This is a genomic window from Achromobacter sp. Marseille-Q4962, assembly GCF_943737005.1.
Classification (GTDB): domain Bacteria; phylum Pseudomonadota; class Gammaproteobacteria; order Burkholderiales; family Burkholderiaceae_B; genus Achromobacter.
This window is the reverse complement of sequence record NZ_CALSFU010000011.1, coordinates 1-55,882: the sequence shown is the minus strand read 5'-3', so window position 1 is coordinate 55,882 and position 55,882 is coordinate 1. Positions and strand designations below refer to the sequence as shown.

At 69.5% G+C, this 55,882-nt stretch carries 48 protein-coding genes (1 of these 48 cut by a window edge); 11 read left to right on the top strand and 37 right to left on the bottom strand.

Annotated elements, in window-relative coordinates; all coding sequences use genetic code 11:
* The 3 genes in view from pcnB to hda are tightly spaced (each overlapping or abutting the next) and all read right to left on the bottom strand, a layout consistent with a single transcriptional unit that may run on beyond the window.
* Positions 1-412 carry the 5' end (the start) of a polynucleotide adenylyltransferase PcnB gene (pcnB, locus tag NGJ44_RS11415; protein WP_251863971.1) on the bottom strand. The gene continues 941 nt to the left of window position 1, outside the view, so only the first 412 of its 1,353 coding nucleotides appear in the window; the start codon lies at positions 410-412; the stop codon falls past the left edge of the window.
* Complete coding sequence (locus NGJ44_RS11410) at positions 412-1,110, bottom strand: HAD family hydrolase (protein WP_053245811.1); 699 nt, start codon at positions 1,108-1,110, stop codon at positions 412-414. The genes pcnB and NGJ44_RS11410 overlap by 1 nt, the downstream gene beginning before the upstream one ends.
* Complete coding sequence (hda, locus tag NGJ44_RS11405) at positions 1,107-1,808, bottom strand: DnaA regulatory inactivator Hda (RefSeq protein ID WP_251863970.1); 702 nt, start codon at positions 1,806-1,808, stop codon at positions 1,107-1,109. The genes NGJ44_RS11410 and hda overlap by 4 nt, the downstream gene beginning before the upstream one ends.
* Before the next feature lie 353 nt (positions 1,809-2,161).
* Between hda and purM the strand changes: the two genes are divergently transcribed.
* The gene (gene purM, locus NGJ44_RS11400) at positions 2,162-3,211 is read left to right on the top strand and encodes a phosphoribosylformylglycinamidine cyclo-ligase (protein ID WP_251863969.1); all 1,050 of its coding nucleotides are present in this window, start codon (positions 2,162-2,164) and stop codon (positions 3,209-3,211) included.
* A gap of 52 nt (positions 3,212-3,263) precedes the next feature.
* Here purM and miaA read toward each other — a convergent pair whose 3' ends face one another.
* Both miaA and mutL read right to left on the bottom strand, forming a co-directional pair.
* Positions 3,264-4,238: a tRNA (adenosine(37)-N6)-dimethylallyltransferase MiaA gene (gene miaA, locus NGJ44_RS11395; RefSeq protein WP_251863968.1), complete on the bottom strand. Its 975-nt coding sequence runs from the start codon at positions 4,236-4,238 to the stop codon at positions 3,264-3,266.
* 5 nt (positions 4,239-4,243) lie between these two features.
* The gene (gene mutL, locus NGJ44_RS11390; RefSeq protein WP_251863967.1) at positions 4,244-6,151 is read right to left on the bottom strand and encodes a DNA mismatch repair endonuclease MutL; all 1,908 of its coding nucleotides are present in this window, start codon (positions 6,149-6,151) and stop codon (positions 4,244-4,246) included.
* A gap of 97 nt (positions 6,152-6,248) precedes the next feature.
* Here mutL and NGJ44_RS11385 point away from each other — a divergent pair, with 97 nt between their 5' ends.
* Positions 6,249-6,887, top strand: coding sequence for a VTT domain-containing protein (locus NGJ44_RS11385; RefSeq protein WP_082308442.1), 639 nt, complete (start codon positions 6,249-6,251; stop codon positions 6,885-6,887).
* A 26-nt stretch (positions 6,888-6,913) separates the two neighbouring features.
* Here the strand turns inward: NGJ44_RS11385 and NGJ44_RS11380 are convergent, their stop codons facing one another.
* Both NGJ44_RS11380 and tsaE read right to left on the bottom strand, forming a co-directional pair.
* Positions 6,914-8,302: an N-acetylmuramoyl-L-alanine amidase gene (locus NGJ44_RS11380; protein ID WP_251863966.1), complete on the bottom strand. Its 1,389-nt coding sequence runs from the start codon at positions 8,300-8,302 to the stop codon at positions 6,914-6,916.
* Positions 8,230-8,766 (bottom strand): tRNA (adenosine(37)-N6)-threonylcarbamoyltransferase complex ATPase subunit type 1 TsaE, encoded by a 537-nt coding sequence (tsaE, locus tag NGJ44_RS11375; RefSeq protein WP_251863965.1) that lies wholly within the window; start codon positions 8,764-8,766, stop codon positions 8,230-8,232. Before tsaE ends, NGJ44_RS11380 begins: the two co-directional genes overlap by 73 nt.
* A gap of 182 nt (positions 8,767-8,948) precedes the next feature.
* Here tsaE and fumC point away from each other — a divergent pair, with 182 nt between their 5' ends.
* Positions 8,949-10,346 (top strand): class II fumarate hydratase, encoded by a 1,398-nt coding sequence (fumC, locus tag NGJ44_RS11370; RefSeq protein WP_053245804.1) that lies wholly within the window; start codon positions 8,949-8,951, stop codon positions 10,344-10,346.
* Positions 10,347-10,370: 24 nt separating this feature from the next.
* On the opposite strand, the gene NGJ44_RS11365 is transcribed toward fumC, so the two are convergent.
* Positions 10,371-11,267 (bottom strand): AEC family transporter, encoded by an 897-nt coding sequence (locus tag NGJ44_RS11365; protein ID WP_053245805.1) that lies wholly within the window; start codon positions 11,265-11,267, stop codon positions 10,371-10,373.
* 239 nt (positions 11,268-11,506) lie between these two features.
* Between NGJ44_RS11365 and NGJ44_RS11360 the strand changes: the two genes are divergently transcribed.
* A complete protein-coding gene (locus NGJ44_RS11360) occupies positions 11,507-12,499 on the top strand; it encodes a tripartite tricarboxylate transporter substrate binding protein BugE (protein WP_053245809.1) in 993 nt (330 codons plus the stop codon).
* Positions 12,500-12,560: 61 nt separating this feature from the next.
* Here the strand turns inward: NGJ44_RS11360 and NGJ44_RS11355 are convergent, their stop codons facing one another.
* On the bottom strand, positions 12,561-13,457 hold the full coding sequence (locus NGJ44_RS11355) for a LysR family transcriptional regulator (RefSeq protein ID WP_251863964.1): 897 nt from the start codon (positions 13,455-13,457) through the stop codon (positions 12,561-12,563).
* Positions 13,458-13,567: 110 nt separating this feature from the next.
* Between NGJ44_RS11355 and ggt the strand changes: the two genes are divergently transcribed.
* Positions 13,568-15,313 carry a gamma-glutamyltransferase gene (gene ggt / locus NGJ44_RS11350; RefSeq protein ID WP_251863963.1) on the top strand — a complete coding sequence of 582 codons (1,746 nt, stop codon included), beginning with the start codon at positions 13,568-13,570 and terminating at the stop codon, positions 15,311-15,313.
* 34 nt (positions 15,314-15,347) lie between these two features.
* On the opposite strand, the gene NGJ44_RS11345 is transcribed toward ggt, so the two are convergent.
* From NGJ44_RS11345 to NGJ44_RS11325, 5 genes are all read right to left on the bottom strand, one after another.
* Positions 15,348-16,751: an APC family permease gene (locus NGJ44_RS11345; protein WP_251863962.1), complete on the bottom strand. Its 1,404-nt coding sequence runs from the start codon at positions 16,749-16,751 to the stop codon at positions 15,348-15,350.
* Between the two features lie 435 nt (positions 16,752-17,186).
* On the bottom strand, positions 17,187-18,023 hold the full coding sequence (locus NGJ44_RS11340; protein WP_251863961.1) for an IS110 family RNA-guided transposase: 837 nt from the start codon (positions 18,021-18,023) through the stop codon (positions 17,187-17,189).
* A 118-nt stretch (positions 18,024-18,141) separates the two neighbouring features.
* Entirely contained in the window at positions 18,142-19,266 is a 1,125-nt protein-coding gene (locus NGJ44_RS11335) for a CaiB/BaiF CoA transferase family protein (protein ID WP_053245332.1), read from the bottom strand.
* Positions 19,267-19,279: 13 nt separating this feature from the next.
* The gene (locus NGJ44_RS11330; protein ID WP_053246255.1) at positions 19,280-20,257 is read right to left on the bottom strand and encodes a Bug family tripartite tricarboxylate transporter substrate binding protein; all 978 of its coding nucleotides are present in this window, start codon (positions 20,255-20,257) and stop codon (positions 19,280-19,282) included.
* A gap of 85 nt (positions 20,258-20,342) precedes the next feature.
* The gene (locus NGJ44_RS11325) at positions 20,343-22,043 is read right to left on the bottom strand and encodes an acyl-CoA dehydrogenase family protein (protein WP_251863960.1); all 1,701 of its coding nucleotides are present in this window, start codon (positions 22,041-22,043) and stop codon (positions 20,343-20,345) included.
* Between the two features lie 118 nt (positions 22,044-22,161).
* Between NGJ44_RS11325 and NGJ44_RS11320 the strand changes: the two genes are divergently transcribed.
* Positions 22,162-23,082 carry a LysR substrate-binding domain-containing protein gene (locus NGJ44_RS11320; protein WP_251863959.1) on the top strand — a complete coding sequence of 307 codons (921 nt, stop codon included), beginning with the start codon at positions 22,162-22,164 and terminating at the stop codon, positions 23,080-23,082.
* On the opposite strand, the gene purU is transcribed toward NGJ44_RS11320, so the two are convergent.
* From purU to NGJ44_RS11290, 6 genes are all read right to left on the bottom strand, one after another.
* A complete protein-coding gene (gene purU, locus NGJ44_RS11315) occupies positions 23,079-23,933 on the bottom strand; it encodes a formyltetrahydrofolate deformylase (protein ID WP_053246256.1) in 855 nt (284 codons plus the stop codon). The two genes, NGJ44_RS11320 and purU, sit on opposite strands and share 4 nt — an antisense overlap.
* Before the next feature lie 32 nt (positions 23,934-23,965).
* Positions 23,966-25,075: an L-2-hydroxyglutarate dehydrogenase LghO gene (gene lhgO, locus NGJ44_RS11310; RefSeq protein ID WP_251863958.1), complete on the bottom strand. Its 1,110-nt coding sequence runs from the start codon at positions 25,073-25,075 to the stop codon at positions 23,966-23,968.
* On the bottom strand, positions 25,072-25,596 hold the full coding sequence (locus tag NGJ44_RS11305) for a flavin reductase family protein (protein ID WP_053246258.1): 525 nt from the start codon (positions 25,594-25,596) through the stop codon (positions 25,072-25,074). Before NGJ44_RS11305 ends, lhgO begins: the two co-directional genes overlap by 4 nt.
* A 66-nt stretch (positions 25,597-25,662) precedes the next feature.
* A complete protein-coding gene (gene pdxH, locus NGJ44_RS11300; protein ID WP_251863957.1) occupies positions 25,663-26,292 on the bottom strand; it encodes a pyridoxamine 5'-phosphate oxidase in 630 nt (209 codons plus the stop codon).
* Positions 26,293-26,389: 97 nt separating this feature from the next.
* Complete coding sequence (locus NGJ44_RS11295; RefSeq protein ID WP_251863956.1) at positions 26,390-27,049, bottom strand: gamma-glutamylcyclotransferase; 660 nt, start codon at positions 27,047-27,049, stop codon at positions 26,390-26,392.
* The gene (locus NGJ44_RS11290; RefSeq protein WP_502802125.1) at positions 27,046-28,194 is read right to left on the bottom strand and encodes an MFS transporter; all 1,149 of its coding nucleotides are present in this window, start codon (positions 28,192-28,194) and stop codon (positions 27,046-27,048) included. Before NGJ44_RS11290 ends, NGJ44_RS11295 begins: the two co-directional genes overlap by 4 nt.
* Positions 28,195-28,516: 322 nt before the next feature.
* Here NGJ44_RS11290 and NGJ44_RS11285 point away from each other — a divergent pair, with 322 nt between their 5' ends.
* Complete coding sequence (locus tag NGJ44_RS11285; RefSeq protein ID WP_251863955.1) at positions 28,517-29,371, top strand: tRNA threonylcarbamoyladenosine dehydratase; 855 nt, start codon at positions 28,517-28,519, stop codon at positions 29,369-29,371.
* Between the two features lie 24 nt (positions 29,372-29,395).
* Here the strand turns inward: NGJ44_RS11285 and NGJ44_RS11280 are convergent, their stop codons facing one another.
* The 3 genes from NGJ44_RS11280 to uvrA are packed head-to-tail and all read right to left on the bottom strand — an operon-like array spanning position 29,396 to position 36,997.
* On the bottom strand, positions 29,396-30,028 hold the full coding sequence (locus NGJ44_RS11280; protein WP_053246386.1) for an aminotransferase class IV family protein: 633 nt from the start codon (positions 30,026-30,028) through the stop codon (positions 29,396-29,398).
* A gap of 31 nt (positions 30,029-30,059) precedes the next feature.
* Complete coding sequence (locus NGJ44_RS11275) at positions 30,060-31,235, bottom strand: aminodeoxychorismate synthase component I (protein WP_251863954.1); 1,176 nt, start codon at positions 31,233-31,235, stop codon at positions 30,060-30,062.
* Positions 31,236-31,240: 5 nt separating this feature from the next.
* Complete coding sequence (gene uvrA / locus NGJ44_RS11270; protein ID WP_251863953.1) at positions 31,241-36,997, bottom strand: excinuclease ABC subunit UvrA; 5,757 nt, start codon at positions 36,995-36,997, stop codon at positions 31,241-31,243.
* Positions 36,998-37,326: 329 nt separating this feature from the next.
* Between uvrA and NGJ44_RS11265 the strand changes: the two genes are divergently transcribed.
* The 3 genes from NGJ44_RS11265 (at position 37,327) to NGJ44_RS23120 (ending at position 39,225) form a co-directional block, all read left to right on the top strand.
* Entirely contained in the window at positions 37,327-37,977 is a 651-nt protein-coding gene (locus NGJ44_RS11265; protein WP_251863952.1) for a bifunctional 4-hydroxy-2-oxoglutarate aldolase/2-dehydro-3-deoxy-phosphogluconate aldolase, read from the top strand.
* A complete protein-coding gene (locus NGJ44_RS11260; RefSeq protein WP_251863951.1) occupies positions 37,970-38,908 on the top strand; it encodes a sugar kinase in 939 nt (312 codons plus the stop codon). The genes NGJ44_RS11265 and NGJ44_RS11260 overlap by 8 nt, the downstream gene beginning before the upstream one ends.
* A 188-nt stretch (positions 38,909-39,096) precedes the next feature.
* Positions 39,097-39,225, top strand: coding sequence for a hypothetical protein (locus tag NGJ44_RS23120; RefSeq protein ID WP_255352297.1), 129 nt, complete (start codon positions 39,097-39,099; stop codon positions 39,223-39,225).
* 76 nt (positions 39,226-39,301) lie between these two features.
* Here NGJ44_RS23120 and NGJ44_RS11255 read toward each other — a convergent pair whose 3' ends face one another.
* Complete coding sequence (locus tag NGJ44_RS11255; protein ID WP_251863950.1) at positions 39,302-40,228, bottom strand: LysR family transcriptional regulator; 927 nt, start codon at positions 40,226-40,228, stop codon at positions 39,302-39,304.
* A gap of 236 nt (positions 40,229-40,464) precedes the next feature.
* On the opposite strand from NGJ44_RS11255, the gene NGJ44_RS11250 reads away from it, so the two are divergent.
* Positions 40,465-41,403, top strand: coding sequence for a glycosyltransferase family 2 protein (locus NGJ44_RS11250; protein WP_053246787.1), 939 nt, complete (start codon positions 40,465-40,467; stop codon positions 41,401-41,403).
* Between the two features lie 22 nt (positions 41,404-41,425).
* Here NGJ44_RS11250 and NGJ44_RS11245 read toward each other — a convergent pair whose 3' ends face one another.
* From NGJ44_RS11245 to NGJ44_RS11185, 13 genes are all read right to left on the bottom strand, one after another.
* A complete protein-coding gene (locus NGJ44_RS11245) occupies positions 41,426-42,178 on the bottom strand; it encodes an ABC transporter ATP-binding protein (RefSeq protein ID WP_053246786.1) in 753 nt (250 codons plus the stop codon).
* Positions 42,175-43,974, bottom strand: a complete 1,800-nt coding sequence (locus NGJ44_RS11240) for a branched-chain amino acid ABC transporter ATP-binding protein/permease (RefSeq protein ID WP_251863949.1) — start codon at positions 43,972-43,974, stop codon at positions 42,175-42,177. Before NGJ44_RS11240 ends, NGJ44_RS11245 begins: the two co-directional genes overlap by 4 nt.
* The gene (locus NGJ44_RS11235; RefSeq protein WP_251863948.1) at positions 43,971-45,011 is read right to left on the bottom strand and encodes a branched-chain amino acid ABC transporter permease; all 1,041 of its coding nucleotides are present in this window, start codon (positions 45,009-45,011) and stop codon (positions 43,971-43,973) included. The genes NGJ44_RS11240 and NGJ44_RS11235 overlap by 4 nt, the downstream gene beginning before the upstream one ends.
* A gap of 151 nt (positions 45,012-45,162) precedes the next feature.
* On the bottom strand, positions 45,163-46,311 hold the full coding sequence (locus NGJ44_RS11230; protein ID WP_053246497.1) for an ABC transporter substrate-binding protein: 1,149 nt from the start codon (positions 46,309-46,311) through the stop codon (positions 45,163-45,165).
* A gap of 134 nt (positions 46,312-46,445) precedes the next feature.
* Positions 46,446-47,174, bottom strand: a complete 729-nt coding sequence (locus tag NGJ44_RS11225; protein WP_053246500.1) for an SDR family NAD(P)-dependent oxidoreductase — start codon at positions 47,172-47,174, stop codon at positions 46,446-46,448.
* 91 nt (positions 47,175-47,265) lie between these two features.
* Complete coding sequence (locus NGJ44_RS11220) at positions 47,266-48,045, bottom strand: cyclase family protein (RefSeq protein ID WP_053246498.1); 780 nt, start codon at positions 48,043-48,045, stop codon at positions 47,266-47,268.
* A gap of 44 nt (positions 48,046-48,089) precedes the next feature.
* Positions 48,090-49,331 (bottom strand): SDR family NAD(P)-dependent oxidoreductase, encoded by a 1,242-nt coding sequence (locus NGJ44_RS11215; protein ID WP_251863947.1) that lies wholly within the window; start codon positions 49,329-49,331, stop codon positions 48,090-48,092.
* Positions 49,328-50,497, bottom strand: coding sequence for a thiolase family protein (locus NGJ44_RS11210; protein WP_251863946.1), 1,170 nt, complete (start codon positions 50,495-50,497; stop codon positions 49,328-49,330). Before NGJ44_RS11210 ends, NGJ44_RS11215 begins: the two co-directional genes overlap by 4 nt.
* Positions 50,497-52,122 carry an AMP-binding protein gene (locus NGJ44_RS11205; RefSeq protein ID WP_251863945.1) on the bottom strand — a complete coding sequence of 542 codons (1,626 nt, stop codon included), beginning with the start codon at positions 52,120-52,122 and terminating at the stop codon, positions 50,497-50,499. Before NGJ44_RS11205 ends, NGJ44_RS11210 begins: the two co-directional genes overlap by 1 nt.
* Before the next feature lie 9 nt (positions 52,123-52,131).
* Positions 52,132-52,623, bottom strand: a complete 492-nt coding sequence (locus tag NGJ44_RS11200) for an aromatic-ring-hydroxylating dioxygenase subunit beta (RefSeq protein ID WP_053246404.1) — start codon at positions 52,621-52,623, stop codon at positions 52,132-52,134.
* The gene (locus NGJ44_RS11195; RefSeq protein WP_053246403.1) at positions 52,613-53,968 is read right to left on the bottom strand and encodes an aromatic ring-hydroxylating dioxygenase subunit alpha; all 1,356 of its coding nucleotides are present in this window, start codon (positions 53,966-53,968) and stop codon (positions 52,613-52,615) included. The genes NGJ44_RS11200 and NGJ44_RS11195 overlap by 11 nt, the downstream gene beginning before the upstream one ends.
* A gap of 25 nt (positions 53,969-53,993) precedes the next feature.
* Complete coding sequence (locus tag NGJ44_RS11190; protein ID WP_251863944.1) at positions 53,994-54,971, bottom strand: PDR/VanB family oxidoreductase; 978 nt, start codon at positions 54,969-54,971, stop codon at positions 53,994-53,996.
* A 34-nt stretch (positions 54,972-55,005) separates the two neighbouring features.
* Positions 55,006-55,882, bottom strand: an 877-nt coding sequence (locus NGJ44_RS11185) for a DUF6537 domain-containing protein (protein WP_353506953.1), incomplete at its 5' end; no start/stop codon positions are given.

The following is a 55,882-nucleotide window of genomic DNA, read 5'->3' as shown; positions in this document are numbered from 1 at the left end:
CGAACACGTTGTCGCGCAGGATGCGGCCGTGTTCGTCGGTTTCCTGGTCTTCCGAGGCCGGGGCGCGGAACGTGGAGGTTTCGATGATCTCCTGGCCGAACACCACGTGCACGAGCTGGAATCGGCGGCCGATGATGCGTGCGCGCCGGAAGAGCGGCCGGATCTGCTCGGGCGTGGCGTTGGTGGCCACGTCGAAATCCTTGGGCTCCAGCCCCACGATCAGGTCGCGCACCGCGCCGCCCACGATATAAGCCTCGTAGCCGTGCTGGCGCAGCACCTCGCACACCTTGATCGCGTGGCGCGATACGTTGCGGCGGTCGATGCCGTGCTTTTCACGAGGGATGCGCTGAGGGCCCCGGGCGGCGGGAGAGAACAGGCGGCCGACGAATTTTTTTATGGTTTCGGTAATCATCAGGACTTCGCATCTTCCATGTGGTCGAACAGGTCGATCACCTGCCAGCCGCGGCCGCGCGCGATTTCGCGCAGCGCGGGGCTGGGGTTGGCCGCGATCGGCTGGCTCACTTTCTCGAGCAGGGGCACGTCGTTCACGGAATCGCTATAGAAAAACGATTCGGAAAAATCCGCAAGGGTCAGGCCCATGGCGGCCAGCCAGTCGTTGACGCGGATGACCTTGCCTTCCTTGAAGCTGGGGGTGCCCTGGATGCGGCCGGTGAAACGGCCGTTCAGGTACTGCGGGTCGGTGGCCACCAGGTGCGGCACGCCGAAAGCGCGCGCGATGGGCGCGGTGACGAAACTGTTGGTCGCCGTGACCACCGCGCACAGATCGCCCGCCTCGAGGTGGGACTGCACCAGCTCGCGCGCGGCCGGCGTGATGGAGGGGCGCACGACCTCGGCCATGAACTCCTCGTGCCAGGCGGCCAGGTCGAACGGCGTGTGCGCGGCCAGCAGGCCCAGCATGAACTCGGCGGCCTGCTCGGCCGTCAGCTCGCCGCGGTTGTACCGCTCCATGAGGTCGTCGTTGCGGCGCCGGGCCTCGTCGGGATCGCCCGCGCGGCCGGTGCGCGCCAGATAGTCGGCCCATTGATAGTCGCTGTCCAGCGGCAACAGGGTGTGATCCAGGTCGAACAGGGCGAGTCGTCGGAAGGTCATGTGCGTTGCGAATCAGGATCTGCGAGCATGGCGCGCAGCAGGGGCAGGGTGATGGGGCGGCCGGTGGCCAGCGAATAGCGGTCCAGCGCGTCGACGAGCGCGGCCAGTTTGCGGATGTCGCGCTCGTGGTGCGTGAGCATCCAGTTGATGATCTCGGGGGCGAGCTGCATGCCGCGTTCGGCGGCCTGCGCGCTCAGCGCGGCGAGCTTGTCGGCGTCGGACAGCGGATCCAGGCGGAACACCAGGTCCCAGCCGAGCCGGGTGCGCAGGTCTTCGCGCAGCGGCATCGACAGCGGCGCGCGGTCGCCGGCCACGGCCAGCGCAAAGGCGCGTCCGGTGGCGGCGGATTCGCGCCAGCGGTTGTACAGGGCGAACAGGCCGGCCTGCCGGCGTTCGTCCATGCGGTGCACGTCGTCCACCGCCACGAACTTGGGCATGGGCGCGGCGGAATCGGCCTCGGCCAGCTCGCGCAGCATGCGCGCGCCGCGCGCCTCGTCGATGTAGACCGCGTCGGGGCGGGCCGTGAGCGCGCGCAGCAGATGGCTGCGCCCGCAGCCCGCCGGGCCCCAGATGTAGAGCGCGCGGCCCGGCGCGAGCGCGCGCACGGCGGCCAGCGCTTCCCCGTTGGGGCCGGCGATGTAATTGTTCAGCGAGGGCGCTGGCGCGGGAAGAACGTCGAGCAGCAGCTGGCGGTTCATGAGAGGTTATCGATCAGGCAGTCCGGGTTTTCCGCCCGGGCCCGCGTCCCGAGGGAAGCGGCAAGGCCGGGCAGCGCTGCCGGTGCGCCGGAAAGCCAAAAAACACGGTCTGGCGGGCTGGGTCCGTCCTGCCAAAAGAGGACAAATCCAAGGTCGGCCAACCCTACACTTTAAACTACCTGGGCCGCCGGTGTCGCGCCCGGGGCGTTGCGGGGCGCGGCTTTGCGCCTCTTTGCGGCCTCGCGGCCGCCCCCGGCGGGCGGCCGGCGTCCGCCAAAAGGCCGCGGCATCGTAAAATGCAGGGCGTTCCACCTCAAATCCCCGCAATTGTTACATATCCCACGGCTTTTCTCATGACGAATCAACCCTCCGCCCCCTTGACCTACCGCGACGCCGGTGTCGATATCGACGCGGGCGATGCCCTGGTCGACCGCATCAAACCCCTCGCCGCGCGCACCATGCGCGCCGGGGTGCTGGCCGGTATCGGCGGCTTCGGCGCCTTGTTCGAAGTGCCGAAGAAATATCGCGAGCCGGTGCTGGTGTCGGGCACGGACGGCGTGGGCACCAAGCTGCGCCTGGCGTTCGAGTGGAACCGCCACGACACCGTGGGCATCGACCTCGTGGCCATGAGCGTGAACGACATCCTCGTGCAGGGCGCCGAGCCGCTGTTCTTCCTGGACTATTTCGCCTGCGGCAAGCTGGCGGTGGATACGGCGGCCTCGGTGGTGGGCGGCATCGCCAGGGGCTGCGAACTCGCCGGCTGCGCGCTCATCGGCGGCGAAACCGCCGAAATGCCCGGCATGTATCCGGACGGCGAGTACGACCTGGCCGGCTTTGCCGTGGGCGCGGTGGAAAAATCCGCCATCATCGACGGCAAGTCCATCCGGCCGGGCGACGCCGTGCTGGGCCTGGCCTCCAGCGGCGCGCATTCCAACGGTTATTCGCTGGTGCGCAAGATCCTCGAGCGCGCCCAGGCCCGCCCCGACCAGGACTTCCACGGCCAGCCGCTGGTGGACGCCGTCATGGCTCCCACGCGCATCTACGTCAAGCAGGTGCTGGCCGCGCTGGCCGCGCACGGCGCCGCCATCAAGGGGCTGGCCCACATCACCGGCGGCGGCCTGGTCGACAACGTGCCCCGCATCCTGCAGCCCGGCCTGACGGCGCGCCTGGATCGCAGCGGCTGGGAAATGCCGCGCCTGTTCCAGTGGCTGCAGCAGCAGGGCGGCGTCGAGGACGCCGAGATGCACCGGGTCTTCAACTGCGGCATCGGCATGGTGCTGGTGGTGGACGCCGCCCAGGCCGATGCCGTGGCCGCCACGCTGCGCGAGCAGGGCGAAACGGTCAGCCGCATCGGCGAGATCGTGGAGCAGAAGGACGGCATGGCGCAGACCATCGTGGTCTGACGCCGCACAAGTCGGCCGCCGGCCGGTTTTTCCGGCGCGGCGGCCGCGCACGCTAGCGGTTCGCGCTTTTCCCCGCGGCCAGCACGGCCGCCGCCGCGTCGATGGCGCGCGACACCGCATCCGGCGCCAGGCAGTCCACGACGATGCGCGACGGCTGCGCGCGCAGCCAGGTGATCTGCCGTTTGGCGAGCTGGCGCGTGGCGGCGATGGCCTGTTCGCGGGCCTCGGCCAGCGTGGCCTCGCCGTCCAGGTGGGCCCACATCTGCCGGTATCCCACGCAGCGCACCGAAGGCAGGCCGGGGTGAAGGTCGGGGCGCGCGTGCAGCGCGCGCACTTCTTCCAGCAGGCCCGCCTGCAGCATGGCGTCGAAGCGCTGCGCGATGCGCGCATGCAGGGCCGCGCGTTCGGAGGGCTCCAGACTGATGGTCACGTAGCGCCCGGCGTCCTCGGCAGGCCGGCGCTGCGCGCGCGTGAGGAGCGCCGACATGGGCTGTCCGCTCAGCATGCAGATCTCGAGCGCGCGCTGGATGCGCTGGCTGTCGTTGGGCGCGAGTCGGGCGGCCGTGGCCGGGTCCAGCGCCGCCAGCTCGGCGTGCAGGGCCGGCCAGCCCAGGCGCGCCGCGCGCGCCTCCAGCTCCGCGCGCAGCGCGGGGTCGGCCTGGGGCAGATCGTCCAGCCCTTCGCGCAGGGCCTTGTAATACATCATGGTGCCGCCGGCCAGCAGCGGAATGCGGCCGCGCGCGCGGATCTCGCCGATCAGCCGCAGCGCGTCCGAGCGGAACTCGGCCGCGCTGTACGACTGCGCGGGGTCCAGGATGTCCAGCAGGTGCTGCGGCACGCGAGCCCGCTCGGCGGCGGTGGGCTTGGCCGTGCCGATGTCCATGCCGCGATAGATCGTGGCCGAATCCACATTGACGATCTCCAGCGGCCAGCGCTCGGCCAGCGCCAGCGTGGATGCGCTCTTGCCGGCGGCCGTGGGGCCGGCCAGGCAGATCACCGGCAAAGCCGGGGCGGGAGAGGCAGGCATGGGGCTTACTGTCCGCGCAGAAAGAGCTTGTCGAGTTCGGACACGGTCCACTGCACCCAGGTCGGACGGCCGTGGTTGCACTGGTCGGCGCGCTCGGTCGCTTCCATCTGGCGCAGCAGACCGTTCATTTCCTCGATCGTGAGCTTGCGGTTGGCGCGCACCGAACCGTGGCAGGCCATGGTGGCGAGCAGCTCGTTGCGCTGCTCGGTGAGCAGGCGCGAGACGCCCACCGCGGCCAGGTCGCGCAGCACGGCGCGCGCCAGCGTTTCGATGTCGCCGCGCGCGAGAATCGCGGGCACCGAGCGCACCGCGATGGAGGCCGGCCCGGCCGGGCGCATTTCGAAGCCCAGTTCGCCGAGCTGTTCGGCATATTCCTCGACCAGGGCCACGTCTTTTTCCTGGGCATGGAACACCACCGGCACCAGCAGGTCCTGGCGCGGCAGGCTGCGCGCGTCCAGCGCGCGCTTGAGCTGTTCGTACACCACGCGCTCGTGCGCGGCGTGCATATCCACCAGCACCATGCCGCGCCAGTTCTGCGCCAGGATGTAGATGCCGTGCAACTGGGCCAGCGCCATGCCCAGCGGATGTTCTTCGTCGGGGGGCAGCGCGGCGGGCGCGGGGTCGCGCAGCGGCGCGGGCCGGGCCGGTTCCTGCGCGGGCAGCGGCTTGTACAGCGATTGCCAGTCGGCGGCCGGAATGCCGGCCGGCTCATGCAGGCGGAACGGCACCTGCGTATGCGGCCGCGCCGGCGACGGCGCAGGCGTGGGCCGCAGGCCGTAGGGCGCGCCATGCGCGGCGGGCGCGGACGGATGCGCCGCGCCGCCCGCGCCGTTCATGCCAATGGCGGACGGTGCCTGCACGGCGGGCGGCCGGGCTGCCGCTTCGGGCCGCGGCGCCGCGCCGTCCGCCGGAACCGCCGCCGCGCCGCCCGTCTGGGCAAGCGTCTGGCCGACGGCCTGGGAAACGAAGCGGTGCACCGCGCCGCTGTCGCGAAAGCGCACCTCGTGCTTGGCGGGGTGCACGTTGACGTCCACCGCGCCCGGGTCGATGTCCAGGAAAAGCACGTAGGCGGGCTGCCGGTCGCCATGCAGCACGTCGGCATAGGCGGCGCGCAGCGCGTGGCTCACGGTGCGGTCGCGCACGAAGCGGCCGTTCACGTACAGATACTGGCGGTCGGCGCGCGCCCGCGCGGCCGTGGGACGGGTGATCATGCCCGCCAGGCTTACCGCGCCCATGGCATGAGTCAGCGGCAGGCCGTGCTCGGTGAACTCGGCGCCCAGCACGTCGCGGATGCGCTGGAGCGGGTCGGCCGGCAGCCACTGGCGCTGCGCGCGGTCGTGGTGAAAGAGCCGGAAGGCGATGTTCGGGTGGGCCAGCGCGATGCGCTCCATGGCGTCCAGGCAGTGCCCGAACTCGGTGGCTTCGGAACGCAGGAACTTGCGCCGGGCCGGCACCGCGTCGAACAGTTGGCGCACGTCGACCGTGGTGCCGGGCGGTCCGGAGGCGGGACTTACCTGCAGGCTCGCGCCGTCGATCTGCCAGGCATGCTCGCCATCGCGCGTGCGGGAAATGAGGGTCACCTGCGCCACGGACGCGATGGAGGCCAGCGCCTCGCCGCGAAACCCCATGGAGGCTACGGATTCGAGCTCGGCCAGCGAACGGATCTTGCTGGTGGCGTGCCGCGCCAGCGCCAGCGGCAGTTCGCCGGGCGGAATGCCGAAGCCGTCGTCGGTCACGGCGATGCGCCGGATGCCGCCGCCTTCCAGCCGCACCTCGATGGCGCGCGCGCCCGCGTCGATGGCGTTCTCGAGGATTTCCTTGAGCACGGAAGCGGGCCGCTCGATGACTTCGCCGGCGGCGATCTGGCTGATCAGCAGGTCGGGGAGCGCGAGAATGGAGCGGCGTTCGGTCATGAGGCGGACAGGCGGAAGGACTATGTGGACGATTTTAGCCTCCCGCCATGGTGGGCTATAGTCGCGGACGAATGTCCCCTATTCACAGGTTGCGCGAATGCTCGAATTCTTCAATATGGTGCTCCACATCGACCAGACGCTGGGCGTGTGGGTCCAGCAGTACGGCGTGTGGGTGTACCTGGTGCTGTTCCTGATCGTGTTCGCGGAAACCGGGCTGGTGGTGCTGCCGTTCCTGCCGGGCGATTCGCTGCTCTTCATCGCAGGCGCGTTCGGCGCCTCCGGCAGCCTGGACCCCGTCCTGCTGAGCGTGCTGCTCATCGTGGCCGCGGTTACCGGCAATTCGGTGAACTACGCCATCGGCCGGTACATCGGGCCGCGGGTGTTCTCCATGAACCTGCGTTTCCTCGACCGCAAGGCGCTCATGCGCACGCATGCCTTCTATGAAAAGCACGGCGGCAAGACCATCGTCATGTCGCGCTTCATTCCGGTGGTGCGCACCTTCGCGCCGTTCGTGGCCGGCGTGGCCGAAATGCCGCTGGGGCGGTTCCAGCTTTTCAATATCGGCGGCGCGGTGCTGTGGGTGGCGGGCCTGGTGGCGGCCGGCTATTTCTTCGGCAACATCCCGCTGGTGCGCGAGCACCTGAACACCATCGTGCTCATCGGCCTGGCCGCGGCCATCGTGCCGGTGGCGCTGGCGGGGATGGTCAAGCTGCTGCGCGGCGCCCGGCGCGCCTGACCGGCCAGGCGCGCCGGGCCGCGGGCTCAACCCGCGGCGTCGGCGATCCGCGCCAGCGGCGGATTGGCGGTGAAGTACCGCTGGATGCCCGTCATCATGGCCTGGGCCAGCTTCTCCTGGTGAGAGGTGCTGCGCAGCAGCGCCTCTTCCTGCGGATTGCTGATGAAGGCGGTTTCCACCAGGATGGAAGGAATGTCCGGCGCCTTGAGCACCGCGAAACCGGCCTGCTCCACGCTGTTCTTGTGCAGGCGGTTGATCTTCTTGATTTCGTCCAGGAAGGCGCTGCCCACCTTGAGCGAATCGTTGATCTGCGCGGTGGTGGAGAGGTCCAGCAGCACCTTGGCGACCTGGCGGTCGTGGCTGCCGAGGTTCACGCCGCCGATCAGGTCGGCCGCGTTTTCCTTGTCGGCCATCCAGCGCGCCTGCGCGCTGGAGGCGCCCCGCTGCGACAGCGCGAACACCGACGAGCCGTTGGCCGAGGGCTTGATCCACGCGTCCGCGTGGATGGAAATGAAAAGATCCGCCCGCACGCGCCTGGCCTTCTGCACGCGCACGTGCAGCGGCACGAAGTAGTCGTCGTCGCGCGTCAGATAGGCCCGCATGTCGGGCTGGCTGTCGATGAGGCTTTTCAGCCGCCGCGCGATGCGCAGCACCACGTCTTTCTCGCGCAGGCCGCTGTTGCCGATGGCGCCCGGGTCTTCGCCGCCGTGGCCGGGATCGAGCGCGATGGTCAGCATGCGGCGCTTGCGGCCCGCCGTGGACGGGGCCGAGGGCTTGGGCGGCGTGGGCAGCGCCGGCGCGGGCTGCTGGCCCCGCGCCAGCGGCGGCTCGGGCGCGTCCTGCCGGGTGACCGGATTGCGCTGGATGTCTTCGAGGATGCGCGCCAGCGGATCGTCCACGTCGGGGCCGCTCTGCTTGTTGAGGATGGCCACCAGCGGGTCTTGCGCGATCTTGGGATAGAGATCCAGCACCAGGCGGTACTGGTAGTCGGCCACCGGCTTCAGGGTGAACACCTGCGGCGCCACCGCCTGCTTCAGGTCGAACACCATGCGCACGACGTTGGGCCGGTTCTGCGCCACGCGCAGGCTCTGGATGTAGGGATCGTCGGGGCGGACCTTGGAAACCAGGTCGTTGAGCGCGGGGCTGAGGGTCAGTCCCTCGATGTCCACCACCAGCCGGTGGGGGTTTTCGAGCGTGAAGTGCTCGGCCTTGAGCTCGCTGTCCAGTTCGAGCGTGACCCGGGTGTACTCGTCGGCCGGCCAGGTGCGCACGGCCAGGATGGTGGCGGCCTGGGCCAGCCGGGGGATGACGGGGAGGACGAGCAGCGTGGCGGCGACGCTGATCAGGCGGCGCCGGGTGGCGCCTTCCGAGGGGAGGGCGCCGCCAGGGGCGGGGGGACAATCGCGTTCAACCATGTTTGTCCTCGGGGAGTGTAGGCGCTGAGGGTGGCGTCGCGTCCCTGGCCCGCATAGGCCAGGGAAATCAGCAGGTCGGGAGGGGGCAAGAGGCCCTCGGCCCGTTCCGGCCATTCGATCAAAACGACTGCGTCGTCACGCAGCAAATCCCGGAATCCTGCGTCCAGCCATTCGCGCGAATCACTAAATCTATAAAAATCAAAGTGATAGAAGTATAAGTTAGAAACTTTATAGGATTCAAGCAGCGCGTAGCTCGGACTCTTGATCCGGCCCGCAATGCCGCAAGCACGCAACAACGCCCGGGTAAAGGCGGTTTTTCCCGCGCCGAGGTCGCCCCGGAGGTGGATGTGTCCCCCGGCGGGGCCGTGCTGGCCGCTGACCAGGGGGGCAAGCCGCCGGGCGAGATCCTCGGTGGCGGTTTCATCGGGCAGGTGCAGGGTGGCGCTGCGTAAGGGAGCGGACATGGCGCGGGGCGAGTGGTAAAAGAGAAAGCGAGACAGGCACGAGGCCCGGCCGGACGCGATCGGCGTACGCCATTATAGGAATGCGGGTTTCTGCTAATCTATGATTGATTGTTATTCTCAATAAGCTGCCGCACCGGGCGCGCTGCGCATCCGGCCGGCCGCCGTTACGGAGCCGCACGCGCATGAAGACCCGCATCGAAAAAGATACTTTCGGCCCCATCGAGGTCCCGCAGGATCACCTGTGGGGCGCCCAGACCCAGCGTTCGCTGCACTTTTTCGCCATTTCCACCGAGAAGATGCCGGCTCCGCTGGTGGAGGCGATGGCGCGGCTCAAGCGCGCCGCCGCCAAGGTGAATGCCGAACTGGGCGAGCTCGACCCCAAGATCGCCGACGCCATCGTGAAGGCGGCCGACGAGGTCATCGCCGGCAAGTGGCCGGACGAGTTTCCGCTGTCGGTCTGGCAGACCGGGTCGGGCACGCAGAGCAACATGAACATGAACGAGGTGCTGGCCAACCGCGCCTCGGAACTGCTGGGTGGCGAGCGCGGCGAGGCCCGCAAGGTCCATCCGAACGACCACGTCAACCGCGGGCAGTCTTCCAACGATACCTTCCCCACCGCCATGCACGTGGCCGCCGCCGTGCAGGTCGAGCACCACCTGCTGCCGGCCCTGAAGGCGCTGCGCGCCACGCTGGCGGCCAAGAGCGCCGAATTCTACGACATCGTCAAGATCGGCCGCACGCACCTGCAGGACGCCACGCCGCTGACGCTGGGCCAGGAGATCTCCGGCTACGTGGCGCAGCTCGACCTGGCCGAGCAGCAGATCCGCGCCACCCTGCCGGGCCTGCACCAGCTCGCCATCGGCGGCACCGCCGTAGGCACGGGTCTGAACGCCCATCCGCAGTTCAGCGCCAAGGTGGCGGCCGAACTCGCGCACAGCACCGAGACTGCCTTCGTCTCGGCGCCCAACAAGTTCCAGGCGCTGGCTTCGCACGAGGGCCTGCTGTTCGCGCACGGCGCGCTCAAGTCGCTGGCCGCCGGACTCATGAAAATCGCCAATGACGTGCGCTGGCTCGCCAGCGGCCCGCGCTCGGGCCTGGGCGAGATCAGCATTCCCGAGAACGAGCCGGGCAGCTCCATCATGCCGGGCAAGGTCAATCCCACGCAGTGCGAGGCCATCACCATGCTGGCCGCGCAGGTCATGGGCAACGACGTGGCCATCAACATCGGCGGCGCCAGCGGCAACTTCGAGCTCAACGTCTACAAGCCGCTCATCATCCACAACTTCCTGCAATCGGCGCGCCTGCTGACCGACGGCATGGCCAGCTTCAACCAACACTGCGCGGCCGGCATCCAGCCCAACCGCGAGCGCATCGCCGAGCTGGTGGACCGCTCGCTCATGCTCGTGACGGCGCTCAACCCGCACATCGGCTACGACAAGGCCGCGCAGATCGCCAAGAAGGCGCACAAGGAAGGCCTGTCGCTCAAGGAGTCGGCGCTGGCGCTGGGCTTCCTGACCGAGGCGGAATTCGCGCAGTGGGTCGTGCCGGCCGACATGACCAACGCCCGCAAGCCGGGCTGAGGGCGTTCCGGGCGGCGGGGGCGTTCAGGCGCCCGCCGCCAGCAGCCAGAGCGGAATGGTCAGCGCCGAGAACAGGGTTCCCAGCGAGATCAGCACCGCCACCATCCGGCCGTCGCCGCCCATGCGCATCGCCAGCACGTAGGCGGCCGAGGCGGTGGGCAGGGCGGCGAAGAGCAGCAGCATGCGCGACTCCAGGGACGCCAGCCCCAGCAGGCGCGCCACGGCCAGCGCCACGAGCGGCAGCGCCAGCAGCTTCACGGCCAGCATCCAGGCGATCAGCCTGCCATGGCCCTTTCCTCCTTCCCACGACAGGCTCGCGCCCACGCAGATGATGCCCAGCGCGATGGCGGCCGCGCCCAGCCGGCCCAGCACGGTGTCGATGGGCGCGGGCAGGTGCAGCCCGGCCAGGTTGCAGGCCAGGCCGGCCAGGGTGGAAACCAGGAGCGGATTGCGCGCCAGCTCGCGCAGCAGGCTGCCGCCGTTGTGGCGGGCCAGCCCGTAGACCGCGGCCAGGTTCGCCATGGGCACGGCAAAGCCCACGATCAGCGCCATCACGGTCTGGCCCTGCGTGCCGCCGAGGCTGGCCGCCAGCGCCAGGCCGATGTACGTGTTGAAGCGGTAGCCGCATTGCGCCGACGAGGCCAGGCCGATCGGCGCGGGGCGCAGCACCGGCCCCGCCAGCCAGGCCAGCGCCACGCCCGACCAGATGACCGCCGCCGTGGCCTGCAGCAGCAGGGCGGCGTTGCCGGCCGAGATCGGCGTGCGCAGGATGGACTGAAAGAGCAGCGCGGGAAACAGCACGAAATACACCAGCCGTTCCATGCCGGCGAAGAATTCCCGCGAGAATCCGAGTTTGTGGCGCAGCGACCAGCCCAGGGCGACGAGCAGAAAATCAGGGAAAACCAGGAGTGCGACCGACATGGATCCGTTGTCTTGGCGAGGGGCGCGCGGCCGGCTGGCGGCCTATGCGAGTGTAAGCATTTGCTGCTATTCTCCGTCATTCTGGCGGGCGCGTCTGCCACAAGCAACTCGAAAACAGCCTGGCGGTCCCTGCCATGCGCAAAAGCGCCCGCGCCGTTATCTGCATATCCGTCCACAGGCGGATGCAACACACGACGGTCCCGTCCCGCACGGGTTCGCAACTAGGAGGAAGCACACCAATGATCAAAATCCGCTCCCTGGCCGCGGCTATCGCGCTGGCCACCGGCGCCGCCAGCCTGCTGGGCGCCACGGCCGCTCACGCCGCCGACAAGTACCCGAGCAAGCCCATCCGCGTCATCGTGCCGTTCGCGCCGGGCGGCTCCACCGACATCATCGCGCGCCTGGTCACGCAGCGCATGAGCCAGGAGCTGGGCCAGCCCATGGTCGTGGAGAACAAGGGCGGCGCGGGCGGCGCCATCGGCGCTGCCGAAGCCGCGCGCGCCGACGCCGACGGCTATACGCTGTCTATCGCCACGGTGTCCACCATGGCCGTGAACCCGGCCTGCCGCCCCAACGACCTGCCCTACGATCCCATCAAGGACTTCCAGCCGGTCACCAACTTCGCGAACACCGCCAACGTGGTGGCCGTGAATCCCAAGTTCCCCGCCAAGGACTTCAAGGGCTTCCTCGAAGAGCTCAAGAAGAACCCGGGCAAGTACTCGTACGGCAGCTCGGGCACCTGCGGCGTGCTGCACCTGATGGGCGAATCGTTCAAGATGGCCACCGGCACCGACATCGTGCACGTGCCCTATAAGGGTTCGGGCCCGGCCGTGGCCGACGCCGTGGGCGGCCAGATCGAAATCCTGTTCGACAACCTGCCCTCGTCGATGCCGCAGATCCAGGCCGGCAAGCTGCGCGCCATGGCCATCGCCTGGCCCCAGCGCATCGATTCCATCAAGGACGTGCCCACCTTCAAGGAAGCCGGCTATCCGGTGCTGAACCAGCCGGTGTGGTATGGCCTGCTGGCCCCCAAGGGCACGCCCATGGAAGTCGTGAACAAGCTGCGCGACGCCGCCGTGGTCGCCCTGAAGGACCCCAAGGTCATCAAGGCGCTCGACGAGCAGGGCTCGGCGCCCTCGGGCAACACGCCGGAAGAGTTCGCCAAGGAAATCAAGGAACAGTACGACTGGGCCAAGGACGTGGTGAAGAAGCAGAACATCAAGCTCGATTGATGACGCTTCCCGCCTGACGGCTCCGGACCCGCCCGCGTGGCGGGTCTTTTTTCGGGGGCGCCTATGCGCCCATCACCTCGGCCAACCGCGCCTCGCAGGCCGAGCGCAGGCGTTCGATGAGCTCGCGGTGCAGGCCGGACAGGGGATCCTGGTTGCGCACCATGATGCTGATGGGCACGCGCAGCGCCGGATCCAGGCGGCGCAGGCCCATGCCGGGCCGCAGCATGGCCTGGGCGGTGATGGCGTCCACGATGGCGTCGCCGCAGCCCGCGTCCACCAGCGCGCAGGCCACGTAATGCGTCTGCACCCGGATGGCGGCCTGCGGGTCCAGGCCCTGGGCGTCGAGCGCCATCTGCAGCAGCGCGCCGGAGGCGTCGCGCGCGTCCAGCAGGATCAGCGTGGCCGAGTGCGGCAAGTCCTGCAGGCGCAGCGGGCCCGCGTCCGTCTGGCGGCTCAGGTGCACGAGCTCGGTGTGGCCCAGCCCGATGCGGGTCAGGCCGGCGTAGTCGTTGCTGTCGAACGTGATGGCGAGGTCGAGCTCGCGCGTGAGCAGCCCCTGCACCAGCTCCGCGCTGTGATGGGTGTGGATGTCGAAGGTGATGCCTGGCTGCGCGTCGCGGCTGGCGCGCACTACCTCCGGCAGCAGCCCCAGGCCGAGCGCCGGCGCGCAGCCCAGGCGCAGGTGGCCGTTGGGGCTGTCGCGCAGGCTGGCGGCCAGCCTGCGCACGCTGCTCAGGTCCTGGTGCAGCCGGGCCACTTCGGGCGACAGGATTTCCGCCTCGCGCGTGGCCACCAGGCGCCCCTTCACGCGCTCGAACAGCTTGAATCCGAGCTGGGCCTCGGCATGGGCCAGCAGCTTGCTGGCGGCGGGCTGCGAAATGTGCAGGGCGGCGGCCGCCTCGGTCAGCGAGCCGGTGCGGCGGATCGCTTCGAAGATCTCGATGTGGCGCAGGCGCATGGGCTGGACTCGGTACGGAAGTGAAACGGCGATTTTAGGATCAATGTCAGGCGGGGGCGGGCGCTCTTGACTATGATGGCCGCTTGCCGCAATGCCCGAGGGAGACTGTCATGCGTGTCCGCCAAGCCGCCGCCGCGGCCCTGCTTTGCCTGTCCATGCTGCCCGCGGCGCAGGCCCGCGGCCCGGTCGCCGCCGAAGACCGCAATCCCGAGGCGGCCACCGGGCTGGCCGAGCGCCCGCTCGTGCGCGCGCCGCATTTCATGATGGTGTCCGCCAATCCCCATGCCTCGGCCGCGGGCCGGGAGATGCTGCGCAAGGGCGGCAGCGCGGTGGACGCCGCCATCGCCGCGCAGCTGGTGCTGAACCTGGTGGAGCCGCAGTCTTCCGGCATAGGCGGCGGCGCGTTCCTGGTGACGTACTCCGCGCGCGACGGCCGCATCGAAACCTACGACGCGCGCGAAACGGCGCCCGCCGCCGCGCGGCCCGACCGTTTCCTGAAAGACGGCAAGCCCATGCCTTTTTCCCAAGCGGTCAATAACGGCATGGCGGTGGCCGTGCCGGGCTTGCTGCGCGGCCTGGAACTGGCCCACCGCGAGCACGGCCGGCTGCCGTGGCGCGAACTGTTCCAGCCCGCCATCCGTCTGGCCGAACGGGGCTTTGCGGTATCGCCGCGCTTGCATGCGCTGCTGGCGGGCAACAAGGCCCTGCGCCGGCAGGAGGCCGCGGCCGCCTACTTCTATGCGCCGGACGGCGCGCCCTGGCCGGTGGGGCATGTGCTGAAGAACCCGGATTTCGCGCGCACGCTGCGCGCAATCGCGGCGCATGGCGCGGACGCGTTCTACACGGGAGACATCGCGCGCGACGTCGTGGCCGCCGTGCATGCGCACCCCAGCCCGGGCGACCTCAGCCTGCAGGATCTGGCCGGCTACCGCGCGCTCAAGCGCGAGCCGGTCTGCGGCGGCTACCGCGGCTACACGCTGTGCGGCATGGGGCCGCCCAGCAGCGGTCCGCTGGCGGTGTTGCAGATCCTGGGCGAACTTGAGCAGTACCCCATGGGCAGCTACCCGCCGGAAAGCCTGGAGGCCGTGCATTACTTCTCGGAGGCGGGCCGGCTGGCGTTCGCCGACCGCGATTTCTACGTGGGCGATCCGGATTTCGTGCGCGTGCCGGTGCGCGCCTTGCTCGATCCCGCCTATCTGCGCGCGCGCGGCGCGCTCATCCGGCCCGACCGCAGCATGAAGGTGGCGCTGCCCGGCGACCCGGAGGGCACGCTGCTGTCGCTGGGCCGGGACGACGCCATCGAGATGCCGTCCACCAGCCATCTGGCCGTGGTGGACGCGCAGGGCAACGCGCTCAGCATGACGACCACCATCGAGAACGAGTTCGGCAGCAAGATCTTCGTGCGCGGATTCCTGCTCAACAACGAGATGACGGATTTCTCCTCGTCGTTCCAAGATCCCGAAGGCCGCCTGGTGGCCAACCGCATCGAGCCCGGCAAGCGGCCGCGCAGCGCCATGTCGCCCATGATCGTACTGCGCGATGGCAAGCCCTACATGGTGGTGGGGTCGCCCGGGGGCAGCGCCATCATCAATTACGTGGCCAAAACGCTGGTCGGCGTGCTCGACTGGGGGCTGGACATCCAGCAGGCCATCTCGCTGCCCAACATGGGCAGCCGCAACAAGGAAACCGAACTCGAAAAAGGCACCCCGCTGGAGGCGCTGGCGCCCGCGCTCGAGCGCATGGGGCATCCGGTGCGCCTCATGGATTTTCCCAGCGGCCTGCACGGCATCGTCATCGACGGCGGGCTGCAGGGCGGCGCCGATCCGCGCCGCGAAGGCCAGGCGCTGGGCGGCTAGGGCGTGTTCACCCTGGCGCCCGGCCCCGCGGTCTTTACTCGAGGTCGGCGGGGTCCAGCTCCATCGAGGCTTCGCGGCGGCGCGCCAGCCAGGTCACGCCCCACATCGCCACGCCCAGCAGCAGCAGCCAGCCGGCCACCTGGTACTGGATGACGTCGCGCCCGGTCAGCGGCGTGACCAGGAACAGGCAGGCCGCCGCGCCCAGCCAGGGCGTGACGCTGTTGATGCGGAAGTGCTCGTGCGGCACCCGCTCGCGGCGCAGCACCAGGACGGCCACGTTGACGAAGGCGAACACGCCCAGCAGTAGCAGCGCGGTGGTGCCGCCCAGGGCGCGGATGGCCTCGGAGTCCGACAGCGACACCAGGACGATCATGCCGAAGGCCAGCGCCGTGGTGAAGAGAATGGCGCTCCAGGGCGTGTGGTTGCGGCGGTGCACGTGGGCCAGGAAGGCGGGCAGCACGCCCTGGCGCGACATGCCATACAGCAGCCGGCTGGCCATCATCATGTTGATGAGGGCGGAGTTGGCCACCGCGAACATGGAGATGATGGGCATGATGTATTCCACCGGCAGGCCGGGCGCGGCGCGCTTGACCACGAGCACCAGCGGCGTGGCGCTCTGCGCCAGCTCGCCCACGGGCACCAGCGCCACGGCGCAGACCGACACCAGCACGTAGATGAGCGCCGTCAGCCCGAGCCCGGTCAGCATGACCTTGGGGAAGATGCGGTGCGGGTCGTGCGTTTCCTCGGCCATGTTGACCGAGTCCTCGAAACCCACCATGGCGAAAAAGGCCAGCGCGGTCGCCGAGGTGACCGCCAGGAACACGCTCTTGTCCTCGGGCGTGTCGAAGGCCACCACGCGCGAGAAATCGGCCTGGCCGCCCGCGATGGCGTAGAAGCCCAGCAGGATGACCATCAGCAGGCCGGAAAGCTCGATGAGGGTGAGCACCACATTGGCGCGCACGCTTTCCGAGGCGCCGCGCAGGTTCACCAGCATGACGAGCAGCATGAAGCCCAGCGCGCCCGCCGTGATCCACCCCTTCTCGGCCTCGATGCCCATGGCCGCGAACAGGTTGGCGGCGAAGGCCTGCGAGGCCGTGGCCGCCGAGGTCAGCCCCGAACACATCACCGTGAAGCACACAATGAAGGTCAGGAAATGCAGGCCGAAGGCCTTGTGCACGTACAGCGCCGCGCCCGCGGCCTTGGGATACTTGGTGACCAGCTCGAGGTAGGACAGCGCGGTCAGCAGCGCCACCGCGAACGCCACCAGAAAGGGCAGCCAGGCGGCGCCGCCGACTTCCTTGGCCACCTGGCCCGTCAGCGCATAGACGCCGGTGCCCAGTATGTCGCCCACGATAAAGAGCAGCAGGAGCTTGGGGCCCATGACCCGCTTGAGCGGCGCGTCGTGCGTTGCCGGGTTCCGGGGGGATGTCTCAGCCATCGTCTCTCCTCTTTCCGCTTGATTGCTGGAACTCGCGCTCGCGTGGCGCATGCGGAAAAGTCTAAGGCGGCCGGCGTGCCGGCGCTGCAAGGCGGTGCAACCAAATGTTGTGCCCCGCGACGGGGGGCGTGTGGTCCGGACTCCGCCCGTGGCTGCCGCGGCACCGGACAACGGGCAAAGAATCTATGGTCAGCCCGATTTTTGCAAGCAAGTTCGTGTTGGCGTAAATTGGGCTTGCTCAAATCTATTCGGAGTCGGTTGGGGACAGGTCCCCCGCTCCATGATGAGAGTGGCGCCCGGCAAACCTCAAAAAAGCCCTCAGCATCTAGGTGCTGGATTCTTTGCCAGGTTTTTTGCCAGGCCGTTGAGCCGTTTATGTCTTCACGTACTCGCGTCGCAAAACCAGGAAGTGACAGCGTAAAACGGTGATGAAGCTCAGGCTGCTGCTACAGCCTGCTGACTTCGGTAGTTCGTTCCGTTGGCGAGGATGGCCCAGGCTATCCTCGCCAATTTATTGGCCAGCGCACAGGCCACCAGGTTCGAGTGGCGCCTTGCCAGCAGCTCGCGCACCCAGATGCCCAGCCGGTCCGTGCGCTGCTCGACGCGTTGCATGATCGCTCGTGCACCCTGCACCAGCAGCCGCTGGCTGCGTTCATCCTCGCGCAGTTGCTGGCACAACTCGCGCTCGATCTGGGCGATTTGCTCGTCCAGATACTTGAAATGGGTTTGCAGCCGTTCAAGCAGTGCCACCAACCGGGGCGGCAGCTCATGCTCGGCCAGCACCGCCGGCAGGCGCCGGATGATTGCCTGGCCACGGGGTAGGCTGATGCCGAACTCCAGCAAAAAGGCGTGAAGCTGGTTGATCACGCCCGTGCGCTCGCGTACCAGCGACTCCCGTACACGGTGCAGCGCCGAGACGGTCTGCTGGGCCTCGTTGCGAACGCTCACGAACCGCATGCTTGGACGCGAGGCGGCTTCGCAGATCGCCTGCGCATCGGCGAAGTCGTTCTTGTTGCCCTGCACAAAGGGGCGCACAAACTGGGGCGAGATCAGCTTGGCCTGGTGACCCAACGTCTCGATGCGGCGCGCCATCCAGTGTGCGCCCGCACAGGCCTCCATCACCACCGTGCTGCGCGGCGTGTTACCGAGCAGCGTGAACAACTGCTGGCGCGAGCACTTCTTGCGAAACACCATCCTGCCGTCCTCATCCTGCCCGTGCAGATGGAAGCTATGCTTGCCCAGATCGATACCAATCAGCGTGACGGTGTTCATGAGAGGTCTCCCAGAAAGAACAATCCCCACTCAGCGTACCGCTTCGTGGGGATCGGGCTGACCATCTCATTAAGCCCGGCGGTTGCCGGGCGGCAGGGCGGCGTCGCGGAACGCGCGTTCAGGTTTCGGCGGGCGGGGCGAGCTCGGGCGGCAGCTTGCGCAGCGTGGCCGGCGTGCGCGAGAGCTTGATGGGCGAGCCCACGCCGCGGTATTCGCCTTGCTCGAGCACCATGCCGCGATGGCGCGTATGCGGGTGGGCGAGCGCCTGGTCCACCGTCTGCACGGCGGCGGCCGGCACGCCGTGGCGCAGCAGCCTGTCGGCCAGCGCGGCGGCCTCGTGCCGCGCAAGCAGCGCGGACAGCTCCGCGCGCAGCGCATCGCGGTTGCGCAGCCGGTCGGCGTTGAAGGCGAAGCGCGGATCGGCCGCCAGCGCCGGCGCCTCCAGCGCCTGCGCCAGCAGCGCGAACTGGCGGTTGTTGCCGACGGCCAGGAAGATCGGGCCGGAGGCGGTGGGCAGGGTTTCGTAAGGCGCGATGTTGGGATGCGCGTTGCCGGTGCGCGCCGGCGTCTTGCCGCTGTAGAAGTAGTTGGCGGCGTGCGGATGCAATAGCGACAGCGCGCAGTCGTAGAGCGTGATGTCCAGGAACTGGCCCAGCCCGCTGCGGTGGCGCTCGTTGAGCGCCAGCAGTACGGCCACGGCGGCGTTCAGCCCGGTGACCATGTCCACCACGGGCAGCCCCACGCGCGTGGCTTCGCCGCCGGCCTCGCCGTTCACGCTCATCAGGCCGCACATGGCCTGCGCGCACGCATCGTAGCCGGGCAGGCCGCCGAGCGGGCCGTCGGCGCCGAAGCCGCTCACGCGGCAATGGACGAGGCGGGGAAACGCCTGGCTCAGCGTGTCGTAGCCCAGGCCCCACTTCTCCAGCGTGCCCGGCTTGAAGTTCTCGACCAGCACGTCGGCCCCGGCCAGCAGCCGGCGCAGCGTTTCCTGCCCTTCGGGGCGGGACAGGTCCAGCGTCATGCCGTCCTTGTTGCGGTTCACGCCGATGAAGTAAGAGGCTGTCTCGCCCAGGAAGGGCGGGCCCCAGCCGCGCGTCTCGTCGCCGCCGGGCGGTTCTATCTTGAGCACATCGGCGCCGTGGTCGGCCAGGATCTGCGTGCAGTACGGCCCGCCCAGCACGCGGGAAAGGTCGATCACTTTGCAGCCGGCCAGCGCGCCGGCATTGGGAAGCTTGGGGGACATGGCGGACGTCCGGTCAGTCGATGGATACGTGGGCGCTCTGAATCACTTCGCGCCACTTGGGAACCTCGGCCTCGATGAAGCGCGCCAGGCCTTGGGGCGTGTGGTCTTCGGCTTCGACGATGCCCTGGCTGTGCAGGGTCTCGCGGATGGCGGGATCGGCCAGCGCGGCGTCGAACGCCTGGTTGAGTTTGGCCACGACATCGGGCGGCGTGTTCTTGGGCGCGACGATGCCGAAGAACACGCTCACGTCGTAGCCCTTGAGGCCCTGCTCCGAAATCGTGGGCAGGTCGGGCAGCGCTTCCGAGCGCTGCGCGCCGGCCAGGCCGATCGCGCGCAGCTTGCCGGCCTTCACATAGGGCAGGGCGGTGAGTATGTCGGTGAACGACATGGACACCTGGCCGCCCAGCAGGTCGTTCAGGGCGGGGCCGGTGCCCTTGTAGGGAATGTGCATGATCTGGGTGCCCGCCATCTGGTTGAACAGAATGCCCGCCAGGTGCGAGGACGCGCCGTTGCCCGAGGAGGCGTAGCTCAGCTTGTCGGGGTTCTGCTTGGCGTAGGCGATGAGTTCCTGCACGTTGCGGGCCGGCACGGAGGGGTGCACCACCAGGATGTTGGGCAGGTGGCCGATGCGGATCACGGGCGCGAAGCTGGTGCGCGGATCGTAGTTCTGGTTCTTGTACAGGCTGACGTTGATGGCCAGCGGGCCGGAGGTGCCGAAGAGAATGGTGTAGCCGTCGGGCTTGGCCGCGGCTACGTATTCGGAGCCGATATTGCCGCCCGCGCCGCTGCGGTTTTCCACCACCACGGTCTGGCCCAGCGGCTGCTTGAGTTTTTCGGCCAGCCGGCGGGCCAGCGCGTCGGTGGGACCGCCGGGCGGGAAGGGAACGACCAGCGAAATGGGCCGCGAGGGGTAGGCGTCGGCGGCGTGGGCGGGGCCGCCCGCGCCCAGCGCGGCGGCGGCCAGCATCAGGGGGGCCAGATAGCGTTTCATGTCTCTCTCCAGTGGAAGACGCGCCGGCTTGTGCCGCCGGCGTCGGGGTTGCCGGCCGCCGAGCCTTCGCCGGCGGCCAGGAAGCTCAGAGGGCGTGGCGCAGGATGTCCCGGCACACGGCGGTTTCGTCGGGAGCCGCGGCGTAGGGATCGCGCGGGGCCAGGCGGTGCAGCAGCACCTGGTCTGCCAGCAGCGCGCGCGTTTCCAGCCCGGAGCTGGCGGCCTCCCAGCGCAGCGCCGCCAGCGAGACGGCGTGGTAGAGCAGCGAGGCCGCCTGCCGGGCGAGCTCGGCGCGGTCGTCCGCGGCCGCGCGGGCGGCGAAGGCGAAGCTCTGCTCCAGCGCCTGGGCCTGGGCGGCGGCCAGCCCGGGCGGGCAGGGCGCGCCCTCGGCCAGCAGCGTGTCGACCAGGCCGCGCAGCGCGGGCAGCGAATTCTCCCGGTTGATGGCGCGCAGCACGTCCAGCGCCACGATGTTGCTGGTGCCTTCCCAGATGGAGCCCAGGTGCGCGTCGCGCACCAGGCGCGGCTCGGTCCATTCCTCGATGTAGCCGCAGCCGCCGCGCACTTCCATCGCGTCGCCCGTGACCTTGCGCGCGTCGCGGCAGGCGCGGAACTTGATGAGCGGGGTGAGGATGCGGGCCAGGCTGGGCGGCGCCTCGCCCTGTTCGGCGGCCGCCAGCGCGCGGGCCGTCTGGAACATGACGCTGCGGGCCTGTTCGGTCCAGACGGTCATCTTGACGAGCTGGCGCTGCATCAGGGGCATGTCGATCAGGCGCTTGCCGAAGGCGCGGCGGTGCTGCGACACGTAGATGGCTTCGGTCAGGGCGCGGCGCATCAGGCCGGCCGCGCGCATGCCGTTGGACAGGCGCGAGTTGTTGATCATGTCGGCCATCTGCTTGAAGCCGCGGCCGCGTTCGCCCACCAGCCAGGCGGTGGCGCCTTCGAGGCGGATCTCGCCGCTGGCCATGGAGCGGGTGCCGAGCTTGTCTTTCAGGCGCAGGATGCGGTAGGCGTTGTGGCTGCCGTCGGCCAGGTCGCGCGGGAGCAGGAAGAGCGACACGCCCTTCAGGCCCGGCTCGGGCTCGCTGCGCGCGAGCACCATGGCGAAGCCGGCGTCGGGGTTGGAGCAGAACCATTTGTCGCCGTACAGCCGCCAGGTGCCGTCGGGCTGGGCCTCGGCGCGCACTTCGGTGGCGCTGACGTCGGAGCCGGCGCCCTGCTCGGTCATGAACATGGCGCCCTGGCGCAGGGTGTCGAAGTCCTGGGACGTGACCTGGGGCAGCACCCGCTCGACCAGGGCCGGATCGCCGTACTTGCGCAGGGTGCGGGCCAGGGAGTCGGTCATGCTGACGGGGCAGCACAGGCCGAACTCGGCCTGCACGAACAGGTGGCTCAGCGCATACTTGGCCGCGGCGGGCATGGGCTCGGGCCAGCCCAGCACGCCGCCGCGGTGCGACAGCGCGGCCAGGCCGAATTCGCCATAGGCCAGCTTTTCCAGCTCGACGTAGGCGGGGTGTTTTTCGATGCGGGACTCGTCGGCCCCGGCGCGGCTGCGCACGGACAGGGTGGGCGGGTTCTTGTCGGCCGTGGCGGCCAGCTCGTCCATCAGGCCGCCCGCCAGCGCGCCCAGGCGGTCCAGGTGCGGCAGCAGGTGCGCGTACAGGTCGGCCGGCAGGTAGCGGCGCGCCAGGGGCCCGGCATACGGGTCGGCGCGGAACAGGTTCAGGCCGCGCGAGTCGGGAATGGGCGTGGCGGCGGCGACTTGGGGGCTGACGAAGGGTTCCATGAGGGGCATCCTGCGCGGGGAGTCGGGAAAGATGCCTTGATGTTGCTCGGGTGTATTGATCTATGCAAATACCGTTTTTGTGTAGAACAATACATAAAAAGTATGAATGGAGTCCGCCATGGACCTGGACCCCCGGCTGCTGCGCTACTTCGTCGCGGTGGCGGAAGAGCGCCATTTCAGCCGCGCCGCCGAACGCCTGCACATTTCGCAGCCGCCGCTCAGCTACGCCATCCGCCAGCTCGAGGAAAACATGGGGGTGCGGCTGCTGGCGCGCACCAGCCGCCACGTGGAGCTGACCGACGCCGGCCAGGTGCTGTATCGCGAGGCGCTGACCCTGCTGCGCCAGGCGGATGAGGTGCGCACGCTGGTGCAGCGGGTGGACGCCGGGCTGCGGGGACGCCTGCGCATCGGGTTCGTGGGCTCCATGCTGTACCGCGGCCTGCCCGCGCTGCTGGCCGACATGCGCGCCGAGCTGCCGGACGTGGAGCACGTGCTCGCGGAGCTGAACTCGCACGACCAGATCCAGGCCGTGCGCCGGGGCGAGCAGGACCTGGGATTCATCCACGCCAATCCGGTGCCGGAGGGGGTGATGGCGCGCGACCTGATTGCCGAGCCTTTCAAGGTCTGCCTGCCGGCCAGCCATCCGCTGGCGGGCCGGCGCCGCCTGCGGCTGGCCGAACTGGCGCACGAGGACTTCATTTTCTTCGCCCGCGCGGCGTCGCCCAGCTATTACGAAACCGTGCTGTCGCTTTGCGTGGGAGCCGGTTTCATGCCCGAAGTGCGCCATGAGGTGCGCCACTGGCTGAGCGTGGCCTCGCTGGTGTCGCAGGGCCTGGGCGTGTCCATCGTGCCGGCCTGCCTGTCGCGCAGCGGGCTGGCCGGCACGAGTTTCATCGACTTCGAACACACCGCGCGTTCCGTGAGCCAGGTCATCTGGCCCGGCGCGGGCGCTTCGCCGCTGCAGGAAAAGGCCATGGCGCTGGTCGCCCGGCATTTCGGCCTGGAGGGCGGCGCGCCGCCCGGCGGGGACCGGGCCTAGCGGAACACCACAGTCTTGTTGCGGTTGAGCAGGATGCGGTGCTCGATGTGGCTGCGCACGGCGCGCGCCAGCACCAGGGATTCCACGTCGCTGCCGACCTGGGTCAGGTCCTGCACCGTCATGTGGTGATCCACGCGCTCGATGTCCTGTTCGATGATGGGGCCCTCGTCGAGGTCGGACGTGACGTAGTGGGCCGTGGCGCCGATGATCTTCACGCCGCGCGCGTGCGCCTGGTGATACGGGCGCGCGCCTTTGAAGCTGGGCAGGAAGCTGTGGTGGATATTGATGGCGCGGCCGGTCAGGGCGCGGCACATCTCCGGCGACAGGATCTGCATGTAGCGCGCCAGCACCACCAGGTCGATGCCCTGCTTTTCCACCAGGTCCAGCACCTGGCGCTCCTGCTCGGCCTTGGTGTCGGGCGTGACGGGCAGGTGGTGGAAGGGAATGTTGTAGGACGCCGCCAGGCTGGCGTAGTCGTTGTGGTTGGAGACGATGGCGGCCACTTCGGCGCGCAGTTGGCCGCTGTGCACGCGGAACAGCAGGTCGTTCAGGCAGTGCCCCTGCCTGCTCACCATGATGAGCAGGCGCGCCTTGCGGCGCGCGTCGTGCAGTTGCAGCGTCATGCCGTATTCGGCGGCCAGGGTGTTCAGCCGCGCGCTCAGGTCGCTGGGCGCCACGGTGACAGGCAGGTCGAAGTGCACGCGCAGGAAGAAACGGCCCGTTTCTTCGTCGCCGAACTGCTGCGAATCCAGGATGTTGCACCCCAATTCGAACAACAGGCCGCTGACGCGGTAGACGATGCCCGTGCGGTCGGGGCAGGACAGGGTCAGGATGTAGTCGTTGTGCTGCATGAGGTTCGGAAAGAGATGGGACAGGAAAAAGGTCAGGCCGCGAGGCGGGCCACGGTTTCTTCGGCCAGCGCCAGGCTGGAGGTGAGCCCCGGCGATTCGATGCCGTAGAGGTTGGCCAGGCCGGGCACGCCGTGGTCGGCCGGGCCCGAAATGACGAAATCGGCGGCCGGTTCGTCCGGGCCGGAAATTTTGGGACGGATGCCGGTATAACCGGGCGCCAGCGCGTGGTCGGGCAGCGCCGGCCAGTAGCTGCGCACGGCGTCGTAGAACACGTCGGCGCGCGACGGGTCCAGCGTGTAGTCCTCGGTTTCGATCCATTCGGTGTCGGGGCCGAACTTGGCCTGGCCGCCCAGGTCGAGCGTGAGGTGCACGCCCAGCCCGGCATGCTGCGGCACCGGGTAGATCAGGCGCGAGAACGGCGCGCGCCCGGACAGCGTGAAGTAGCTGCCCTTGCACAGGTACTCGCGCGGAATGGTTCCGGCCGGCAGGCCCTCGATGCGGCGCGCCAGCGACGGCGCATGCAGGCCCGCCGAATTGATGAGCACGTTGCAGCTCAGCGTCATGGCGTCCGCGCCGCCGAATTGGAGCTGGAATCCGCCCTCCGGCAGCACCCGCGCCGACTCGAGCGGCGTGTGGAACACGCATTGCGCGCCGCCATTCTCGGCGTCGCCCTGGTAGGCCAGCATGAGGGCGTGGCTGTCCACGATGCCGGTGGACGGCGAAACCAGCGCCGCGGTGCAGAAGAGCGCCGGCTCCATGGCCATGGCCTCTTCGCCCGAGATCAGGCGCAGGTCGTCCACGCCGTTGGCGCGGGCGCGCTGGGCAATGCCTTCGAGCTGCGCCGCTTGTTCGGGGCTGGTGGCGACGATGAGCTTGCCCAGCCGTTTGCAGGGCACGCCGCGCTCGGCGCAATAGGCGTACAGCAGGTGCTTGCCGCGCACGCACAGGCGCGCCTTCAGGCTGCCGGCGGGGTAGTAGATGCCGGCGTGGATGACTTCGGAGTTGCGCGAGCTGGTGCCGGTGCCGATGGCCTCGGCGGCCTCGGCGACCAGCACCTCGCGGCCCGACAGGGCGAGCGCGCGCGCAATGGCCAGTCCGACCACGCCCGCGCCGATGACGACGCAATCGATGTCCGCGTTCATGATGATTTCCTTTCGGCCCGCGTGCCGGCCGGCGTCAGGTCGAAGCCGCCCGCGTGGAACACCAGGGGGGGTTCGCCGCTGTGCCCGCAACGCTCGACTTCCCCGACCATGATGAGGTGGTCCCCCTCTTCGTACCGGCTGCGGTTGTGGCATTCGAACCAGGCGGCGCAGTGGGGGTCGAGCATGGGGGTGCCGCCGGGCGCATAGTGTACGGGAAGGCCGGCATAGCGTTCGGGCGTCTTGCCGGTGGCGAAGCGGCGCGCCAGGGCGATCTGCTCGGCGCTCAGCACGTTCACCACGTAGCGCTCGCACTGCTGGAAGGCCGCCAGCGACGAGGAGCCGCGCGACAGGCTCCACAGGATGAGCGGCGGATTCAGCGATACCGAGTTGAACGAGCTGACGGTCAGGCCGATGGGCCGGCCTTCGAGGTCGGCCGTGGTCACGACAGTGACGCCGGTGGCGTAGCGCCCCAGGGCGGTGCGGAAAAAGGCGGAGTCAAAATCGGGGGTCGAGGCTGGCATGCAATATGGATTCCGGCGGGCGCGGCGGGCGCCCGGGGTGGGGGACGCCCGCCGCGGGCGTCCGGCTCAGGGCGACAGGCGTTCGATCTTCCAGCCCTGGCCGTCGGCGGTGTAGCGCAGGCGGTCGTGCAGGCGGGAGGGGCGGCCTTGCCAGAACTCCATGGTGCTCGGCGTGAGGCGGTAGCCGCCCCAATGCGGGGGGCGCGGCGGGTTGTCGCCGAACTGCTCGCGGAATTCCCGCTCGCGGGCTTCGAGTTCTTCGCGGGTAATGGGCTGGCTCTGGCGCGAGGCCCAGGCGCCGATGCGGGAGCCGAGCGGGCGGCTGGCGAAATAGGCGTCCGATTCCTCGGCGGGCACTTTCTCGACCCTGCCCTCGATGCGCACCTGGCGCTCCAGGGGCTGCCAGAAAAACAGCAGGCAGGCGCGCGGCTCGGCCAGCAGGTCCAGCCCCTTGCGCGATTCGTAATTGGTGAAGAAGGTGAAGCCGCGCTCGTCGTAGCCCTTGACCAGCACGATGCGGGCGGTGGGCTGGCCGCTGGCGTCCACCGTGGCCAGGGTCATGGCGTTGGGCTCGGGCACCTTGGCGGCGAGGGCTTCGTCGAACCAGCGCGCAAACTGCGCCATCGGCGAGGCGGCCGCCTCGCTCTCGAGGAGCACGTATTTTTCGTAGCTTTGGCGCAGATCGGATACGGACATGGTTGAGGCTCTGTGCGTTGATGACACAGAGTTTATACCGCTGGCGGCGGGGGCCTCGCATTGACCCCACGCAGCTTCGGCGCGGGCGCCCGGCCGCTCAGGGGTTTTCGGGCAGTTCGTGGCCGTCGGCCTCCAGCCGGCGCGCGATGGCGTCCAGGCGGGCATCGTGGATGCCCGCCGCGCGCAGCGCCTGCGCCGTCTGCACCACGTAGTCGGTGCAGGGGCCGTACCGGCCGCTGGCCCGCCGGACGATGGCCAGCAGTTCGGCCTCGGGCAGCGCGCGGATGTAGGCGGGGTTCTGGCGGTTCATGACGAACACCAGCGCCCGCACCAGGCCGTGGTCGGTGGCGCAGTTGATCCAGCGCGGCAGGTAGGCGCCCGTGGACATCTCGCGCTCCCAGAGCGCGGGAAAATACGCCGGCACCTGCGCGCCCGCCAGGCGGTAGACCACGCCGCGGCAGGAGCCGCCCCGGTCCAGCCCGAACACCAGGCCCGGGCATTCCGGGGTGCCGCGGTTCACGCGCGACCACAGGCAGAGCGCCCGGTGATGCCCGCGCAGCGTGGCCAGCCGGCGCTCCTCGAAGTCGAAATCGGGACGCCAGATCAGCGATCCGTACCCATATACCCAGACGTCCTCGCCTTCCTGCCAGTGCCGCAGCGCGTCTTCCAGCGAGGCTTGTCGTTCTTCGGGGGTCCAGAGGCGGAAGGGCAGGCTGGCGCCCGAGGCGCCGGAGGGCGGAGGGGACTGCGTGTTCACGACGATTTAGGCTTGGTTTCGGTCGGGGGATTGCGGTTGACCCAGCCGCCCGCCATCAGGGCGAGCGAATAGGCCCAGAACAAGGGGGCAACGCCAATTACCGCACCCAGCGCGCCGAAGGTCAATGGCAGGGACACCTGGGAGCCGTTGATGAGCGCCATGCGCAGGCCCACGGCTTCGGCGGCCCGGCCGGGCGGCGAATGCTGGTGCAGCAGCGAGAGCATGCCCGGCTGCGAACACCCCAGCGCCAGCCCGAGCACGAAAGACAGCGCGATCAGGACGGCAACTTCGCTGAAAAGCGGATAAGCCAGGAAATCCACCGCCGCCGTGCCCATGGCCACGCGCACCAGCGTCCAGGACCGCACGCGCCGCTGGATGAAGGGCAATGCCAGCCGGATGACGAAAGTTGCCGCCGCGAAGGAGGCCAGTATCACCCCGATGGTGGTGGCCGACAGGCCGATGGCCACGCCGTAGATCGGCACCACGAAGAGGTGCGTGTCCCAGGCGCCGGAAAGTATGGTGTTGACCATCAGGATGCGGCGCAGCGGCGGCAGGGCCAGCAGTTCGGTGACCCGGCGCCGCTCGGCGGCGCGGGCGCCCGCCAGGTGGGCGTTCACGGCCCGCAGCGGGCCGCGCAGCAGGTACAGCCCGCCGATGGACAGCAGCGGACTGAGCGCGAGCAGGCCGAAAGCCAGCCGCGAGCCCAGGTGGTCGATGGCCAGCCCCGCGATGAGCGGTCCCGAAAAACCCGAAGCCGCCAGCGCCAGCGACATGAAGGAAAAATTGCGCAGCCGCCGCTGCGGCTCGGCGTGACCCAGCAGATCCTGCGTGGCTACCTGGTGCAGCATGAAGCCGATGCCGATGCAGCAGGAGGCCACCAGCAACGCGGCCTGGGTCTGCAGGATGAAGGGCAGCAGCGTGCCGAAGACGACCAATCCCGTCCCGATGGCGAGCGGGCGCACCACGCCCACCCGGTCCACCCAGCGCCCGGCCTTTACCGAGAACAGCATGGGCAACACGGCGAACACGGCCACCAGCGTGCCCACCTTGAACGTGGACAGCCCCATCTGCAGGGCCGTGAGCGACACGGTGATGCGTCCCCCGGTGAGCGCCACGTGGTTCATCATGGCGAGCGCACAGAGCATTGCCGCCCCGGAAAATTCCGGGGCGGCCGATGAGGAAGAGGGAGATGAATGAGAGTCGGACACGGCTTCTGTGGTCATTCTGGGCCGAACGTCGCGCAATGTCGAGGCGGCCCGCGGCACACGGCGGCGCGGCGCGGCGGAATCGGCCGCGGCGAGATAGGCGCGTACTGCGGCAAAGTGACGCAGGGATGAAAGGCGTTGCCGGCACGTTCGCGGCAAGTCATATAGAAGAGTTGCGGGGCGCGGTGGCGTGGCTCCGCAAGCGCCTGTGTCTTTCTTGCAACGGGCGGCTGGCGCGGCCGGCTGCCCTAAAATACGCGCCATGACTCCGCCGCCCGCTTCCGCCGCCTGCATACTGCCGCAGGCCGACATCGACCGCCGCTTCGGGGCGCTGGCCCGCCTGTACGGCCCCGACGCGCCGCGCCGCCTCCAGGCGGCCCATGTGGCGGTGGCCGGGCTGGGCGGCGTGGGCTCCTGGACGGCCGAGGCGCTGGCGCGCTGCGGCGTGGGCGCGCTGACGCTGATCGACCTGGACCACATCGCCGAATCCAACGTCAACCGCCAGATCCACGCGCTCAGCGGCACCCTGGGCCAGTCCAAGGTGGACGCCATGGCCGAGCGCATCCTGGCCATCAATCCGGCCTGCCGGCTGACCCGCGTGGACGACTTCGTGTCGCCCGGCAACGTCGCCGAGGTCCTGCCGGGCCCCTACACCGCCATCGTGGACTGCACCGACCAGGCGGCCGCCAAGATCGCCATGGTGCTGCGCGCGCGCGCGCTGGGCGCGCCCCTGCTGCTTTGCGGGGGCGCCGGCGGCAAGACCGATCCGCTCGCCCTGCGGGCCGGCGACCTGTCGGCCGCCGCCAACGACGCGCTGCTGGCCAAGCTGCGCAACAAGCTGCGGCGCGAGCATGGCTATCCGCGGGCCTCCGACCGGCATGGCAAGGCGCTCAAGCGCGTGCCGCGCATGGGCATCCGCGCGCTGTGGTTCGACCAGCCCGCCATCCTGCCCGACGCCTGGACCCGGCCGTTCGAGGGCGAGGACGACCTCGGCGCGGCGGACCGGCCGGTCGCGCCGCAGGGGCTGTCCTGCGCCGGCTACGGATCGGTGGTGATGGTGACGGCCGCCATGGGCATGGCCGCCGCGAACGAGGCCGTGCGTCTGGCCGTGGGGTGAGGCCGGGCGTGCCGCGCCCGCGCTTCAGTCGTCGCGCAGGGTGACGGGAAACCAGCCGCGCAGCGCATTGGACAGCCGGATCTCGCTGGCTTCGCGCAGGTCGTCGAGGGTCAGCACGCGCTCGGTGGCCTGGCCCCGTTCCAGCAGTTCCTCGCGCTGCACGCCAGGCAGGCAGCCGCTGGCCACGGGCGGCGTGTACCAGTCGCCTCCCAGCAGCAGATAGACGTTGCTGCGGCTGCCTTCGCAGAGCTCGCCGCGTTCGTTCAGGTAGAGCAGGTCGAAAACCCGCGGATGGGCGGGCAGCCATTCGATGGTCTTGGTGTACCAGGGGCGGTAGGTGGTCTTGTACCGCAGCAGGGGTTCGGCCGAATCCAGGGCCTCGGGCGCGAGCATGACTTCCTGCCCGGGCGGCAGGGGCGGCAGCGGGGCCGTCTGGATGTGCCGCGAGCCGTCGCGCGCCACCAGCAGGCGCAGGCGGTGCGGGCCGGGCGTGGTGAGCGACAGCGCCGCCACCATGATGTCCTGCCCGACCTCGGGCCCGCCCCAGTCGTAGTCCAGCGCCTTGCACGAGCGCTCCAGCCGGGCCAGGTGGCGGGCGAGCAGGGGAATGCCGAGATCGGCGTCGACCAGGATGGTTTCGATCAGTTCGGGCTGCATGGCGGTTCCGCGTTTCCAGGCGTATGCCGGTCTATGCTACCCCGTTTGCCGCGGCAGGGCCGGGGGTGCCGGGATCCCGCGAGAGGATGCGCGCCTTCCAGCGGCATTCCTGCCACTCCTGCGCCGGGTCCGAATCCAGCACGATGCCGCCGCCCACGCCGTAGACGCCGTGCCCGCCCGCTTCCAGCACCAGGGTGCGGATGGCCACGTTGAGCGAGAAGTCGCCGTCCGGCGCGAGCCAGCCGATGCTGCCGCAGTACAGGCCGCGCGGCGCGATTTCGAGCTGGCGGATGCGGCGCATGGCGGCCACCTTGGGCGCGCCGGTGATCGAGCCGCAGGGAAACAGTGCGCGCAGCACCTGTTCCAGGGTGGCGCGCGGGGCCTCTGCCGACACGGTGGAGGTCATGGTCCAGACCGTGGGGTAGCGCTCCAGCGTGAACAGCGCGTCCACCCGCACCGATCCCGGCTCGGCCAGCCGGCCCAGGTCATTGCGCAGCAGGTCCACGATCATCAGGTTCTCGGCGCGGTTCTTGGAGCTGGCCAGCAGCTCGCGGCCCAGCCGCTCGTCTTCGGCCGGATCGGCATGGCGCGGCGCGGTGCCTTTCATGGGACGGGTGACGAGCCGGCTGCCCTGGCGCGCCACGAACAGTTCGGGCGAGAACGACAGAATGGCGCGCGCGCCGTCTTCGATATAGGCGGCGTGGGCCACCGGATGGCGGCTGGCGATGCGGCGGTACAGCGCCGCGGGCGATCCGTCGGCGCGCACGTCCAGCGGCTGGGTGTAGTTGAGCTGGTACAGCTCGCCTGCCTCGATCAGCCGGCGCACGGTGTCGATGCGCGCGGCATAGCCGGCCTCGTCCATGCGCGGGCGCGGCGGCTGCGCCGCGGCGGCTTCGTCGCCCGGCTGGGGCGCCCACGGCGCGACGCTTTCCGCGCGCTCGAAGGCGTATGCCCGCAGCCGCGCCCGGCCGTCGTCGCGGGGCGGCGTCCAGGGGCCGTCCGGGGCGGGGCGGACGGTTTCGGGCAGCAGCCATTCGCCCAGTTCGTAGTCCAGGAGCAGGGCGATCCAGCGTCCGCGGCGGCGCTGCGCGTCGATGGCCTCCAGCGCCGGCCCGACTTCGGCGGCCGAGCGCGCCTCGATGGCGGCGCACAGGCCGGCCAGGCGGCGGGCCCGCCCGGCCAGGCGGTCTTCAAAACGGCATTCCATGGCGGCTACTGTTTCAGGAACTCCGCCAGCACGCGCCCGGTGTGCGAGCGCTCGCGCAGGCTCATGACGTGTTCCGGCGAGCCCTCGGCCACGAGCCGGCCGCCGCCCGTGCCGCCTTCCGGGCCCAGGTCCAGCAACCAGTCGGCTTCGGCGATCACGTCCAGGTTGTGTTCGATGACCACCACGGTGTTGCCCGCCTCGACCAAACGGTGCAGCACGTGGATGAGTTTTTCCACGTCGGCCATGGACAGGCCCACCGTGGGCTCGTCGAGCACGTAAAGGGTGTGCGGCACGCGCGAGGCCCGGCCGGTCTTGAGCAGGCCGTCGGTCAGCCGCGCCTTGGACAGCTCGGTCACGAGTTTGATGCGCTGCGCCTCGCCGCCGGACAGCGTGGGCGAAGGCTGGCCCAGCGTGAGATAGCCCAGGCCCACGTCCTGCATCAATTGCAGGGGGCGATGGATCTTGGGATGGGCCGCGAAATACGCCAGCGCGTCGTCCACTTCCAGGGCCAGCACTTCGCCCGCGTTCTTGCCGCGCATCTGCACCGACAGCGTATCGCTGTTGAAGCGCGCGCCGCTGCAGGCGTCGCAGGGCACCTTCACGTCGGGCAGGAAGTTCATCTCGATGGTGCGCATGCCCTGCCCTTCGCAAATGGGGCAGCGCCCGTCGCCGGTATTGAACGAGAAGCGGGCCGCCGTCCAGCCGCGCATGCGGGCCTCGCGGGTGTCGGCGAACTGCTTGCGCACGTCGTCCCAGAAGCCGACGTAGGTGGCGGGGCAGGAGCGCGGGGTCTTGCCGATGGGCGTCTGGTCCACTTCGAGCACGCGGTCGATGGCTTCCCAGCCGGTGATGCGCTCGCAGCCCGCCCAGGCCGGCGCCTTGCCCTGCGAGACGGCCTGCAGCAGGTTGTCGAGCAGCACTTCGCGCGCCAGCGTGGACTTGCCCGAGCCGGACACGCCCGTCACCACGCTGAGGCGGCCCACCGGAATGCGGGCGTCCACCTGGCGCAGGTTGTGCAGGCGGGCGCCCTCGATGCGGATCATGGGCGTGTCGGGCGCCACGGGGCGCCGGCCCTGCAGCGGGTGGCGCAGCGGATGCGCCAGGTAGCGGCCGGTGACGGATTCGGGCGTGGCGATCAGATCTTCGGCGCTGCCCTGCGCCACCACGCGGCCGCCGCGGATGCCCGCGCCGGGGCCGATGTCGATGATGTGCGAAGCGCGGCGGATGGTGTCGTCGTCGTGCTCCACCACCACCAGGGTATTGCCGTTGCCTTCCAGGCGCGCCAGCGCGTCGAGCAGGATGCGGTTGTCGCGCGGATGCAGACCGATGGTGGGCTCGTCCAGCACGTAGCACACCCCTTGCAGATTGGAGCCCAGCTGCGCGGCCAGCCGGATGCGCTGCGCTTCGCCGCCCGACAGCGTGGGCGCGGCGCGGTCCAGCGCCAGGTAGTCCAGCCCCACTTCCTGCATGAAATTGAGGCGGCCGCGGATCTCGGCCAGGATGTCGCGCGCGATCTCGCCCTCGCGACCGCGCGCCACCAGGCCGGTGAAGAAGGTATGCGCGTCGGAAACCGGCAGCGCCGCCAGTTCGGCGATGGAGCGGTCGCGCCAGCGCACGGCGCGGGCCACGCGGTTCAGGCGCTGGCCGTTGCAGTCGGGGCAGGTGCGCGCCTCGCCCTCGTACCAGGCGTTCCAGGCGGTTTCCTCGCCCGTCTGTTCTTCGTCGAAGCCTTGCAGCTGCAGGCCGGTGCCGAAGCACGAGGGGCACCAGCCGTGCTTGGAGTTGTACGAGAACAGGCGCGGATCCGGCTCGGGGAAGCTCGCGCCGCAGCAGGGGCAGGCGCGCTTGACCGAGAAATGCTGCTGCTGCAGGTCGCTGTCCAGCGCCTCGTGCAGCTTGTCCACGGGCCACACCGCCGACATCACGCCCTGGCCGTTTTCCAGCGCCCGCCGGACGGCGTCGCGCAGCGCGGCCTCGTTGGCGGGCTCGATCACCACGTCGGCCACCGGCAGCTCGATGGTGTGTTCTTTGTAGCGGTCCAGGCGGGGCCAGGGCGAGACGGGAATGAACCGGCCGTCCACCCGCAGGTGCGTGTGGCCCTTGCCGGCCGCCCACTTGGCCAGGTCGGTGTAATAGCCTTTGCGGGCGGTGACCAGCGGGGCCAGCAGGCCGATGTGCTCGCCCTTGCGCTCGCGCATCAGCCGCGCCACGATCTGGTCGGCGTTCTGCGGCTCCACCGGCACGTTGCAGTCGGGGCAGTACTGCGTGCCCAGCTTCACATACAGCAAGCGCAGGAAATGGTGGATTTCCGTCATTGTGGCCACGGTGGACTTGCGGCCGCCTCGGCTGGTGCGCTGCTCGATCGCCACCGTCGGCGGGATGCCGAAGATGGCGTCCACGTCCGGCTTGCCGGCCGGCTGCACAATGGCGCGCGCATAGGCGTTGAGCGACTCCAGGTAGCGCCGCTGGCCTTCGTTGAACAGGATGTCGAAGGCCAGCGTGGACTTGCCCGAGCCCGACACGCCGGTAATCACCGTGAACTTGTCGCGCGGGATTTCCACGCTGATGTTCTTCAGGTTGTGTTCGCGCGCATTGCGGATCTCGATGGCCCGCGCGTCCTGGCGGCGGCGCCGCATGAGCGATTGCAGCGGCGTGCCGGCCTGCGCCGCGTAGTCCGCGCGCGGCTCCTCGATGACCGCGGCCAGGCCGGCCTGCTCGGCTTCCTGGGCGTCGGCGTCGGTGCTCGCGACGATGCCGGCGGGCAGGATGCTGACTTCATAGTCGCGCAGCGCCGCGCCCGTGTGCGAGGCCGGGTTGTCCATCAGGTCGCGCGGGGTGCCCACGCCCACGACCTCGCCGCCCGCGTCGCCGCCCTCGGGCCCCAGGTCGATCAGCCAGTCGGCCGCGCGGATCACGTCCAGGTTGTGCTCGATGACGAGCAGCGTATGGCCGGCGGCCAGCAGCTTGCGGAAGGCGCGCATGAGCCGCGCCACGTCGTCGAAGTGCAGGCCCGTGGTGGGTTCGTCGAACAGGAACAGGCTGCCCTTCTTGGCGACCTTGGCCGTGGAGATGCCGCTGCGCGCGGCCTCGGCCAGGTGGCCGGCGAGCTTGAGCCGCTGCGCCTCGCCGCCCGAAAGCGTGGGCACGGGCTGGCCCAGCCGCACGTATTCCAGCCCCACGTCCGCCAGCGGCGCGAGCCCGGTCTGCACGTCGCGCAGACCCTTGAAGAAGTCCAGCGCCTCGCTCACCGTCATTTCGAGCACTTCGTCGATGGAGGCGCTCTTGCCCAGGTGCTCCACGCGCACCTCCAGCACCTCGGGCCGGAAGCGCTTGCCGTCGCAATCGGGGCAGCGCAGGTACACGTCGGAAAGAAACTGCATTTCCACGTGCTCGAAGCCGGTGCCGCCGCAGGTGGGGCAGCGGCCGTCGCCGCCGTTGAAGCTGAACGTGCCCGCCGTGTAGCCGCGCTCGCGCGCCAGCGGCGCCTGGGCGAACAGTTTGCGGATGGCGTCGAAGGCGCCCACGTAGCTGGCCGGGTTGGACCGCGTGGTCTTGCCGATGGGCGTCTGGTCCACCATGACCACGTCGGCGATCTGCTCGGCGCCCAGCAGGCGCTCGAACGGCCCGGGCGCTTCGGACGGCTTGCCCTTCTGCTTGAGCAGGGCGGGATACAGCACGTCCTGCACCAGCGTGGACTTGCCGGAACCGGACACGCCGGTCACGCAGACCAGCCGGCCCAGGGGCAGTTCGATGGAAACGTTCTTGAGGTTGTGGGCGCTCACGCCTTCCAGCACCAGGCGCGGGGTATTGCCGGCCACGGGCATGGGACGCGGCGCCTCCACGCGCTGCCGCCCGCCCAGGTAGTCGCCGGTGAGCGTGGCGGCGTTGCGCAGTTGCGCGGGCGTGCCGTCGAAGACAATGCGGCCGCCGCGCTCGCCGGGGCCCGGGCCGATGTCGATGATGCGGTCGGCCGCCACCATGACCTGCGGATCGTGTTCCACCACCACCAGCGTGTTGCCGGCGTTGCGCAGCCGGTGCATGACTTCCACCACGCGGTGCATGTCGCGCGGGTGCAGGCCGATGGAAGGCTCGTCGAGCACGAAAAGGGTGTTCACCAGCGAGGTGCCCAGCGCCGTGGTCAGGTTGATGCGCTGCACCTCGCCGCCGGACAGCGTGCGGCTCTGGCGGTCCAGCGTGAGATAGCCCAGGCCCACGTCGCAGAGGAACTTCAGCCGCGCGCGCACCTCGGTCATGAGGAGATCGGTGGCCGCGTCCAGCGCGCCGGTGAAGCGCAGCCGGTCGAAGAAGGCGCGCACCCGTTCGATGGGCAGCAGCATGACGTCGTGGATGGACAGGCCGTCCAGGTTGTCGAGCTGTTCGCGGCTCCATGCGGCGTGCACCGGCATGAAGCGCTTGTAGCGCCCGTCGTCCGGCGGCAGCACGGCGTCGGCTTCCGCCTTGTCGCCCAGCCGCCAGAGCAGGGCGTCGGGCTTGAGGCGGGCGCCGTTGCAGGCGGGGCAGGGCGTGTAGCTGCGGTATTTGGACAGCAGCACCCGCACGTGCATCTTGTACGCCTTGGTTTCGAGCCAGTCGAAGAAGCGCTGCACGCCGTACCACTGGTGTTTCCAGGCGTCGCTTCCGCCCTTCCAGTCGGGCGTGCCGTACAGCACCCAGCGCTTCTGCTCGTCGGTGAGGTGCTTCCAGGGCACGCCGAGCGGAATGCCGGCGCGCGGCGCGTACTTCTGCAGCTCGTCCTGGCATTCCTTGTAAGAGGGCGTCTGCCAGGGCTTGATGGCGCCCTCGAGCAGGGTCTTGTTCTCGTCCGGGATTACCAGGCCGAAGTCGATGCCGATCACGCGGCCGAAGCCGCGGCACGATTCACAGGCGCCCAGCGGCGAGTTGAAGGAGAAGCTGCTGGGCAGCGGGTCGGTGTATTCGATGTCGCAATCGGCGCAGTGCAGCCGGTCGCTGAAACGCCAGACCTGAGCGTCGCCGCCGTCCTCGCCCATGACGCGCACGGCCAGGTGGCCCGCGCCCATGCGCAGCGCGGTGTCCAGCGCCTCCATGACGCGTTCGCGCTCGGCGCCGGCGAAACGGAAGCGGTCCTGCACCACGTGCAGGATGCGGCGCTCCTCGCCGCCGCCCGACGCGCCCCTGGCCTTGCTCTTCTTGCCCGGCTTGCCGGCGGCGGGGCCGGGCGCGGCGGTTTCCTCGGCATGCACGCGCGTGTAGCCCTGCTGCTCCAGGAAGCCGCGCACTTCGTCTTCGGTGAAGTTGGCGGGCACCGCGATGGGGAAGGTGATGACCAGGCGCGGATCGCCCACGGCGGCGGCGCGCCCGGCCAGCGCGTGGAAAATGGAATCCGGCGTGTCGCGGCGCACCAGCCGGCCGCAGCCCCGGCAATAGAGCCGGGCGCCGCGCGCAAACAGCAGCTTGAGGTGGTCGTTCAGCTCGGTCATGGTGCCGACCGTGCTGCGCGAACTGCGCACCGGATTGGTCTGGTCGATGGCGATGGCCGGCAGGATGCCTTCGATGCGGTCGACCTGGGGCTTGTCCATGCGGTCCAGGAACTGGCGCGCATAGGGCGAGAAGGTTTCCACGTAGCGGCGCTGGCCTTCGGCGTACAGGGTGTCGAAGGCCAGCGAACTCTTGCCGGATCCCGACACGCCGGTTACCACCACGAGTTCACCGGTGGCGAGGGTAAGGTCCAGGTTCTTGAGATTGTTCTGGCGGGCGCCAACGATGCGGATTTCGGAGCTCATGGACGGTATCGTAGCCTGAGGATGGGACATGCCCCGCGCCAGGGCGGGCCCCTGGCGGCGTAGAGCGGCCTTGTGGAATAATCGCCTATATCGTGGGCAACTGTCCGTATTGTGGACAATTTCCATTGAGTAAGCTGTACAAATAAACAGTATCGCAGATTCGTCCGAAAAGCGGGTCAATTCCCTGGCGTCAATGCGGAATCCCGCGCTTCAAATAAACGGAGACACATCCTGGTCCGAAACCCCGCAGGCGGACATGGCGGCACGGCGTCACGCGGTGGACAATCTGGTGTGAACCGGCCGCCGCCGGAACGCTTGCGAGGATTTCCATGACTGCTGCCCCTTCCCCCCTGGCCTCCCGGATGTCCGCCCTGCTGGCGGCGCGGGTGGTGCCGGTGCTGCGCTATACCGACGCCGCCGCCGCGGCCTATGCCGCCGAAGTCGCCGTGACGGCGGGCTGCCCGGCGCTGGAACTCACCTGGACCATCCCCGGCGTGACGGATCTGCTGCGCGCTTTGCGCGACAAGCACGGTCCGCAATTGCTGCTGGGCGTGGGCACGGTGCTCGACGAGGCGCAGGCCCGCGAGGCGCTGGTGGCCGGCGCCGACTTCGTGGTGTCGCCGGCCGTGGCCGGCGAACTCGTGGAAATGGCGCACGCGGTCGACGCGCTCTGCATGCTGGGCGCGTTCACGCCCACCGAGGTGCTGGCCGCGCGCCGGGCGGGCGCCGATGTGGTGAAGCTATTCCCGGCCGAGTCCGCCGGCCCCTCGCACCTGGCCGCGCTGCGGTCGGTGTATCCGGACACGGTGTTCTGCCCCACGGGCGGGGTCACGGCCGCCAACATGGCGGGGTATTTCGCCGCCGGCGCGGGCCTGGTGGGCATCGGCGGCAACCTGTACGACAAGGCCGCCTTCGCCGCGCGCGACACGGCCGCGCTGGTGGCGCAGATCGTCCGCATCCGCGAGGCCGCCCATGCCTGACTTCGACATCATCGGACTCGGCGAGCCGCTCGTCGAACTCAACCAGGCGCGGCAGGAGCCGGGGCGTTATCTCCAGGGCTTCGGCGGCGACACCTCCAACACCGTCATCGCGGCGGCGCGCCAGGGCGCCCGCTGCGCCTACCTGACCCGGGTGGGCGACGACGCCTTCGGGGCGCAGTTCCGCGAACTCTGGCGGTCCGAAGGCGTGGACACCGCCGGCGTGCAGGTCGACGCGGACGCGCATACCGGCGTCTACTTCGTGCAGCATGGGCCCGAAGGCCATGCCTTCAGCTACCTGCGGCGCGGTTCGGCCGCCAGCCTCATGACCCCCGCGCTGCTGGAAAGCGGCCTGGTCGAACGCGCCCGCTACCTGCACGTCTCGGGCATCAGCCTGGCCATCAGCACCAGCGCCTGCGACACGGTGTTCGCCGCCATGGCGCGCGCCCGGGCGGCAGGCACGGCCGTCAGCCTGGATTCCAATCTCCGCCTGCGCCTGTGGCCGCTGGACCGGGCGCGCGCCATTCTGCGCGAGGCGCTGACCCGCGCCGACGTTTTCCTGCCCAGCATGGACGACATGCGCCACCTGACCGGCCACGAAGACCCCGAACGCACGCTGGACTGGATCCGCGAGGCCGGCGCCCCGGGCGTGGTGGTGCTGAAGCTGGGCCGCCATGGCGCGCTGCTCGACGAAGGCGGCGCGCGCGCCGCCGTTTCCGCGTTCAGGGTGGAAGCGGTGGACGCCACCGGGGCGGGCGACTGCTTCGCCGGCAATCTGCTGGCCCGGCGCTGCCGGGGCGACGCCTGGCCGGCCGCCGTGCGCTACGCCAATGCCGCGGCCGCCTTGTCCACGCTGGGCTACGGCGCGGTGGATCCCTTGCCCGGTCCGGCGGACGTGGCGCGCCTGCTGGCGGCGGGGACGGATGGCGGGTAGGGCCCGATTGGCGTTGCGGGCTGATTTCTGGCTACAATGCCAAGTTATCCAAATTTTCCGCCATGCGGTCAACGACGGGTCGGCACGGAAACTCGGCCAGGAAACTGCCGGACTTCCCGATGCGATCACGGTTGCGGTCGTGGGGAGCCCGTCAACACATTCAATACCGGATTCAATAGGAGAATCACATGGCTGAACGCAAACGCGTGCGTCGCAACACCCTGGAACGCCGTTGCCTGAGCAAGTCCTTCAAGCGCCTTTTCGTGACGGCGCCCAAGGGCGTGTTCAAGATGCTGGAAAAGATCAAGCGCGTCTGATTCTCGCGCCGATCCGAAGAAAACCGCGGGGCTTGCGCCTTCCGCGGTTTTTTTTACCCTGCCTTTTCATGTGCTTTCAGCCCTGGCCGCTGGCCGGGCCCAGCATGGGGCCGATGAAATCCATGAAGGCCCGCGTCTTGGCGGGCTGGATGCGCGACGGGTAGATCACGTAGATGGAAATGGGGTCCACCGACCAGCCAGGCAGCACGCGGCGCAGCGAGTTGCGCTGGATGATGGGGTCCAGCGCCTGGCAGTGCGGCATGCGCGTGATGGCCTGGTCCATGCCGGCCAGCGTGCCCGCGATGCTCATGTTGTTGGCGGCCAGGTGCCCGCTGACGGGCACCCGCTCCGTGACGGCGCCCTTTTTCAGGGTCCAGTACGAGTGTTCCTCGTCGATGGTGGTGCGCAGGCATTCGTGCCGGCTGAGATCCGAAGGCTGCTGCGGCTCGCCATGGCGCGCCAGGTAGCGGTCGGACGCATACAGGTAGTTTTCCAGCGTGACCAGCTTCTGCACCACCGCGCCGGGTGACGGGTTGAAGTCGTCATCGCGGCCGAACCGCAGCACTACGTCGAAGGGCGTGCCCTGCGCGTCGGAAGCGGTCAGCATGCTGAGGTCGAACTCGCACGCCACCTCGGGATAGCGTTCGGTGAAGTCGTTGAGGGTTTCGGGCAGCAGCCACATCGCGAGGCTGTAGGGCATGGACACCCGCAGCGTGCCCGACGGCCCGCCCGACAGCGCCAGCAGCTGCTCGTGTGCGAGCCGGGCCTCGTCGATCAGGCCCTGGCAGCGTTCCATGTAGGCCGCGCCGGCCTCGGTGAGATCCAGGCGCCGCGTATTGCGGTTGATGAGGCGCAGCCCGATGGCGCGCTCCAGTTCGCTGATGCGGCGCGACAAGGTGGAAGTGGGCATGTTCAGCGCGCGCGCGGCCCGGCTGAAGCTCTTGCGCTTGGCAACCTCTACGAACAAGGCGATGTCATTGAGCTGGACGGTCGAGGCTTCCATAGGCATCTCGGTTGGGGCCGCACGAGTTTACGCCACTTGGGCGCGTCGCCCAATGCGGCTGCCCGATGCGGCCGTGCCGGCCGGGCCCGCATCGGCCGGCGCGCCTTGTCAGATTTGATTGCAAATTCGGATTCCTTCTCATGGGTTCGCACAGGCATATACCCTACACTGCAGGCGAAAAACACCAAGAACCAAGACCACAGCGGTTCCGCGGAATCGCAAGGGGCACGGCAGGCATGACTGATTCAGCAATTTTCTTCACCGTTCTCACGCCGACCTATAACCGGGCGGCCACCTTGCTCCGGGTGTATGAATCGCTGTCGCGCCAGACCTGCCGGGCCTTCGAATGGGTGGTGGTCGACGACGGCTCCACCGACAACACCCATGCCGCCGTGCTCGCCTGGCAGGCGCAGGCGGACTTCCCCATCCGCTACGTGTGGCAGAACAACCAGCACAAGAAAACGGCGTTCAACCGCGGCGTGCGCGAAGCGCGCGGCCAGCTGATCGTGGGGCTGGACAGCGACGACGAAATGCCGCCCGACGCGCTGGAGATCTTCAGGAAAGCCTGGGAGTCCATTCCCGCCGGCCGCCGCGACGCCTACGTGGCCGTCACCGGCCTGTGCGCGCGCCCCGACGGCTCCATCGTGGGCGACCGCTACCCGCAGGACGTGCTCGACAGCACCGCCGTGGACGTGTATTTCCGTTATCGCGTCAAGGGCGAGAAATTCGGCTGCATGCGCACCGACGTGCTGCGCCGCTTTCCGTTTCCCGAGGACGTGGCCGGCTTCGTGCCCGAAAGCCTGGTCTGGTGGGCCATCGCGCGCGCCGGCTACCTGAGCCGCTTCATCAACCAGGTGGTGCGCGTCTATCACGACACCCCGGGCGGCCTGAGCCGCAGCGCGGTGTCGGTGGGCAACAACGCGCAGGGCCTGTATCTGCTGGCCTGGGACATGCTCCAGCACCATCTGGCGTTCTTCCGCTACCGGCCGCGCGAGTTCCTCATGGCCGCCGCGCGCTATACGCGGTTCCGCCTGCATCTCAAGAATTCGGGCCTGCCCACCACCGCGCTCAAGGCCTACCGCCTCACCAACAAGGTGGGCAGGCTGATGGTGGCCCTGATGTGGCCGCTGGGCTACGCCCTGTACCGCCGCGACCGCCGCCGCGGCGTGGTCTGAACGGCCCGCTCCGGCAGGCGGGTCAGGCCCTTTGTTCCGCTTGCGCGCCGGCGTGCCCGAGGCCCAGGTAGATTTCCACCACGCGCGGATCGCGCGCGACCTCGCGGGCCGGGCCTTCCAGCGTGACGGCTCCCATCTCCAGCACGTAGGCGTGGTCCGCCACCTGCAGGGCGGCGCGCGCGTTCTGCTCGATGAGCAGAATGGACACGCCCATTTCGCGCAGCCGCGCCACGATGCGGAACACTTCCCGCACGATGCGCGGCGCCAGTCCCAGGCTGGGCTCGTCCAGCATGAGCAGGCGGGGCTTGGCCATCAGGGCGCGGCCCACCGCCAGCATCTGGCGCTCGCCGCCCGACAGCGTGCCCGAAAGCTGGGCGCGCCGCTCCCGCAGGCGCGGAAACAGCGCATACACCTCGTCCAGGGTGCGGTCCTGGTCGCGCAGGCCGCGCCGGTAGCGGTCGAAGGCGCCCAGCAGCAGGTTGTCCTCCACCGTCATTTCGGCGAACAGTTCGCGCTTTTCGGGCACCAGGTTCATGCCGGCGGCCACCATCTCCTCGATCTCGGCATGCTCGTGGCGCCTGCCGCCGAAGACGATCGCGCCGGTGGACGGCAGCACACCCATGATGGCCGACAGCAGCGTGGTCTTGCCGGCGCCGTTGGGGCCGATCACCGTCACGATCTGCCCCTCGCCCACCGCGAGGCTCACGCCCGAAACCGCCTCGACCTTGTCGTAGGCCACGCGCAGGTCGCGCACTTCCAGCAATGTCGCCGTCATTCCTCGTCCACTCCGCCCAGATAGGCTTCCAGTACCGCCGGGTTGTTCTGGATTTCCGACGGCGAGCCTTCGGCGATCTTCTCGCCGAAATCCATGACCGCCACGCGGTCGGCCATGCCCATCACGAAATCCATGTCGTGCTCCACCAGCAGAATGGCCATGCCTTCGGCGCGCAGCTTGCGCAGCAGCTCGCCCAGCTCGCGCTTTTCCTGATAGCGCAGTCCCGCGGCCGGCTCGTCCAGCAGCAGGATGCAGGGGTCCGAGGCCAGGGCCCGCGCGATTTCCAGGATGCGCTGCTGTCCCAGCGCCAGCGATCCCGCTTCGTCGTGCAGGTGCCCGCCCAGGCCCACGCGCTCGATCTGGCGCGCCGCCTCGGCCAGCAGGCGCGCTTCCTCGGCGCGGTCCAGCCGCCACGACGCCGCCATGACGCCGCGATGGCCGCGCAAGTGCGCGCCGATGGCCACGTTCTCGAGCACGCTCATGCGGCCCAGCAGCCGCACGTGCTGGAAGGTGCGCGACAGCCCCAGCCGCGCGCAGCGCCGCGCGCCGGCGCCCGCCACCTCGTGGCCCAGCAGGGCGACCCGGCCCGAGGTGGGCGTGTCCACGCCCGAGATCTGGTTGAACATGGTGCTCTTGCCCGCGCCGTTAGGGCCGATGAGCGCCAGGATCTCGCCCGCCCGGATTTCCAGGTTCATGGCGTTGTTGGCCACCAGGCCGCCGAAGCGGCGCGTGACGTCCACGGCCTTGAGCACCACCTCGCCGCGCGGCGGCATGGTCCGGCGCGGCAGCGGCTCGGCCTGCATGTCCACCTGGCGTGGCTTGCGGCGCACCGGCGCCAGGCGAGCCAGCACCGGCCACAGCCCGCGCCGCGCGCGGTGCAGCAGCAGCACCATGCCGAAGCCGAACACGATGATCTCGAAGTTGCCGCTCTGGCCGAGCAGGCCGGGCAGCAGGTCTTGCAGCCACTGCTTGAGGACGGTGAACACGCCCGCGCCCACCAGCGCGCCCCAGACCTGCGCCGCGCCGCCGATGACGGTCATGAACAGGTACTCGATGCCCATCTGCAGGCCGAACGGGTGGGGATTCACGAAGCGCTGCATGTGGGCGTACAGCCAGCCCGAGGCGCAGGCCTGCAGCGCCGCCAGGACGAAGATCACCATGCGCGAGCGCGCCGTGTCCACGCCCATGGATTCCGCCATGACCCGTCCGCCCTTGAGTGCCCGGATGGCCCGGCCCTCGCGGGAGTCCAGCAGGTTCTGCGTGCACCAGACCGCCACCAGCAGGAAGGCCCAGATCAGATAGTAGATGTGATCGCCCTGCGTGAGCGGCGTCCCGAACACGCGGATGGGCGGAATGTCGGGGATGCCGGTGTGCCCGCCCAGCCCCTCCACCGAGCCGAAGGCGTAGTAGAGCGACAGGCCCCAGGCAATGGTGCCCAGCGGCAGGAAATGGCCGGACAGCCGCAGCGTGATGGCGCCCAGCAGATAGGCCAGCGCCAGCGTCAGCGCCAGGCCGGCCAGCAGGGCCAGCCAGGGAGAGGCGCCCAGCCAGCCCAGCCAGGCGGGCAGCGCGTCGGCGCGCGTGGTGAGCACGGCCGTGGTGTAGGCGCCCACGCCCACGAAGGCGGCCTGGCCGAAGCTCGTCAGGCCGCCCACGCCCGTCAGCATCACCAGCCCCAGCGCCACCAGGGCGTACAGGCCGATGTAGTTGAGCAGCGTTACATAGAACGGCGGCAGCGCCAGCGGCGCGACGGCCAGCAGGGCCAGGAAAACGACGAGGATGTGGCGGGGGCTCATTCGTCTTCTTCCTCGACGTGATGGCTTTTCAGGGAGCGCCAGAGCAGCACCGGAATGATCAGCGTGAAGACGATGATTTCCTTGTAGGTGCTGGCCCAGAAAGAGGAGAACGATTCGATCAGGCCCACCAGCACCGCGCCGCCGGCCGCCAGCGGATAGCTGACCAGCCCGCCGATGATGGCGCCCACGAAGCCCTTGAGGCTGACCAGGAAGCCCGAGTCGAAATACACGGTGGTGATGGGGGCGATGAGTATGCCCGACACGGTGCCGATCAGGGCGGCCAGGAAAAAGGTGGCCTTGCCCGCGAATACCGGCGAGATGCCCATGAGACGCGCGCCGAGCCGGTTGTACGCGGCGGCGCGCAGCGCCTTGCCGTACATCGAACGTTCGAAGAACACGTACAGCACCAGGATGAGCAGCGCCGACACGGCCACCACCCATAGCGCCTGGCTGTTGAGGTTGACCGGCGCCAGCGCGAAGCTGGCCTCGCTGAAGGGCGCGGTGCGCGCGCCCTCGGCGCCGAAGAAATACAGGCCCAGGCCCACCAGCGCCAGGTGCACGGCGATGGACACGATGAGCAGCACCAGCGTGGAGGCGCCGGCGATGGGCTGGTAGAACAGGCGGTAGAGCTGCGGGCCCATGGGCACGACCAGCAGCAGCGTGAGCAGCGCCTGCGCCGCCATCGGGAGCCGGGCCAGCGGAAGGCGGTACATCAGCGCGGCCAGCGCCAGCGGGTAGGCGATCCTGGCGGCCATGCGCCACGCGCCGCGCGCGCGTCCGGGGCGCTTGCGGCGCGCCGCCAGGTCGGCCGCCACCTCGGCCACGGCGAAGGCGAGCAGCAGCCACACCAGGGCCACGGGCTTGCCGGCCTGGATGGCCGCCATGCCCAGCGCGCCATAGGCGACGAACTCGCCCTGCGGGATGAACAGGACGCGGGTAACGGTGAAGACGAGCAGGATGGACAGGGCCAGCAGCGCGTAGATGGCGCCGTTGGTGATGCCGTCCTGTCCGAGTATCAGGGCGATCTGAGCATTCATGCGGCATTCCGGGTAGAACGGACGGGGGCATCAGGCGGCCGGCCCCCGCATGCACGAGGCGCCCCGCCAGCGGGATGCCGCGGAGCCGGCTCTGCCGGTCCGCAGGCATGCCCCGAGGAGGGGGAAGCGCGCGGCGCTGCGGGGGCGGACCTCACTGCGCCAGCGTCCAGTTGCCGTTCTTCACGGTGATGAGTTCGCGGCCGCGCTCGTCGAAGCCGCTGTGGTCGGCCGGCGTCATGTTGTAGACGCCCTGCGTGCCCACCAACTCCCTGGTCTGTTCCAGCGCGTCGCGCAGCGCGCTGCGGAACTCCTTGGTGCCCGGCTTGCCGGCCTTCTCGGCCTTGGGCACGGCCTGCTCCAGGAGCAGGCCGGCGTCGTAGACGTTGGCGCCGAAGGTGGCGGGCTTGGAGCCGTTGAGCTTCTCGTAGGCCGCGATGTAGTTGCTGGCCACTTTCTTGGAGGGGTTGCTGTCGGGCACTTCGGGCAGCACCAGCATCAGGCTGGCCGCCAGGATGGTGCCCTCGACCTTCTTGCCGCCCAGCTTGAGGAAATCGGGCAGCGCGGCGCCATGGGTCTGGTAGAACTTGCCCTTGTAGCCCTGGTCGTACAGCGTGGCCTGCGGCAGCACGCTGGCCGCGCCGGGCGCCGCCACCAGCACCGCGTCGGGCCTGGCCGCGAGGATCTTCAGCGCCTGGCCCGTTACCGAGCTGTCGTAGCGCAGGTAGCGCTCGTTGGCCGTGATCTTGATGCCTTTCTCGGCCGCCATGCCCGAGAACACCTTGTACCAGTTTTCGCCGTAGGGATCGTTCAGGCCGATGAAGCCCACGGTCTTGATGCCCGTCTTGGCCATGTGGTCGACCAGCGCGCGGGCGATGATGTCGTCGTTCTGCGTGGTCTTGAAGACCCACTTCTTCTGGTCGTTCATGGGCAGCACCACGGCCGCCGTGCCCACGGGGGCCAGCATGGGCACGCCGGCCTCGGCGGCGAACTGGATGACGCCCATGGCGTTGGGCGAGCCCGAGGGGCCGATCAGCGCGTCCACGTTCTGCTCGCTGATGAGCTTCTTGAAGGCTGTGACCGAGTTGGTCGAGTCGCTGGCGTCGTCCAGCGAGATGTATTCCACGGTGATGTCGCCGATTTTCCTGGGCAGCAGCGGCACCGAGTTTTTCTGCGGAATGCCCACCAGGGCCGTGGGGCCGGTGGACGAGGTGACGACGCCCACCTTCATCTGCGCCAGGGCGGGCATGGCGCAGAGGGCGGCGACCGCGGCGGCGGCGAGGGAGAGCTTCTTCGACAGCATGGCAAATCCTCCGAACAGGGAGCTGGGTGGATACGGCTGGACTACGGAGAAAACAGACTGCGGGGGGCGGCGGCACAGCACTGTAGACGCGCGCCGCGCGCTTACCTATCCGTCAAAACCCGCAATCGGGTCTTTCAGATGGTGATGGAGCCGACGCTGGCGCCGCCGCAGACGAACAGCGTCTGGCCGGTCACGAAGCTGTTGGCCGGATCGGCGAAGAACATCACGGCGCGGGCCACGTCGTCGGCGCGGCCCAGGCGTTTGACGGGAATGCCGTCGGCCAGTTTCCGCTCGCGCTCGCTGCCGGGCTCGATGACCTCGTAGAACATGTCGGTCTGGATGGGGCCGGGCGCGACCACGTTCACGGTGATGCCGTCCGCCGCCAGTTCCAGCGCCCAGGTGCGCGCCATGCCCAGCATGCCCGCCTTGGTGGCCGAATATGCGGTGCGCGTGGGCAGGCCCAGCGCGCCGCGCGAGGACATGAGCACGATGCGGCCGAACTTGCGCTCGCGCATGCCGGGCAGCGCGGCCTGCACCAGGCTGATGGCCGCGCCCAGGTGCAACTGCGTGAGTCCGTGCAGATCTTCCTGCGTGACCTCGGGCAGCAGCTTGGGCCAGATCACGCCGGCGTTATGGATGATGTGGCTGACCGGATGCCGCCGCGCCGCCTCTGCCGCCGCCTGCGCGGTGGCCTGCGCGTCCAGCAGGTCAACCTGCATGGACGACAGCCGCGGATGGCTGAATTCAGGCGCGCGACGCGCCAGCGACACCACTTCGTACCCCGCCTCCAGCAAGCTGCGGCAAATCTCCGCGCCGATGCCCGCGCTGCCGCCGGTAACGATCGCCGTCTGCAATTTCCCCATGGCGTTTCCCTTGTCTGTCATTGTCAATCTTTTCCTATATGTCGAAGCGGGGCCCTACCCCGAGGGGGCGGCGCATAACGCTTCGGGGGAGTCACACCGTCAGCGCCAGCACGCGCAGCGGGCTGCCCGAGCCCTTGCGGATCTTCAGCGGCGCGGAGAACACCACCGCGCCGGTGGGCGGAAGCTGGTCCAGGTTGGTCAGGCATTGCAGGCCGTAGCGGTTGTTGCCGTGCATGTAGTAATGGCAGGGGTAGGGCGGGTCCAGGTGCTGGGCCTGCCCGGCGTCGGTGCCCACCGATTCGGTGCCGAAGCCGTGCACGTCGCGTTCGCGGATGAGCCAGGGCACGACCTCGGCGTCGGGGCCCGGGGAATGGGCGCCGTCCTCGCGCATGTTGAGATACTCGGCGGGCTTGGCGCGCTTGGACCAGTCGGTGCGCATCAGCACCCACGAGCGCGGCGGGATGCGCCCGTGGCGCTCCTCCCATTCGCGCACATAGTCGATGGTGAGCAGGAAGTCGGGGTTGTCGCGCGCCGGCTCCGAGCAGTCGATGACGCAGGCGCCGGCGATGAAGGCTTCGACCGGGATGGTGTCCACGGTATTGTCGGGCTGGTCCTTGCCGGTGATCCAGTGCGCGGGCGCGTCGAAGTGCGTGCCAGTGTGTTCGGAGCAGGAGAAGTTGTTCCAGTACCAGCCCGGGCCTCGCTCGTCGTAGCGCGAGATCTCCTCGATGCGGAAGGGCCAGGCCTGGCCGAACTCCGGCGGCAGCACGATGGTGGGGAACTCCGGCGTCAGGGTTTCCGTCAGGTCCACCAGGCGGATGCTTCCGGATGCCAGCTCGGCCAGGAATTGGGTCAGGATGTTCGGGCTCATGCGTGGATCTCCTCGGGGTTGCGGGCAGGCGGCGCGGCGCGCCTTCACTGCCCCAGTTCGCGTTCCAGTCCTTTGGGGTTTTCGGCCAGGCGGGCGCGGAACTCCTGCGCCACGTCGCCCACGTACACGTCTTCCAGGCCGTCGCGCAGCGCGCGCACGATGGCGCCGGCCAGGGCGGCGGGCGCCACGCGCGGCGGCGGCGTGCGCTGTTCCCACTTATGGTCCAGCGGACCGGGAAACACGTTCACCACGCGCACGCCCGCGGCGCGCATTTCGGCGCGCAGGCATTGCGCCAGCGACAGCGCGGCGGCCTTGGAGGCCGACCACATGCCGCGCGCGGGCAGGTTCACGTGCGCGTAGATCGAAAGCACGTTCACCCAGGCCGCCGCGTTGTTCACGCCGTCGGCGGCGCGGGCGCACAGGGCCGGGCCGAAGGCCTGGGCCAGCCGCGCCAGGCCCAGCACGTTCACGTCCAGCGCGTCGCGCGCGGTATTGACGTCTTTGCGGTGGAGCAGGCCGCCCTCGCGCTCGAAGTCGGCGGTGTTGACCAGGATCTCCACCTTGCCGCCGATGGACGCCGCCACACGCTCCACCGAGTCGGTGTCGGTTACGTCCAGGGCCACGGCCTGGACGCGGGCCTCGGCCGCCAGCGCGTCGAACGCCGCGTCGCGCCGCCAGGGTTGCGGATCGCCCAGGAACACGGCGGGGCTGCCCGCGTCCAGCAGGGCGCGCGCCACGGCCTGGCCGACCGCCGACTTCCCGTCGGTGACCAGGGCGCGGCGGAACTTGGGATCGCACGAAGTCTCGCGCAGGGTCTTGTCGTCTTCCATATGGGGCGTGCTCCGTTCGGGCAGGGCGATCATCACGGCCTGGCCGCTGCGGTCCAGTTTCAGCGCCAGGCGCACGCGCGCGCCGTCGGCGCAATCCTGGTGCACGTGGGCCACGACCGAAGGGCCGGCGTCCATGCGCACCGTGCCCACGCGCCAGGGCAGGCGTTCGCGGAAATACAGGTCGTTGCTGTGATGCAGGGTGGTGCTGGCCAGCAATACGCCCAGGGGCGACACCGGCTTCCACGACAGCCGTTCTGACAGGCAGCGGCCGCACACCTCGCGCGGCGGGTACTGCACGGCGGCGCACTCGGCGCACACCTGCAGCGCGAAGCGGCCCTCGGCGGCGGCGGCCGTCAGGCCCAGCGCGCGCCGGCTGCGCGAGCCGGGCGGCAGCGTGGGCTGCCGCGTGCGGGCCACGGGGTTCTTGCGCGGCGGGGGAGACAAAGGTCGGGTCATGCGTCGCTCCGCGCCAGCACGGCCGCGGCCGTGCACAGGCCCCGGTCGTAGTTGATCATGCCGAATCCGCTCACCATGCCGAGGCGGGCGTCCGGCACCTGTGTGCCGCCCGCCGTGCCGGAAAGCTGCCTCAGCGCCTCCACCAGTCCCAGATAGCCGCCGGCGGCGCCGGCCTGGCCCACCGAGAGCTGGCCGCCGTTGGTGTTGAACGGAAAACTGCCGCCAATCGTGAAATCGTGGCCGCGCACGAAGGCAGGCGCCTCGCCCTTGCGGCAGAAGCCCAGGTCTTCCATCTGCATCAGGTTGATGACGGGGTAGTCGTCGTAAGCCTGCAGGAAGTCCATGTCCGCGGGCTGCGTGCCGGACTGCCCGTACAGCTCGTCCACGTCCATGGTCCAGCCGCCGCGGGTCTGGATGGGGTCGTCGATCCAGGCGTTGTGCCGTTCGATGGTGGAGAGGATGCGCACATGCGGCAGGCCCAGCGCCCGCGCGCGCGCCGCTTCCATGACCAGGAAGCCGTCCGCGCCGGCGCAGGGCATCACGCAGTCGAACAGGTGGATGGGGTCGGCGATGACGCGCGCGTCCAGGTATTGCCGCAGCGTCAGCGGCTTCTTCATGAGCGCGTGGGGATAGCGCAGGGCGTTCTCGCGCTGCGCCACGCACACTTTGCCGAAATCCTCGCGGGCGGCGCCGGTGGCGCGCATGTAGTTGGCCGTCAGCAGCGCGAAGCTGGCGTTCGGCCCGCCCGCGCCATACGGATACACCGCGTCCTGCGCAAAGCGCGAGAACTGGCTGACCGTGTTGCGGAACGAGTCGACGTGGTTGGTGTCTCCCGCGATGCAGGCGACGACCGCGGCGTCGCCGGCCTGCACGGCCCGCGCGGCGCGCCGCAGCGCGACCACGCCGCTGGCCCCGCCCATCGGAATGTGGTCCAGCCAGCGCGGCGTCATGCCCAGGTGCTGCGCCAGGCCCACCGCGGTGTCGGGGGCGAGCGTGAAGCTGGATACGCACATGCCGTCGACTTCTTCCTTGCGCAGGCCGGCGCCGCGCACCAGCGCGCCCAGCGCGCGCCCCAGCCACCAGTGCGCCGCGTGCGTGCTGTAGCGCTGATAGGGAACCGAGACGGGCAGCGCCGCCACGATCCCGTCATAGCCCCGCCGGCCCATCAGGCGTTCCTCCGTTTCATGGCGCAGGTGTCCACGCAGTGCGGCGTGCCGGGCAGCGTGGGCGCGAGCGCCTTCATCTCGCCGCGCTGGATCTTGTTGGTGGTGGTGAGCGGCAGGGCATCCACGAACGCCACATAGCCGGGCGCCTTGTAATAGGCGAGCTGGGCCAGGCTCCACTGCACGATGCCGCGCGCCGCCTCTTCGCGCGCGGCGGGGTCGGGCAGCGGCCGTTCAGGCACCACGCAGGCCAGCACCTCGTCGCCGCGCACCGCGTCGGGCACGGCGGCCACGGCCACGGCCTTCACCATGGGGTGCTGCATGAGCACGCTTTCCACCTCCACGGCCGAGATGTTCTCGCCGCTGCGGCGTATCACGTTCTTCTTGCGGTCCACGAAGCGCAGCGCGCCGTCGGTCTCGCGCCGCACGATGTCGCCGGTATGGAACCAGCCGCCTTCCCAGGCCTCGTCGGTGGCGGCCGGGTCCTTGAGGTAGCCGGCGAAGAAGCCGTAGCGCGGATCGTCGCCCGCGTGGCGCACCAGCAGCTCGCCTTGTTCGCCCACGGGCGCGTCGGCGCCCTCGTCGGTCACGATGCGCACCTGCACGTCGTTTTCCTCGCGGCCGAAGCAGCTGCTGCCAATGTGGCGCGGTTCGCGGTTGGCGATGATGACCGCGCCCGCGCCCGTCTCCGTCATGGCCCAGGCCTCCAGCAGCGGAAAGCCGAAGCGCTCCTCGAAGGGACGGTGCAGCTTGCGGTCCACGCCCGCGCCGAAGCCGAAGCGGATGGCGGGCTGCCGGTCGTCCGGCGCGGGCTCGGCCTTCATGAGGATGGCGGGCATGACGCCCAGGTAATGCAGCACGGTGGCGCGCGAGGCGCGCACGCTGTCCCACCAGGTTTTGGGATGGAAACGGTCGAGCGGAATCAGGCAGCCGCCGGTCAGCACCATGGCCATGGCGGAGTAGGCCATGGCGTTCATGTGCACCAGCGGCAGGGGCGTGATCATGCGCTCCTGCCCGGGCCGCAGCTCGGCCAGGCCGCCGATGCGCGCATACCAGCCGCCCGCGTGCAGGAAATAGCGGTTGGGCAGGATGCAGCCCTTGGGGCGGCCGGTGGTGCCGGAGGTGTAGAGCAGCGCGCACTCGGTCAGCTCGCCCGGCGCGGACCCCGCCAGCGGCGCGGCGAAGGGGGCGGGCGGGGGCGCGTCGTCCGGCCCCATGACGGCCAGCGGCCGGCCGGCGCGCGCGGCCGCGTCGCGCAGCTCGCCGTGGCGCGCGGGCAGGGCCACGGCCAGCGCGATCTCGGAATGGCCCGCCAGGTATTCCAGCTCGGCGGCGCGCAGGTCGGGGTTGATGGGCACCACCGACACGCCCAGCGCATTGAGCGCGAACCAGTGCAGGAAGAAGGCCGGGCGGTTCTCCAGCAGCAGTCCGGCGCGGTGGCCGTGGCCGTAGCCGGCGCGGGCATAGGCGAGCTTCAGCGTTTCGATGGCCGCCGCCGCCCCGGCGTAGCCGATCTCGCCCGCGGCGACGCCGTAGGCGCCGGCGGTCTCGGGCAGAATGCAGAGAAACGGGTTCTGTCCGCAGCGGGCCGCGGTGTCGAGGAATGCCTGATAAACCGTCGCGCTCACGAGCCGCTCCTACATGAACAATTGGATGTTGCCGAACGCGGCGTCGCAGTTGACCAGGTCCACGCGCTTGAGGCGGATGCGCAGCCGGCCGTCCTGTTCCACCAGATGGTGCGTGGCCCAGCCCGCGTACAGCGTCTGGCTGTCGCCGCGCGTTTCCACGTAATGGAAGGCGGCGCGCACCACATGCCGCCCCTCGGCGGGCGCGGCCTCGGGATGGCCGGTTTCCACGGTGGGCGCCTGCAGCAGGTGGTGGCTGCGGCTGCGCGGCTGCTGCGAGAAGGTGCGCTGCCCCGCCAGCCGCTCCACGCGCACGCGCAGCAACAGCTTGTCTTCGTACATGAGCGAAGCGTGCAGGCGCGGGTCCGTCTGTCCATGCGCCAGCGGCATCCAGTAATAGCCGTCATCGGTAAAGAGGTCCAGCCATTCCTCGAAGCGCTGTTCGTCCAGCATGCGCGCTTCGGCATACACGAAATCGATCAGGTCGCGGTCGCTAGCGCTCATGCGGGGCTCCTTCGGACGTGGCGAGGCTGCCGGCGTCGGCGGCGGTCATGTAGCGGCCCCAGGCGCGGTACTGGTTGCGCATCTGCCATTCGTTGGTGCCGTTGGTGACGACGTTCTTGCGGTCCAGCTCGGCGGGGTCGTACAGCCGGCCCACGTTCACCCATTCGCGGGCGCGCGAATGCAGGCCGTCCTGCGCGCGCTCGTACATCTCGAGGTCGTCGTGCCCCACCACGGAGGTGGGCGCGTTGATGAGCCGGTTGTACATGAGGGTGCGTTCCAGCAGCAGGTCGGGCGCGCCCACCAGGCGAAAGGTCCACGATTCCACCAGCGTGCGGTCGGCGGCGAGCGGCTTGAAAACGCGCAGGGTCTGGATGGGACCCTTGACCATGATGTTGGGGAAGTACACCGTGTTGTGGCGCACGTCGCCCAGGATCTGCCCCGCGCGCGCTTCGCCGTAGGCGGCGACCATGGCCTCCCAGTAGCCCGGAATGCCGGAGTACGAGGCGTGGATGGAATCCGAGACGCCGGTGTGTCCGTGGCCGTTTTCCCAGACGCGTATGCCCATGTTCTCGAAGAACTCGTAGGGCGAGATGAAGGGCGCGAACAGCTCCACCGCCATGGGTTTGGGGGTGCCGGGCGGCGCCTGTTCCCAGACCTTGACCGCGGTGCCGGCGGAAGATTCGTGCGCCACCATGGGATGGCAGGTGTCGGTCTGGTTGTCCACCAGCATCTTCCAGTTGCAGCGGTGCATGTAGCGCAGCACGCCGCCGGCCACCTCCAGCCTGCCTTCCGGAGAGCGATCCACCATATTGTCCAGGGTGGAGAGCGATTCGCCGAAGAAGTCCTCGAACGACTGCCCCACCGGGTTCAGCCGGCAGAACACGAAACCGCGGTAGTTGCGCACGTCGGCCACGGCCGCCATGCCCCGGCTGGCCTCGCACTGCTCCAGCCCGGTGTTCTCGTAGCCCTTCTTGAGCGGAATGGACAGCAGGCTGCCGTCGGTCTTGAAGGTCCAGGCGTGGTAGGGGCAGCGGAAGAACTTGCCGGTGTTGCCGCAGGGGTCGCCGGCGACCATGGTGCCTTTGTGCGGACAGCGGTTGTGCAGCACGCGGACCGAGCGGTCGCCGTGGCGCACCATCACCACGGGCTGATTGCCCACGGTGGTGGTGATGTAATCGCCGGGGTTCGGCACCTGGCTGTCATGGCCCACGTACACCCAGGTATTGGCGTACAGGCGTTCCATCTCCAGCTCGAACAGCTCGGGGTCGATGAACAGGTCTTTGTGGACCTCGGTTTCGCGCAGCAGCGCGCGGATCGCGTCGGGGTTGTCGCGGTATCTGGCCATGGTCGCTTCCTTATCGGTACAGGCCCTACAGATCCAGCACCAGGCGCGCCGACTTGGCGCGCGAGATGCAGATCTGGATGAGTTTTCCGCTCGCCTTTTCGGTGTCGGAAAGGTAGTAGTCGCGGTGGTCGGGCTCGCCTTCCAGCACCGTGGCCTGGCAGACGCCGCATTCGCCGCGCTTGCAGTCGTACATCGGATCGCAGCCGGCTTCCTCCATGACTTCCAGGATGGTCTTGTCGGCGGGAACGACGAGCACGCGCCCGGCCTGGCGCAGCTCCACCTCGAACGGCCGGTCGCCGGCCCGCGGGGCGGCGGCGCTGAACAGTTCGAAATGCACGTGCGCGTCGGGCCAGTGGCGGGCCCTGGCGCCCTGGATGACGGCGTCGATCAGGCCCTTGGGGCCGCAGACGTAGAGGTGTTGGCGCGGCGAGGCGCCGTCCAGCAGCGCGCCCAGGTCGAAACAGGTGGCGGGGTCGTCGTCCGCGTGCACCGTCATGTCCGCGCCGGCCAGCGCCTGCAGTTCGGGCAGGAAGGCCAGCTGGCCGGCGCTGCGGCCGCAATAGTGCAGGTGGAAGGCGCGGCCCGCCGCCCTGAGCGCGGCGGCCATCGAAGCCACCGGCGTGATGCCGATGCCGCCCGCGATGAGGAGGACGGGTTCCTCGCCCGACGGGGCTTCGTGCAGGGGGAAGTCGTTGTGCGGGCCTTCCACGCTGATCGCGTCGCCGGCCGACAGCCCGTGCATGTGGCGCGAGCCGCCCGCGCTGGGGTCTTCCAGCCGCACGCCCAGCCGGTATTCCTGCGGGGCGGCGAAGCGCGCCGCATCGGGGGCGAGCTGCACCAGCGAATAGCAGCGCGGCTCGGCCAGGCCGGGCACGGCCACCTTGACGTGGGCGCCCGGGCCGAAGCCCGGCAGGGGGCCGCCGTCCTCGCGCGCCAGCCGCAGCGAGCGGATGAGGGGGGATTCCTGCCGCACTTCGCGGACGATGAGCTTGAGGGTATGCACGGCGTCGTCTCTTCCGGATGGGTTCTGTGTCGGCTCAGGCGGCCAGTTTCTCGGCGGCCAGCCGTTCCAGCGGGCCGCATTTCTCGTTCGCCAGGGCGGTTTCGCGGAGTTCGCGCAGCGTGGCCGCCGCATCGGGACGGCCCGCCAGCCTGGCGGCCGCATCGAGCAGCACGCGGAACTTGCCGCCGCCGCGCGCGTGCGTGTCGCTGTAGCCCTTGACCAGGCGGCGGCATTTCAGCGTTTCCACCGCCAGCGCGTAATCCTGCGGCGCGAGCCGCGCCACCAGGTCGAGCCACTGTTTCAGGCTGGCCATCTCCGCCTGGTGGCGCAGGGTGCGGCGGCGCAGGCGGCGCATGCCCGCCAGGGCGTACAGCATGAGGAACCCGCCCAGCGTGCCGCTTTGCAGCCGGCGGCCCTTGGCCAGCCGGCGCTGCACGAAGCCGCCGAAAGTCCGGGAACCTTCGAGCCAGCGTCCCAGGCCCGCCGGCAGCGTGCCGCAGATTTCCTCGAGGCGGGGATGCACGAATTCGGTGGTGTAGACGAGCTGGCCGGGCTGCGCGCCGACTTCGCCGCGCACGCGCTCGAAGCGCGAGCCGCGCGTTTTCAGGTCGGCCACCCGGATCACGTCGTCGTAGGCCATGGCCGTGGCCACATAGCGCGCCGCCGCCTCGGTGAGCGCCCATTGCCCGGCCTCGCCGCCATGCCGCTCGTCCAGGTCGCGCAGCGCCTTCACCCGGCGCAGGTACTCTTCGGCGTAGGCCGGATCCTGGAATTCGATCTGGCGCTGCACGCCGGCCACCAGCAGCGGCTGCGCACAGGACGGGAAATCGCGCCGGATGACGTCCAGCAGCGCCTGGGCGCGCGGGCTGGCCGCCCGTTCGGGCACCGCCGGCACGGGGCGCGACAGGTCG

Excerpts from the sequence above, each read along its gene's own strand:
- NGJ44_RS11410 (WP_053245811.1), bottom strand. The coding sequence starts at position 1,110 with ATGACCTTCCGACGACTCGCCCTGTTCGACCTGGATCACACCCTGTTG.
- hda (WP_251863970.1), bottom strand. The coding sequence starts at position 1,808 with ATGAACCGCCAGCTGCTGCTCGACGTTCTTCCCGCGCCAGCGCCCTCG.
- purM (WP_251863969.1), top strand. The coding sequence starts at position 2,162 with ATGACGAATCAACCCTCCGCCCCCTTGACCTACCGCGACGCCGGTGTC.
- miaA (WP_251863968.1), bottom strand. The coding sequence starts at position 4,238 with ATGCCTGCCTCTCCCGCCCCGGCTTTGCCGGTGATCTGCCTGGCCGGC.
- mutL (WP_251863967.1), bottom strand. The coding sequence starts at position 6,151 with ATGACCGAACGCCGCTCCATTCTCGCGCTCCCCGACCTGCTGATCAGC.
- NGJ44_RS11385 (WP_082308442.1), top strand. The coding sequence starts at position 6,249 with ATGCTCGAATTCTTCAATATGGTGCTCCACATCGACCAGACGCTGGGC.
- NGJ44_RS11380 (WP_251863966.1), bottom strand. The coding sequence starts at position 8,302 with ATGGTTGAACGCGATTGTCCCCCCGCCCCTGGCGGCGCCCTCCCCTCG.
- tsaE (WP_251863965.1), bottom strand. The coding sequence starts at position 8,766 with ATGTCCGCTCCCTTACGCAGCGCCACCCTGCACCTGCCCGATGAAACC.
- fumC (WP_053245804.1), top strand. The coding sequence starts at position 8,949 with ATGAAGACCCGCATCGAAAAAGATACTTTCGGCCCCATCGAGGTCCCG.
- NGJ44_RS11365 (WP_053245805.1), bottom strand. The coding sequence starts at position 11,267 with ATGTCGGTCGCACTCCTGGTTTTCCCTGATTTTCTGCTCGTCGCCCTG.
- NGJ44_RS11360 (WP_053245809.1), top strand. The coding sequence starts at position 11,507 with ATGATCAAAATCCGCTCCCTGGCCGCGGCTATCGCGCTGGCCACCGGC.
- NGJ44_RS11355 (WP_251863964.1), bottom strand. The coding sequence starts at position 13,457 with ATGCGCCTGCGCCACATCGAGATCTTCGAAGCGATCCGCCGCACCGGC.
- ggt (WP_251863963.1), top strand. The coding sequence starts at position 13,568 with ATGCGTGTCCGCCAAGCCGCCGCCGCGGCCCTGCTTTGCCTGTCCATG.
- NGJ44_RS11345 (WP_251863962.1), bottom strand. The coding sequence starts at position 16,751 with ATGGCTGAGACATCCCCCCGGAACCCGGCAACGCACGACGCGCCGCTC.
- NGJ44_RS11340 (WP_251863961.1), bottom strand. The coding sequence starts at position 18,023 with ATGAACACCGTCACGCTGATTGGTATCGATCTGGGCAAGCATAGCTTC.
- NGJ44_RS11335 (WP_053245332.1), bottom strand. The coding sequence starts at position 19,266 with ATGTCCCCCAAGCTTCCCAATGCCGGCGCGCTGGCCGGCTGCAAAGTG.
- NGJ44_RS11330 (WP_053246255.1), bottom strand. The coding sequence starts at position 20,257 with ATGAAACGCTATCTGGCCCCCCTGATGCTGGCCGCCGCCGCGCTGGGC.
- NGJ44_RS11325 (WP_251863960.1), bottom strand. The coding sequence starts at position 22,043 with ATGGAACCCTTCGTCAGCCCCCAAGTCGCCGCCGCCACGCCCATTCCC.
- NGJ44_RS11320 (WP_251863959.1), top strand. The coding sequence starts at position 22,162 with ATGGACCTGGACCCCCGGCTGCTGCGCTACTTCGTCGCGGTGGCGGAA.
- purU (WP_053246256.1), bottom strand. The coding sequence starts at position 23,933 with ATGCAGCACAACGACTACATCCTGACCCTGTCCTGCCCCGACCGCACG.
- lhgO (WP_251863958.1), bottom strand. The coding sequence starts at position 25,075 with ATGAACGCGGACATCGATTGCGTCGTCATCGGCGCGGGCGTGGTCGGA.
- NGJ44_RS11305 (WP_053246258.1), bottom strand. The coding sequence starts at position 25,596 with ATGCCAGCCTCGACCCCCGATTTTGACTCCGCCTTTTTCCGCACCGCC.
- pdxH (WP_251863957.1), bottom strand. The coding sequence starts at position 26,292 with ATGTCCGTATCCGATCTGCGCCAAAGCTACGAAAAATACGTGCTCCTC.
- NGJ44_RS11290 (WP_502802125.1), bottom strand. The coding sequence starts at position 28,194 with ATGCTCTGTGCGCTCGCCATGATGAACCACGTGGCGCTCACCGGGGGA.
- NGJ44_RS11285 (WP_251863955.1), top strand. The coding sequence starts at position 28,517 with ATGACTCCGCCGCCCGCTTCCGCCGCCTGCATACTGCCGCAGGCCGAC.
- NGJ44_RS11280 (WP_053246386.1), bottom strand. The coding sequence starts at position 30,028 with ATGCAGCCCGAACTGATCGAAACCATCCTGGTCGACGCCGATCTCGGC.
- NGJ44_RS11275 (WP_251863954.1), bottom strand. The coding sequence starts at position 31,235 with ATGGAATGCCGTTTTGAAGACCGCCTGGCCGGGCGGGCCCGCCGCCTG.
- uvrA (WP_251863953.1), bottom strand. The coding sequence starts at position 36,997 with ATGAGCTCCGAAATCCGCATCGTTGGCGCCCGCCAGAACAATCTCAAG.
- NGJ44_RS11265 (WP_251863952.1), top strand. The coding sequence starts at position 37,327 with ATGACTGCTGCCCCTTCCCCCCTGGCCTCCCGGATGTCCGCCCTGCTG.
- NGJ44_RS11260 (WP_251863951.1), top strand. The coding sequence starts at position 37,970 with ATGCCTGACTTCGACATCATCGGACTCGGCGAGCCGCTCGTCGAACTC.
- NGJ44_RS23120 (WP_255352297.1), top strand. The coding sequence starts at position 39,097 with ATGGCTGAACGCAAACGCGTGCGTCGCAACACCCTGGAACGCCGTTGC.
- NGJ44_RS11255 (WP_251863950.1), bottom strand. The coding sequence starts at position 40,228 with ATGGAAGCCTCGACCGTCCAGCTCAATGACATCGCCTTGTTCGTAGAG.
- NGJ44_RS11250 (WP_053246787.1), top strand. The coding sequence starts at position 40,465 with ATGACTGATTCAGCAATTTTCTTCACCGTTCTCACGCCGACCTATAAC.
- NGJ44_RS11245 (WP_053246786.1), bottom strand. The coding sequence starts at position 42,178 with ATGACGGCGACATTGCTGGAAGTGCGCGACCTGCGCGTGGCCTACGAC.
- NGJ44_RS11240 (WP_251863949.1), bottom strand. The coding sequence starts at position 43,974 with ATGAGCCCCCGCCACATCCTCGTCGTTTTCCTGGCCCTGCTGGCCGTC.
- NGJ44_RS11235 (WP_251863948.1), bottom strand. The coding sequence starts at position 45,011 with ATGAATGCTCAGATCGCCCTGATACTCGGACAGGACGGCATCACCAAC.
- NGJ44_RS11230 (WP_053246497.1), bottom strand. The coding sequence starts at position 46,311 with ATGCTGTCGAAGAAGCTCTCCCTCGCCGCCGCCGCGGTCGCCGCCCTC.
- NGJ44_RS11225 (WP_053246500.1), bottom strand. The coding sequence starts at position 47,174 with ATGGGGAAATTGCAGACGGCGATCGTTACCGGCGGCAGCGCGGGCATC.
- NGJ44_RS11220 (WP_053246498.1), bottom strand. The coding sequence starts at position 48,045 with ATGAGCCCGAACATCCTGACCCAATTCCTGGCCGAGCTGGCATCCGGA.
- NGJ44_RS11215 (WP_251863947.1), bottom strand. The coding sequence starts at position 49,331 with ATGACCCGACCTTTGTCTCCCCCGCCGCGCAAGAACCCCGTGGCCCGC.
- NGJ44_RS11210 (WP_251863946.1), bottom strand. The coding sequence starts at position 50,497 with ATGGGCCGGCGGGGCTATGACGGGATCGTGGCGGCGCTGCCCGTCTCG.
- NGJ44_RS11200 (WP_053246404.1), bottom strand. The coding sequence starts at position 52,623 with ATGAGCGCTAGCGACCGCGACCTGATCGATTTCGTGTATGCCGAAGCG.
- NGJ44_RS11195 (WP_053246403.1), bottom strand. The coding sequence starts at position 53,968 with ATGGCCAGATACCGCGACAACCCCGACGCGATCCGCGCGCTGCTGCGC.